Genomic DNA, 49,211 nt, shown 5'->3' with positions numbered 1-49,211 from the left:
AAGGGCTGGCGGAATCGGCAGCCATGCATATCTTGAGAATGATGAAGGGTTGAATATGACGGACACGACAAGCGCAGCAGCCGATGTCAGCAGCTATTCCTTTGAAAAGGCTGTCGCGGAACTGGAAAGCATTGTGGCCCGTCTTGAACGTGGTGATGTGGCGCTCGATGATTCCATCAAGATTTACGAGCGCGGCGAAGCTTTGAAGAAACATTGCGAAAACCTGCTGACTGCGGCAGAAAAACGCATCGAAAAGATTCGCCTCGATCGGAATGGCGCACCACAAGGCGTTGGGCCACTGGACGGCGAATAAGTCATTCAGACGGATTTCCGCTTTAAGTTGATCCGTTCAAAAACAGTACACGCTGTTCACAAGACGTGCTCTGCCAATTTTGTACAGCTGTGCTAGTTTGCCGGGAAAGACGAAGGAAAATACAAAATGTCCTTTTTTCCCGGTAATGACCCAGCTGCGGGCGATGCCTTCAGTTGCGACGCGATCGAAAACCTGATCATTCCGCGCTCCAGCGACATTGGCGGTTTTGCCGTGCGTCGTGCGCTGCCCACGCGCCAGAGACGTCTTGTCGGACCATTCATCTTTTTTGACCGTATGGGCCCTGCCATACTGAAAGCCGGTGAAGCGCTGGATGTGAAACCACATCCGCATATTGGCCTCTCAACCGTTACCTATCTGTTTGATGGCGAGATCAAACATCGTGACAGCCTTGGCACCGAACTCGTCATTCGTCCCGGCGATATCAATCTGATGACGGCCGGTCGCGGCATTGTGCATTCGGAGCGCACACCGGAAAACCTGCGCGGGCACCCGCTGTCGATGTCTGGTCTGCAGACATGGCTGGCCCTGCCCGACCATCTCGAAGAGATGGCGCCCGCCTTTGCCCATACGGGCCGAGAACATATGCCCGATATCGATATCAAGGGCGTATCTGGCCGTGTAGTGGTTGGCTCGATGGGCGGGCTGGTTTCGCCTGTTGCCACCTATTCCGATACGCTTTACGCCGATATCAGCCTTGAACCGGGCGTCAGCTTCCCGTTCGATGCTACGCATGAAGAGCGGGCGATCTACATTCTTTCCGGCTCACTGGATGTGGCTGGCGATGTGTTCGCCGCCGATCAACTGCTGGTATTTCGCCCCGGCGACAATATAACGCTGAAAGGCGGGCAGACCGGCTGTCATATCATGCTGTTTGGGGGTGCTGCCCTCAATTCAAAACGGTATATATGGTGGAACTTCGTTTCTTCATCAAAAGACCGTATTGAACAGGCCAAGGAAGAGTGGAGAACCGCACGGTTTGACATTGTTCCGGGCGATGAAGAAGAGTTTGTTCCCTTGCCTCAAGGTTGACATTTTGTAGAAGTGGACCAATTGCTCAAACAGAATTTCGCAATAGACAAATTTGCGATAATTTATCCGCTGCTGGAGCCACTTGAATAAAGGCCGGACGATTGACCGTATTGCCAGAAACACCATTGCTTGACCGGGTGCAGTTTCCATCCGATCTGAAAACGATTGAAGACCGCGACCTGCCCCAACTGGCTCGGGAGCTTCGCGACGAAATGATCGATGCCGTTTCCCGTACCGGCGGTCACCTCGGTGCTGGCCTTGGTGTGGTTGAGCTGACGATTGCAATCCACAAGGTTTTCAACACGCCTGAAGACCGGCTTATCTTCGACGTTGGACACCAGTGTTATCCGCACAAGATCCTGACTGGTCGGCGCGATCGCATTCGTACTCTGCGACAGGAAGATGGTCTTTCCGGTTTTACCCGGCGCGCCGAAAGCGAATATGACGATTTTGGTGCCGGGCATTCCTCGACATCGATTTCTGCCGGCCTTGGCATGGCCGTGGCGGCCGAACTCGACAAAAGCGACCGTAAGGTTATTGCCATCATCGGTGATGGCTCCATGTCCGCTGGCATGGCCTTTGAGGCGCTGAACAATGCTGGCGCACTTGATGCGCGTTTGATCGTCATCCTGAATGACAACGACATGTCGATTGCTCCGCCAACTGGCGCCATGAGCGCCTATTTGGCGCGTCTGGCATCCGGTCGCACCTATATGGGCATCCGCGATTTCGGCAAGAAGCTCACGGCTTATCTTGGCAAGACGATTGACCGCGCCATCACGCGTGCCGTCACCCATGCACGCGGTTACGTGACCGGTGGCACACTGTTTGAAGAGCTTGGTTTCTACCACATCGGCCCTATTGACGGCCATTCCTTTGACCACCTTTTGCCGGTGCTGCGCAATGTGCGCGACAACCAGCAGGGCCCGGTGCTCATCCATGTGGTGACACAAAAGGGCAAGGGATATGCTCCGGCTGAAGCAGCGGCCGACAAATATCACGGCGTCAACAAGTTCGATGTCATAACGGGCGCCCAGGCCAAGGCCAAGCCAAATGCTCCAAGCTATACCAGCGTGTTTGCCGATGCGCTGGTGCAGGAAGCGACCCTTGATGAGAAGATCGTTGGCGTAACTGCCGCCATGCCAAACGGCACCGGCCTCGACAAGCTGGCAAATCTCTTTCCGTCACGCACATTTGATGTCGGTATTGCTGAACAGCATGCAGTCACCTTTGCTGCCGGTCTTGCCGCTGATGGTTACAAGCCGTTCTGTGCGCTTTACTCGACCTTCCTGCAGCGCGGTTACGACCAGGTCGTACACGACGTTGCGATTCAGGGGCTACCCGTGCGCTTCCCGATTGACCGCGCCGGGTTTGTTGGTGCCGATGGCCCAACCCATGCCGGTTCATTCGACACCACCTTCCTTGCCACCCTGCCCGGCATGGTGGTTATGGCCGCTGCCGATGAAGCGGAGCTGAAACATATGGTGCGCACCGCCGCAGCCTATGACGAGGGTCCGATTTCCTTCCGTTACCCACGCGGTGAAGGCGTTGGCATCGACATGCCAGCGCGAGGTGAAATCCTTGAAATCGGCAAGGGGCGTGTCATCAAGCAGGGCTCCAAGGTCGCCATACTGTCATTTGGTACTCGACTTGCCGAATGCCTGATGGCTGCAGAAGATCTGGATGCTGCCGGGCTATCGACGACGGTTGCTGATGCACGTTTTGCCAAGCCGTTGGACCTCGATCTCATTCGCCAGCTTGCCAGCCATCACGAAGTTCTGCTGACCATTGAAGAAGGCTCTGCTGGCGGTTTTGGTGCCCACGTGCTGCATTTCATGGCAAGTGCCGGACTGCTCGACACTGGCTTGAAGGTTCGCACGCTGATCCTTCCAGACCAGTGGGTCGAACAGGCCAAACCGGAAACCATGTATGCCAATGCCGGGCTTGATAGAGCCGGTATTGTCAGCACCGTATTCAAGGCGCTGGGACAAGCGCAGCCGGATGCCGGATACGCAGGCTGATCGCGTTAGCGCATAGAACGCCAATCAAAACACGTTGCGCATTACATGCTGTCGCAACGTGTGCGACGCAAAGCCCAACCACCCGAAATTACTGATATGACGATGCGGCGAATGGGGCAGTGCGCCATTGCGCTGCAGACATGTTGCCATGCCATAGGAACTGCCTGCACAATGCCAAGCCAAGTTTCCACAGGCATATCCCAAAACAGCAACGCCGCGCCTCAATGAAGAGGCACGGCGTTGATTATTGTCCCGTTAATGCTGCGATTGAGACATCGTCAGCACAGCAGCAAAAGCAAGTGCTTATCAGAATTCAGTCCAGTCCTGCTCTGCCGGCTTGGCAGTGCTTTCTGCTGGCTTGGCATTAAAGGCACGTGCCAGTGTCTGGCCGAGCGAACGGGCTGGCGACGCGGCAGGCCGTGACTTTTCATTGGCAGCGACTGGACCGCGACCCATAATCGGCTTTTTGGCAATCGGCTGAACCGGCGAACGTGGTGTAGACGACTGGCGGAGAGCCGAGGTTCCCGTTGCCGCAACGCGGTTGACGGCACCAATGTTGAACTGACCCAGCAACGTATTGAGGCCTTCTGCCTCCCGAGCCAACGAATGGCTGGCTGCGGTCTGCTGTTCGACCATGGCCGCGTTCTGCTGCGTGCCCTGATCCATTGCGTTGACAGCGGTGTTGATTTCCTGAAGGCCGGTGGACTGTTCGCGTGCAGCAACAACGATGGCGCTGACATGGGTGCTGATTTCAGCGACATCCGACACGATTTTTTCGAGTGCCTTGCCGGTTTCATCAACGAGGTTCACACCGTTTTCAACCTGCTGGCTGGATGCGGTGATCAGCGACTTGATTTCCTTGGCTGCATTGGCAGAGCGCTGCGCCAGTTCACGCACTTCCTGCGCGACAACAGCAAAGCCCTTGCCAGCTTCACCGGCACGAGCCGCTTCAACACCGGCGTTGAGTGCCAGAAGGTTGGTCTGGAAGGCGATGTCATCGATCACACCGATGATGTTGCCGATTTCGCCTGACGACTTTTCAATTTCCTTCATGGCGTTGACGGCATTGCGCACCACGATACCGGACTTCTCGGCACCTTCGCGGGTGCGCTGCACGAGGCTACCTGCCTCTTCGGCGCCACGGGCAGAATCACGAACTGTGGTCGTAACTTCTTCCAGAGCTGCGGCCGTCTGCTCGATCGAGGCTGCCTGCTGTTCTGTGCGGCGGGACAGGTCATCTGCAGCCGACAGCATTTCAGCAGCGCCGGAATTGATGGCCGATGCATTTTCGCCAACCGAGCGCAGCGTCTGCTGCAGCTTTTCGAGCGAATTGTTGAAGTCACTTCTGAGCGAGTCGAGACGCGGCGCAAACTGTTTTTCAATGCGGTAGGCGACGTTGCCATTGGAAAGTTCCGTCAGACCATTGGCCAGCTCTTCAACAGCGACATTGTTTTCAGCGTCTTCCCGTGCCTTCTCGGCCTCATTGCGGCGACGCTCGTCATCGGATGACAGGCGCATTCTTTCGGTTTCATCAGCAAGACGCAGCTTTTCGATGCCGGCCTGTTTGAAGACCAGCACGGCCTGCGCCATCTTGCCGACTTCATCCTTGTGGTCGAGGGCGGGAACTTCAACGGTGTTGTCACCCTGGGCAAGGCGGCTCATCGATTCCGTCATCTGCACGATTGGCGTTGCGATGGCGCGCGCCAGAAGCAGGATGAGAGCAATGGCAATCACGCCAGCCATGGCACCACCGCCAAGCAGCGCCATCTGCAGGTTGAACTGGGCGGCATCCTGAGCCGCATAATGCGAGGCGGACAGTTCGGCGAGCTGGGCCTTGATGGCTGCGGCATTGGTCCGGAAGCCATCCAGCTGGCCCTTCGCCTGATTGCGGCCAATCTCGATGATCTCGGAAATAGGCGCTTCCGTTGTCTTGCGCGCGGCAATTTGCGGCTCGGCAAGCTGCTTGTGGAAGACGGTTGCCGATGCTTCCATCGCGTCGATGGATTTCAAAATCTCAGGCATGCCAGCTGCATAAGTGCGGGCTTCATTGAGCTTGTTCAGCATCAATTCGCGGTTGGCGAACACATCATTATAGGTACTATCACTGCGAAACAGCAGGAAGCCACGCTGGTTAACTGCCTGCTCAAGCATTGCTGCGAGCGCGGCATCAACCGATTCCACGACCTTGTCGGTTCTGAACTGCTCTTCGGAAATACGCTTCGTATCAAGTGTCTGCCAAAAAACGACGGCAGATGCCACCAGACAGACCCCCATCAAGGCAACGAAGGTTATGATCAGTTTCAAATTGATCGAAAAATTCTTCAAGGACATTGAATGCTCTTTCCGGAACAGTTGATGTATCAACAGCACCACGCCCGACGGTGAAAGAACGCCGTATCGGCACATGGATTTTATGAGAATGCCGTCATGGCAAATCGGCCTGACCCAGACGGTCAGCCACCTGCACCATGCAGATAAGCGCGTTTAAATTCACTTAATCGTCTGGCCAAAAGCACCGCAATTTCGCGCATGCAACAAAATTATGGGTCAGAACAATCCATTTTCGTTGCAAAGATGATGCCAAAGACTTCCATATGGTTGTCAGATCACTGGTCTTCTCGACAAAATGCTTGCGTTCAAGGCTGACCGCAGTCATTGACACTTCCCATGTCTCACTCAACAGAAACACAACGCCTGGACCAGTTGCTGGTGGCACTTGATTTATTCAGCAGCCGCTCGCGGGCCCGCGATGCCATTGAACGGGGCACCGTCACCGTCAACGGCCAGCTCGTCAGCAAACCGGCCGCGATGTTTAGCGCAAATGCGGTCATTGCCATTGCCGATCCCGCTCAGGACTATGTCTCGCGTGCAGCACTCAAGCTCGTGGCAGCACTTGACCATTTCAAGCTCGACCCACAAGGTCAGGAGTGCCTTGATGTCGGCGCATCGACAGGTGGTTTTACCGAAGTGCTTTTGGAGCGCGGTGCAGCCCATGTAACAGCAATCGACGTCGGCCACGGGCAGATGCATGCCCGCATTGAACAGAACCCGTTGGTCACCAACATCGAAGGATTGAATGCGCGTTACCTGACACCGGATGACATTTTCGAGCGACCAATTACGTTCATCGTCTCCGACGTGTCATTCATTTCCCTCAAGCTGGCGCTTGCACCTGCGCTAGAACTTGCTGAGGTCGGAGCAACCGCCGTGTTGCTGGTCAAACCGCAGTTCGAGGCAGGCCGTGACGCCATCAGCAAGGCTGGCCTGCTCAAGGCACCGGAAACGGCACCTGATGTGGCACGAGAACTGGAACGTTGGCTGGTTGAAGACATGGGCTGGACTAGTCTTGGCCTTATCCCCTCGCCGATCAGTGGCGGAGACGGAAACATCGAATTTTTGCTTGGAGGCAAAAAACAATGACAACGCAGACTGTGAAAATCCAGAGCATGGGCGCGCAGGGCGATGGCATTGCACACTGTCCCGACGGCACGGTTTACGTGCCATTCAGCCTTCCCGGCGAAACCGTTGCCATTGCACGGGTAAAAGACCACGGCACCATCATGTCGATCTCGGAAGCCTCTGCGCAGCGACGCACGCCGCTCTGTCGTCATTTCGGTCCAGATGGTCAAGGCGGTACCTGTGGCGGTTGCTCGTTGCAGCATATGGGCGATGACGCCTATCACGAGTTCAAACGCGATCTTGTGGTATCCGCCTTGAAAGCCAAGGGCCTGACACCGGAGGTGGACGCGCTGGTTACCTGTCAGCCGAAACAACGCCGACGGGCAGTTTTTGCCCTGCGCAAGACTGAAAAGAGCATGCTGCTCGGTTTCAGCCAGGCTGGCAGTCACCACATCGTCGATATTGCCGAATGTCCCGTTACGTCAGATGGTATTGTCAGCCGCCTGAACGATCTGCGGGCCATTGGTACTGCCATGGTGCAGAACGCCGAACCCTTCCGCATGACGGTGCTGGAAAGCCTGTCCGGTCTCGATATTTCCGTTGAAGGCATAAAATCTATCAATGACAAACAGCGCCAAGTGCTGACCCAGACCGTATTGACGATGCGAGGTATTGCTCGCGTGTCCTTGAATGGTGAAATCCTGATCGAGCCGCAAAAGCCGGTCCTGAAATTTGGCAAGGCAGAGGTCAATCCGCCACCGGGCAATTTCACGCAGGCAACGATGGCTGCCGAGGAAGCGATGGCCGACATCGTTATCGGTCATTTTGGCAAAGCCAAACGTGTCGCCGATCTGTTTGCTGGCTGTGGCACCTTCTCACTGCGGCTGGCTGAAAAGTCGCAGGTTTTTGCGGTTGAAGGTGATGACAAGGCGATCAAGGCTCTGGATGCTGGCGCGCGCAAGACACAAGGCCTGAAACCCGTCAAAGCGGAGAAACGTGACCTGTTCCGCCGCCCGCTGATGACCAGCGAACTCAAGACATTTGATGCCGTTGTGTTTGACCCGCCGCGGGCCGGTGCAGAAGCACAATCGAAGGAGCTGGCGCGCAGCACGGTCAAAAAAATTGCGGCTGTCAGCTGTAATCCGCTGACGCTGGCACGCGATTTGTCCATTCTGGTGGACGCTGGTTATCGTATTGTGCGCGTTGTGCCGGTTGACCAGTTCCTGTGGTCACCGCATGTGGAAGCTGTCGCCTTGCTTGAAAAGTAAGGCGACCCGATCCAACGACAAAAGCTGAATTACCAGACCGGCTGAAGATTGCCGCTTCCCACAACACCTGGGCAGCGGCAACGGCCACCCGCCCTGCCGGTTTCAACACGGCAGACATAGGGCTGCGAACGACGCGCGCTCTCCGGCGGAGTTATGACACAGGCAAACCGCGCCCGGTTGTTGCGGTTTGGCCGTGATTGCGAAGAATTAAAATCCATGCCCTGCGATTGCGCCAGCAGCAGGTTGTTTTTCGGTGCAACAGACATGGCAGGCATTTCACGGCCTTCGGCTGCTGTCGACAAAACAAGCGCCATACAGGCAAGGGCAATTTTACGCATCACATTGTTTCCCTGAGAACCGTGCACTCTGGCTTCAACACGTAAAGTGTCGATTGGTTGCCAACTGTCTCCTTGTACTGTGCTCAGCCTTAACGGCGCATGAAGGCCTCGAATGCAGCGCGTGCCTCAGCGCTTTTCAGCTGGGCGCTGAAATGCGCAAATTCCTCGTCCATTCTCTGCAGCTTTTCGACAGGACTTCCCCTCAGCAAGTCACGGGCGATCCGCAATGCGCGAGGCGGCTTGGATGCAAGTTTGCGTGCTATTTCCAGGGATTCAGCCTCGACGTTTTCAGGCTCGGTCATTTTCCAGATCAGGCCGGCTTCCAGCGCCTGTTTCGCTGAAAAACCTTCGCCCGCAGCCAGCAGCGCGAAGGCACGTTGATGCCCCATGACACGCGGCGCGAGCAGACTTGAGGCCGCTTCCGGCACCAGCGCCAGATCGACAAAAGGCGTCTTGAACTGGGTTCGCGACGAGGCAATGGTCATGTCGCAATGCAGGTTCAGCGTGGTGCCAATGCCAATTGCCAGACCATCGACACCGGAGACCATCGGCTTTTTTACATCGGCCAGCGCCTTGATGAATTCAAATCCGGCTGGAGGTTCACTCGTTTGTGCCATGCCGTAGTTCAAAAAGTCGGCCATATCATTACCGGCAGAAAAACAACCTTCCGTGCCGAGAAACACCACCACCCGCACACTGTCATCTTCATTGGCGAAATTCAGCGTTTTCACCATGCGGCGGTACATGGCCTGCGTTATGGCATTCTTTTTTTCCGGACGATTGAAACGAATGATCAAAATGCCCGATGTGTCTTCAGGGCCTTCCACTAAAATATGGTTATCCTGCACGGCATTCCTCCCGACCTTACAGACCACGCTTCCGCAAACATGTTCCAGAATTAATTTATTTTTACGTAAACGTCAATTTGATGATCAGATTGAATTCCCATGCGAAAAAACGGCGAATAGGTAGGCACAAAATAAAACTCCGCCCGGCTTGCCACCGGACGGAGTGAAACAGTCACTGCTTAGACATTGATCAGAAATACGGCGACAGGCACTGTCGGCGTGGGCCGTAGTTCGGCTGGAACGTATTGCTGTAGGCGTCATACGAGCGGTAACGGCCCGCACACCAGTCATAGTGACGTGGGTTGAGGTTACCAACAGGTGCTGGACGATACACTGGCGCTGGGCGATACACTGGTGCGGGACGATAGACAGGGGCCGGTCTGTAGTTCGGCGCAGCAATCGCGCCACCAATCACCGCGCCCGCTGCAAATGCTGCAAGCGGGAACCAGTAGCCATCGTGGTGGCGGTAACCTGGGCGCGGCTCGCGGTAACCGCGGTAACCGTTGTGGTAACCACGACGCGGGCCACGATCATAATCACGGTAATATTGGACGTTGACCACGTCCGGGTTAACGCTGGGCTGGCTTGGAACCACCGGCAGCGGCATGGCTTGCGCCGGTACAATTGCGGTGACTGCAACGAGGGCAGCAAAACCGTAACCGGCAAACTTCTTCACGTAGTTACTCATCTGACTTCTCCCTACTCTGGGCAAGTCTGCGCCAGCAGAGTTATGAACCTTATTATTTCACCGGATCAATCGCGTCCGAGACAAAATATCTCCGGTGTCTATAGCATGACAATATTTCAGGTCGCATGAACCCAGCATTAACGACGATCTACCTGTCAAACCGTCAGTTCCCGCAAAAAATTAACCCGCGATCAGATCGCGGGTTAACAGGACCATCTTATCGGCCGTATGGTGAGACACACTGTCTTCTTGGGCCGTTGTAAGGTTGGTAGCTGTTGTCATAGGCCCGGTATGATCTGTAACGGTTTGCACACCAACTTGTATGGCTTCCACCATAGGAAGGTTGCGCCTGTACGGCACCACCGATAATCGCCCCCATGGCAAAAGCAGCCATCGGGAACCAGTAGCCATTGTGATAACGGTATCCGGGACGTCGCTCAGAATAACCACGGTGTCCATTATACCATCCGTAACGTGGTGGCGGACCACGGCGGAAATCACGGTCACGGCGAGGTCTGTCGCCCCCACCGTAAAGACGGTTATTCTCACGATCACGATACTGCACCTGCAGTAACGGCTGCTGCTTGACCTGCGTCTGTTGCACAGTGGGCATCTGGAATGCCTGAACAGGAATAACGCTGCTCATGCACATAACGATTGCCGTAGCAACGCTTGCCATCCGAAATCGCATCATGGGTATTCCTCCTAGTAGATCGTCTATGACGACACGAAGTTTTTTTGTCTGTGCTTTCCATGAAAATATTTCAGGAAGCGCAATAACTTCATATTCAGCCAAATAATAACTACTTGGATAGGACTTTGTTCCACTTAGATGCAGCAATCAAAGTAAATTGTATTCAGGCTTCTACTTTGACATCTCCTATGGGGCGTGAGCAGCACGCGAGGATATACCCTTCCTCTATCTCTTCATCGAGTATGCCACCATTATGGGCCATGTCGACCTGCCCGGAAAGTTTGAGCACGCGGCAGGTTCCGCAGATTCCAGATTCGCACGCTGCACCAATTCGAACACCAGCAGCGCGAGCCGTCGTCAGAATTGTTTGTCCAGGCTGACAGAAGGCTTCCTTCCCGGCAAGCGTAAAGGTTACTGTGGCAAGCACCTCGCCATCTGCACCGGCGATCACTTCAGCTAACGGAGGAGGTGCGGCCGGAGCAAAACTTTCCTGATGGTATCGGCTCATGTCGAAACCGGATGCTTCCAGCAACGAGCGTACCGCTGTCATGAACGGTTCCGGTCCGCAGCAAAACACTGTCCGATCCATGAAGTCATGCGCAAGAAGAGCAATCTTGGCCTTGTCCACCATCCCCTTCAGACCTGACCACAGATCCGTACGCCCGCAATTTTCAACAATGAAGCCGAGTGACAGTTTGGGCATGAAGCGCGCCAGATATTCCAACTCGTGCCGGAACACAATGTCGGAGGGCGACCGCGAGCAATTCAGGAACGCGATGTCGCTTTGCGGAGCGCGGTCACTCATGTCGCGCACCATCGACATCATCGGTGTAATCCCCGAGCCCGCCGAGATGAACAGATATTTTTCGCCAGGGTGTTTCACATAGGAAAAATCACCAAATGGCCCCAGCGCCCGAATTTTCATGCCCGGTTTAAGGTTGTCGAACATCCAGCGCGTGCCGATACTATTGGGCTGCGCCTTCACCGTCACCGACAACGCATAGGGCCGTGAGGGGCTCGACGACAGCGTATAGGTGCGCAACAGCACCTCGTTGCCGACGGGCAGCTCAAGCGTGACGAACTGTCCCGGCATGTAGCGGAACCAGTTTGGCCCTTCCGAGCGGAACAGGAACGTCATGACATCGGAGGTTTCCGGCGTCACGGACAGGCATTCGAGAAGGTGGAGCTTGTCGCTCCACGGCTTCATTTCATCGAGGTGTTTGTAAGAGTGCACCATGTCCACGTCAGGCGACCGCCGAGAGTTTTGCCTTGTCGCCCTGAAGGCGATCAATCATGAAATCCGCATACCAATTGACGAATTGCATAACGCCACCTTCATGAACCATCGAATACGGCCCAGGTTGATAGGCAGGTGAGCGAATGCCAAAGGCATTTTCTTCCACGATCTGGCGATCCTGATCGTTGGTTTCATTCCAGACGTGTGTCAGTTCCTCAATGTTGTAATCCACCCCTTCAACCGCGTCCTTGTGCACCAGCCATTTGGTCGTGACCATGGTTTCTTCCGGTCCTAGCGGCAACACGCGGAAGGAAATCGTATGATCGCCCAGGAAGTGGTTCCATGTGGTTGGGTAATGGAACATCAGCAATGTACCGATGTGGCTGATGGTGACTTCATCCGAGAGCGGGCGCTGAACGGCACGCTTGCCGGACATGGTGTAACTCTCAGCGTCACCAATCAGCGGCATGCGGGCCACGCGGAACTGCCCGCTCGGATCGATCTTGAAGCGGCTAGGCAAACCCGCCTCTTCGCAACGAGACCAGTGTCCGCCAATTTCTGGGTCATCTGCACCACCATCCGTACCCGTCACACTCGGATTTTCCGGATAGGTACGGCACAGTTCCGGGTGGTTTGCCGCACAGTGGTAACATTCACGGTTATTTTCCCACACCAGCTTCCAGTTGCCTTTTTCAATGATGGTGCTTTCGTGGGCGACCTTCGCATCGGCAATGCGGTGCGGCGCCATGTAACCTTCCACCTGCGCCCGTACCAGCGAGAAATCGAGTGGATTTTCCGCCAGACAGATAAAGATGTAACCGGCAACACTTTCGCAGGCGACTGGCTTCAGTCCAAATTCGCTCTTGTCGAAATCATCGCCCATATGGCGGGCAAACAACAGTTTGCCATCAAGGTCGTAGGTCCATTGATGATAAGGGCAGACAAGACGCGCCGACTGGCCTTTGTGGCTCGTACAAACGCGCGAACCACGATGGCGACAGGAATTATGGAAGGCGCGAATAACGCCATCCTTGCCGCGAACGATGACCACGGCATAATTTCCAATCTGCACAGTGAAATAATTACCGGCTTTCGGAGCCTCACAATCATGGCCGATAAACAGCCAGTCGCGATACCAGATCGTTTCCATATCAAGCTGGAAATAATCCTTGTCGATGTAAAACGGCTGCTCAAGGCTGAAGCCATCCCGACGGTTCTTCAACTGGCGCAAAACGGTATCACGCAAATCCATGGCCACATCCCTCATTGGCAAAACAGAACACCGGAACAGGCCCGACATCTGTCAACGTCCTGGGATCATCTAATCACGCCTGAAGGAGCGCAGCAGCACAAACAGCGACATGGTTTTCCGCATTGGCGACAATTTGCGACATGATAAATCTGGAATGCCACGGCTATCATTGTGAATAATCAATGCCTTAATTGATTTTCCGACACACGAAGTCGCATCCAGACATGCGGTCATCCCGCCAATCTGCCGGAAACCGTGTATTAACCCCTTAATTTTACACTCATTGCCCAGTGACCATGGAGAGCATGTCGCGTGGAACAGGGAACACGTATCCGTTATTACGACGCAAGTGCGCGCAAGCAGGCCCCTGCCCGTGCGCGCAATATGCATTCGGAATTCCTGCGTACCGGGCGTATCCTGCGGTATGAAGAGCGTTGGCTGCCGAACGAAAAACGGTACATGACGCATGGCGAGGTTGCTGAACGCACCGGGCGCAAACTCGAATCAGCCGGTTATACCACGCACAGCCATCTCAACAATTTTCACCGGTCCATCCAGTTCCCGAGCATGATCTTTCACAAGACGCTCGAGGAAAGCCCGCATCTGGGTTACTGCCATGTGACCGCATCGAAAACCAGCTTTGATATGCGTCGGCAAATCCTCTGGTCCTTTTACTTTGCCAATTTCTTTGCGGAAATTGGTGGCGAAAAAGAAGGCTTCTTCGTCGAGATCGACCCGCGCTATTCGCGCATGTATTTTGCGATTGCCATGAATTCGGTGAACGGTCGTACGGTTGAAATCGACAGGTCTGTACACAAGGACGGCCTCTTGTTTCGCACGCATGATCCCAAGGTGGCACTCAAGAACGTATTGACGCTGGGTGCGCGCACGGAAGAAATGCGCAAGCTGATCATGGCAATGTGAGTTGACCGCAAACGTCGCCAGCGTCGTTTTTCCGGCATTTGCAATGCATGCTTCACATCAAGGCCTAAAATGCGCTATGCACCACCCCACAGGAACGGTGCATAATTCAACATGGCTCGGCATATCGACATCCACACACATCCGCAGCAAGCCCTTGAGGCTGCATCGGCTATTCTGTCGGGCGGCTTTCCCGTGGCCATTCCCACGGAAACCGTTTATGGCCTTGCCGCAGATGCCACCAATCCGGCTGCCATTACCCGCATTTATGAGACCAAGGGTCGCCCGCGTTTCAATCCTCTTATCTGCCATATGGCCGATGTGGAGATGGCGCAAAGTTACGCCGAGTTCGACGACCTGTCTCTGGCGCTGGCCAAGGCGTTCTGGCCCGGCCCTTTGACACTTGTTTTGCCCCTGAAAGACGGAAGCGCTATTCACCCGCTGGCCACCGCCGGTCTCGACACGGTTGGCATTCGCATACCCCAAGGTTTTGCAGGCGATCTCATCAAGGCATTCGGTAAACCGCTTGCGGCTCCCAGCGCCAACAGTTCCGGCAAGATCAGCCCCACCAGTGCATCCCATGTCGAAGACGATCTGGGTGAAAAGGTGAAACTCATTCTCGATGCCGGCTCGGCTGGCGTTGGCGTCGAATCCACCATTGTGAAGGTGGAGCCTGACGGCCGTCTGCGCCTGTTGCGTCCCGGTGGTCTTGCCTCCCAAGATATCGAACGTGTTACCGGCAAAAAGCTGTTACGTGCCGCGACAGCCTCTCCGGCCATTGAAGCGCCTGGCATGCTTGCTTCCCATTATGCGCCGGGAGCCACCGTGCGCCTTCACGCCACCAGCGTTGAGGCTGGTGAGGCTGTCATCACCTTTGGTACCATTCCGCCGCTGCCGGGGCAGGATAAGGCGAAAGCCGTGCTTAACCTCAGCCCGTCTGCGGATCTGGCCGAGGCTGCCGCCAATCTGTTTGGATATCTCAAGCTAGCGGATGCCAGCGGTGCAGACAGCATTGCAGTGACGGCCATTCCGCAGCATGGTCTGGGCGAAGCAATCAATGATCGACTGGCGCGGGCCGCAGCGCCGAGGTCATAATATCAGGCAAGCTTTTCAAGCATAAAGGTGAATGATGACTGTTGCCGCCCTTTCAGACGATCTCATTGCGCAGTTCACGGCCATTGTTGGCGCGCCATATGCCATTCGGGATCAGGCTGAAATCGCCCCGCGTCTCGTCGAAAACCGCGGCCTCTATCACGGCACATCACCCCTGCTTTTGAAACCTGCCTCGGTCGAGGAAGTCTCTCGCATCATGACGCTGGCCAGTGAAAGCGGTACAGCCATTGTGCCCCAAACTGGCAATACCGGCCTTGTTGGTGGTCAAACTCCCCGGGCCGGAGCCAGCGACATCATCCTGTCGCTTGAACGCATGAACAAGGTGCGGGAAATCGATCCGGTTGCCAATGTGCTCGTGGCAGATGCGGGATGCATTCTTGAAGACATTCATCACGCTGCAGACAGCGTGAACCGCATGTTCCCATTGTCGCTTGCGTCACAGGGCTCCTGCCGCATCGGCGGCAATCTGGCCACCAATGCCGGCGGAACTGCCGTGCTTGCCTATGGCAACATGCGCCAGCTTTGCCTTGGTCTTGAAGTCGTTTTGCCAACCGGTGAAATCTGGAATGGCCTGCGCAAGCTGAAAAAAGACAATACCGGTTATGATCTTCGGGACCTGTTCATCGGCTCGGAAGGCACGCTCGGGGTGATTACCGCTGCCGTTTTGAAGCTACTGCCAAAACCGCTCGGCCATCAGGTTGCTTTTGTTGGACTTAAGAACCCTCATGCCGCACTCACGCTGTTTGAAATGGCAACCAGCCTGTGCGGTTCGGCCCTTACCGGCTTTGAACTGATGCCACGGCTCGGGGTTGAGTTCACCACCAAACATATTCCCGGTGTCCGCGATCCGCTGGCGACAACTCACAGTTGGTATGTGCTGATTGATATTTCGACATCTGATTCCAGCGAAACCGCCGATGCAATGATGCAGGCGCTTCTGGAACAAGGTTTCGAAAACGGCATCGTGGAAGACGCCGTCATTGCTGCCTCTGATGCACAGCGGCAAGCAATCTGGCATATGCGCGAAAGCATGTCGGAAGCGCAGCGTCCGGAAGGTGGTTCAATCAAGCACGATGTATCCGTGCCGGTTTCCAGCATTCCGGAATTTATGGCTGCGGCGGAAAAAGCTGTTCTGCAACTCATTCCGGATGCCCGTATCTGCGCTTTCGGCCATATGGGCGATGGCAACATCCACTACAATATTTCCCAGCCGGTGGGCGCAGACAAGGCAGAGTTTATTGACCGCTGGCGTGAGGTCAATGCCGTGGTCCACCGTCTTGTTTTGGTTTGTGGTGGATCGATTTCAGCGGAGCACGGTATCGGCCAACTCAAGCGTGACGAACTCGCCCATGTCAGGGATGGGATCGAAATCGATCTGATGCGACGCATCAAGGCCGCTTTCGACCCTGCCGGCATCATGAACCCCGGCAAGGTTATTGCTGAAAAATAAACCGCGCCCGCGCTTTCCGGTTATCGCGAAGAGGACCCAAGTGTAGCCACGGCCAGCAGCGTGTCAGCACTGATGGTCGTTGAACCACTGAACATGGCCAGTGTCGGGTTGTAGCTGCCGTTGACCATGTCATACATGACCGTGAAGCGTGAGATCAGCTTCTTGACCTTCTCTTCGTCCTGGAAATCTTCGATATCGAAATATCGCTTCATCATCGTCACCTGCGTGTCGACGTCCGCATTGGCCATTTCATCAGGAATTTCAAAGGTGGTGCTGATGAATTTCTGCAACGCCGTGTCACCAAGAATGGTGTAATAGGAGGTCGTATCCTTGGCCATGCGCTGAAAATAAAGCGCAAGGCGCACACCGGCATTGTCTTCACCGGCCTGGGTTTCCAGCATCTGCAGAAGGTAATTGTCGAGCGTTTCGTAAAGACCGCTGCGGTTCTGGATCGTGCTGCGATCCTCGCGCATCAGGTTGCCTTCGGTATCGAAGTTGAAGGAGGTGACCAATCGGCGGAACGCAGAGTCGGCTTCAGCGTTGATGTAGCTTTTCGGGTCATCCAGATCGGACGTGAAAATCTTGTAGAGTTCCTCGGTCGTCACGCTGGCCGGATCGATATCGAACGCTTCCATGGCAAATGCCAAAAGACGGGCGTTGCCAAGCAAATCCTTGAGCGATTTGATGTTCTGGATTTCTTCGGTGTAGTATTCGGACTCTTCTTTGGCCAAGGTCTTCTCATCCTCGGTGCCAAATGCTGATCGTCCGTTGATGTAGGCTGCCGCAACCGACTGCACATCCAATTCAGATTGTGCCAGAACCGGTGAGCCAATGGTACCGTCAGACTTGAAGTTGAACAGTTCTGCCAGCTTGACGTAACGTTCGTCCTTCAAGGTGTAAACGAAACTTTTCGGGTCCTGGAGATCGCTCTTCAGCACCTCCTTGATGGTGCGTTCACTTTCCGTGGTTGGATCCAGCCCCACAGCCTTCAGCGCGTAATCATAGACGCTGGAATTGGTCATAAAGGTTGAGAGCGACGTGACAGTGCTGATCTGCGTCTTGAACGCAGCGAGCGCCTTTTCGTCCGCCTCTTCATCCTTGTCGTTGTGGTAGCTCATATATCCCATATTGGTAATACGGGTCTGCTCCGATGTTTGCGGCAGTGTGCCGTCTGCAAGGGTTCCATCGGTCTGGAAATTGAAGGCTTTTCTCAACGCGATGTAACGTGCATCGTTGTTGCCGACAGTGGCAATATAGTTGGTGGGATCGCTGAGATCAGATGTCAGAATGTTCTTGATCGTTGCCGGCATGATCGTTGCGTCGTTCAGGTCGAACGCCGTCTGGATATAGGCCAGAAGCCGTGCATCCCCGGTCACGCCACTACCCCCAGCAATCTGCTCAACAGAGGTTATGCTGTTGATCATACTTTCAAAATATTCACGTTCCAGTTCTGCCTTGGCAATGGTCGAGCGCGGATTGGTCAGAACATAGGCGTTGTTCATCACAATCCGGTTTTCTTCGGTCTGCGCACTGCCCGCAGCAACCGTACCATCGGCGTTGAAATCAAACGCATCGGCGAGCGCCCTGAACACATCCAGTTCGGCATTGGTCGTGGTCAGCGTAGTTTTTTCTGTGTTGAGCGCCGTGGTCAGATTGGTCGTTTCGGCACCAACCGCCGGCAGACGTGTGTTGTAATCGTCGATCAGTGCCTGATTGGTGGTTATTGCTGCTTGAGCAGCGTCTCGGTCAGCCACACCGACCTTGCTCCACACGCTTGCAAGCTGCGTCGTGAGATCATCGATCTTGGCGTTGAGTGTCTCTTCATCGCCGCCATTATCCAGCTCTTCCTGCGCCGCATCAATCTGCGCCTGCAGCGCATCGCCGCTGGTGATGGCGCTATTGAGGTCGCTTACCTTGGTAATGGCCGTTGCACGGCTGGTGATTTCAGAAAGTGTGGTATTGATTTCAGCCAGTCGCGCCGTATTGGCTTCGTATTTGGCACCATAGGTCACGTTGAAATAGCTGTCTGGATCATCGGTATCGCTGGTCAGCAATCCCTTGATGTTGGCATAGGAATAATACTTCTGGTCGATGCCAAAGACGCTTAACGTGTAGGATCGCAAACGCTCGTTTTGCAGCAGCTTGTCGACATGATCAATGCTCTTGATCATGACATTGTAATAGCGGGTTTCTTCAGTGATTGCCGCATCAGCATCGGCAACATTGGTATTGTAAAGGCCGATCATCGTTTCCAGCTGAGCGTCCGACTGCAGGGTTGTTGTCGGTGTGCTGAAATTGAACGCTTCGGCAAACTGGCGGTAGCGCGTATCCGTCAGCTTGTTGGCAAAGCTGTTGGAATCGTTCAGATCGCTTTCCAGTACCTGTTTCATAAAGGCCTTGGCGTAGCTCATTTCGGACAGACCGAAGGCATCCATGGCATAATTGTACAGCTGGTAATCATCCAGAAACTCATCGACGCTCGTTACCTTGCCGATGTTTTCCTTGTAATATTCAGTTTGTCTGGCAACCAGGTTTTGCTGGGACACGCGCGACAAACTGGTTTTCATGTCCCGGTTTATCAGATCGTAGCTGAGATAAGTCGATACCATTGCGCGTATTCCTTCGCGTAAATTCACCCGCAAAACAAAACATGGCAAGCCCGTGCGATAAAATCGCACAGAACGCCCATGTTGGCAAAATGCCGCTTTTGCCTTGCCCGGAGCTTGAACCAACCGGGTTCGACCGACGTCATTTGAGAAAAATTGTCGTGTCCCTGTTCACACTTCCGCAACCCTGATCATTGGGCATTTTGCTAACCATCTGGGAATGCAAAGTTTTTTAACCTCGTTTTTTAAGCGGTCCAGAATGTGCAGGCGTTATGGTCACAACATCAGAGGACGAAAAGTCCCGGGAGATGCCCAAAAGGCTCTCAGGTAAAACAAGGGTTGCATGAATATGACAAATACGGTTTTGAAGCCCGAATGGGCCGCAGCGACACTCAGACTCGATCCAGCGCGGTTCCCGCAACAGGTTACTTACGGAGTACGCGACGGATGCTCCGACGTTGTCATTACGCTTGATGAACGCGGCGCCGTACTCAAGAAAACACTCAATTCAAGCGGCTTGCCGCTGTCCTTCGCCCTTCCAGCCCGCGCTTTCAAGGGCGTGGCTGCCCGCGCGATCGACCACGGTGATGGTCAGGTCACGGTGACGCTGGAACTGCACCATGAAGATCCGGCACTTTGCATTCCGCTTCTGGTGGCACACGACCTCTGCGACATCGCTGCCGATTGGCGCAACTGGTCGGAAACCTACCGTATTCCCATGCTGATGGTTGAAGCAGACGGCGTTGCCCGCCCTCTCGAAGACCATATTGGCGGCCCGCGCCCGCAGGACCTCCGCCCGCGCCGTCGTCACTCGTACTTCGCAAATCGTCGCCCACGTTTCCTCGTTCGCCGATCCACCGGCAAGCTGGGCGTTGCGATGAAGATCGAAGGCAAGGAAATTATTGCACGCAACTGAACCTGAACTTGATCTCCAGATCAAAAAAGAACCCGGCAGGAGCAATCCTGCCGGGTTCCTTTATTGTACCAGATTGACGAAGAGCGGCAGCAACAGGCCGGCAAACACCAATGCCCCGACCCGCGTGTTGGATTTGAACAGCGCAAGGCACTGGTCACCGTCATTGATATCGAGAACAACGATCTGGCGAATGAACATGCCTGCAGCGGCGGCAATACCAGCATAGGCCAAGAGACCAACGCCTGCTGAGGCAAAGGACATGACCATCAACACAAGCGCCAGCCCGTAAAGGCCCATCAGCCATATGCGTGTGTTGTCGCCAAACAGGCGAGCGGTTGAGCGCACGCCAACCAGCTCGTCGTCTTCCTTGTCCTGATGGGCATAGATCGTGTCGTAGCCAATCGTCCAGGCAATCGACGCCGCATATAACAGGAATGCGGCAGGCGCCAACGTGCCGAACTGTCCCGACCATCCCATCAGAGCGCCCCAGCAGAAGGCAAGGCCGAGGAAAAATTGCGGCCAATCGGTGAAGCGTTTGGCGAAGGGGTAAATGAGCACGAAGATCAGCGAGAAGACGCCGAGCGCCCACGAAAAGGTATTGAACTGGATCAACACCAACAGGCCGGCCAGGCATTGCAACACGATGAAGATCTTCGCCTGCTTACGCGTCACCCTGCCCGACGGCAGCGGGCGGGAGCGTGTACGGGCAACTGCCATGTCAATCTGGTGATCGACCAGATCATTATAGGTGCAGCCGGCGCCGCGCATGGCAACCGAGCCGATAAAAAACAGCACAAGGTGGAAAACCAGCAGGCCCCAGGAAAATGTCCCAGACGCCAAGGCTGCATTTGCAGCAAGGGCCGCCGACCAGAAACACGGCCACATCAGAAGCTGCCAACCGATCGGGCGATCCCAGCGAGCCAGCTGGGCATAGGGCCAGATCCACCGTGGCAGCAAACGGTAAACCCAATTGTCGGATGGCGCGTCCGAAACGCGGCCAGTCATATCGCTATTATGAACCATACCCGGGTTTCCAAGCCTTTCCTGCTACCATGAGACAGGAAAGGCTCTAAACCCGCTCTTTTTGCAAAGCAAGGATGATTAAGGAACGCTGAACCCGAATTTGTAGCTGGCACCGATGCCGACAACAAACTGGTTCTTCGAACCACGTTCGCTGACCAGCGTGCTTTTGCCAGCGTCACCCATCAGGCGCTTGTATTCGGCAAAGGAGGTCAGTTCGATATTATCGGTTGCCTTCCAGGTGATGGCAGCACCAACACCGGCAGAATGCAGACCGCCATCGGGATTATAGGCCGAGGGCCCACCGGAGGCGGCAGCTGCAGAACTTACGCCATAATATTTGTCGTTGTATTTGTTGCTGACCCAGGTCGCACGTGGACCGGCCGAGATCTGCAGACCGGGGGTGATGTCAGTAAAGACATCTGCCGACAGATCGGCAACGACACCACTATGGCTGCGAATGCCTTGTCGCACTTCACCGCGAACACGCACCCAGTCTGTCGGGTAGACCTCAGCGAAACCACCGAGTTCACCGCCGAGCTTGATCTTCTGCATGCCACGCAGGTCAGCAGAATCACCTTCATCACGTGGCATGATCAGCTTTGCAGCAACACCGGCGCGGAATGTTCCCTGATCGAGAAGACCAAACGACGCACTGTCATTGCGCGACGAAAACTTTGCGGACGGGCCAACTTTGCCCAGCGAAATGATGGGCGCAACGCCGAACTCGTTCTTGTTGTCACCCTGATATTTCGGCGCAGAAAAACCGACCGCACCAACTTTCAGATACCAGTCACCGGAGAACCAGCTTTCGGCCTGTGCAGCGCCTGCAAAACAAAAGGGAATAAGGCAGGCTGACAAAGCCAGCTTTGAAAAGGACATGGGTGAACTCCGGATACGCAAAACAGAAAGGAGAAACAGATACTGTCATTTCAAGTTAAGCGTGTTCCCTTGCCAATCTGTTAACCACACGGTGCAACCCCCGACGTATCAAGTCCTGTCCGAAACTGTGAATCAGAACTCGATCTTCTCCATTGGCTGTCGGGTCTTCTCAAATTCAATCAGACGCTCTTCCGCCAAGCGGATATAATCGCGGTTGTCGGGTACTACATCGCCTCGCTTTGCCAACTGCAATTGAAAGATATGGAAGTTCTCATGGGTGAAGGCCATTTCTGAGCCGGCCAGATAAAACTCCCACATGCGGAAAAAGCGCTCATCGTAAAGGGCGATCGCATCATCCTTTCTGGCGACGAACCTTTGCCGCCAGTGCCTGAGCGTACGGGCATAATGCATCGGCAGGATTTCGATATCCCGCACCAGCAATCCAGCCTTTTCCACCGCAGGCACCACCTCCGCCAAGGACGGGATGTAACCGCCAGGAAATATGTATTTTTCAATGAAGGGGTTGGTCGCAAGGCCGGGATAGGGTTGGCCGATGGAATGCAACACCATCACGCCGTAGTCATCCAGCACTTCAGCCGCCTTGTTGAAATACTCCCGGTAATGGGTTGGCCCGACATGTTCGAACATGCCAACCGATACGATACGGTCGTATTTTCTGGCCGGCAGATATTTGTAATCCTGAAGTTCGAACCGCACCTTTTCCGTGAGATTGCGTTTTGATGCGCGACCGCGAGAGACTCTCAGTTGTTCTTCGCTCAGGGTAATGCCGGTAACATCAACGCTTGAACTTTCGCTCAGATACATGGCCATGCCGCCCCAGCCGGAGCCGATTTCCAAAACACTCTGGCCCTCTTCCAGCAGCAGCTTTGCAGCAATATGCCGTTTCTTGGCATCCTGAGCTTCATCCAGCGTTATGCCAGGAGGGTTGAAATAGGCACAGGAATATTGCCAGTCCTGATCCAGAAACAGATCAAACAGTTTGGCGCTCAGATCATAGTGATGTGAGACATTGCTTTTGTTGTGATTGACGGGCAGATGCATTTTGACGCGTGAGGCGATGATGCGTGCGAAACCGCGCCAGATCATGCCAAAGGTCAAAGCCTCGCTCAGCGTGTTGGCCTTGATCAACGCCAGGAAATCATAAATGTCGCCTTCATCGACATTCATGCGGCGTTCCATGTAAATTTCTGCCAGTTTCAGCGCCGGGTCTCTGGCAATGTCTTCCGATGCTTCATCATCCGTGAAGCTGATGGCCACCCGCTTTCCGGTGCCATCACCGTAAATGTGAAGTCCGTTTGGACCGGTAACGACGAGGTCGCCGGTTTTGACTATTTTCTCAAGCAATGTATGCAGAGACGAGGCCATTTCACCTCCCGAATAAGCTAAGTCTCACTTATCAAGTTTTGTAACCGTATTCCTTTCGGCCAAAGTTGCAAGAGAGGCAATTTTCAAAAAAATTGATGCATTTCAAATGCAAAAACGCCGCCCCGTAAGCCACGGCGCGGCGTTTTTTGTTGGTCAGTCTATCGAAGATAAGATCAGCGGCGTTTCATCGCCTCTGCCAGTGCGGCGGCCAGCGCGCCACCGGATTGGCCACTGTCATTGCCGCGACCCTGCGGCTTGGCGCTGGCGTGTTTCATGGCGTTCGCATTGCCCTTTTCACGCATCGGCTGAGGTGCTGCTTCACCACCATCCTTGCGCATGGTCAGACCGATGCGCTTGCGCTTCACGTCCACCTCAACGACCTTCACCTTGACGACGTCACCGGCTTTGACAACCTCATGCGGGTCCTTGATGAAACGGTCTGCCAGTTGCGAGACGTGAACCAGACCATCCTGGTGCACGCCGATATCCACGAAGGCGCCAAAGGCAGCAACGTTGGTCACCGTGCCTTCCAGCAGCATGCCCGGCTTCAGGTCGGTGATTTCATCAACACCTTCCGCAAAGGTTGCCGTCTTGAAGCTTGGCCGCGGGTCACGGCCCGGTTTTTCCAGTTCGGCAATAATATCCTTGACCGTTGGCAGACCAAATTGCTCGTCGATGAACTTTTTCGGATCCAGCGATTTCAACGTGGCGCTATCGCCCATCAAGGTGCGCAGATCACGACCGCAGGCAGCCACGATCTTCTTGGCAACACCATAGGCTTCCGGGTGCACGGATGATGCATCCAGCGGCTCCTTGCCGTTTGGAATACGCAGAAATCCTGCGCATTGCTCAAAAGTGCGCTGGCCAAGGCGCGGCACTTTCAGCAGGTCCTTGCGGCTGGCAAATGGGCCGGTCTGGTCACGATGTAGCACAATGGCATCCGCAATCGATGCACCAAGACCCGAGACGCGGGCCAGCAGCGGAGCCGAGGCAGTATTCAGATCAACGCCAACCGCGTTCACGGCATCTTCAACCACGGCATCCAGAGAGCGCGACAGCTTGCCCTGATCGACATCGTGCTGATACTGGCCAACACCAATCGACTTCGGTTCGATTTTCACCAGTTCTGCCAGCGGGTCCTGCAGGCGGCGCGCGATGGACACCGCGCCACGGATTGAAACATCGAGATTGGGGAATTCGGCAGCGGCACGTTCAGAAGCGGAATAGACTGAAGCGCCGGCTTCCGACACGATAACCTTGGTCGGCTTTGGACCGGTCAGCTGGGTCAGCATATCAGCCACCAGCTTTTCGGTTTCGCGGCTGCCGGTACCATTGCCGATGGCAATCAGTTCCACGCCATGTTTGCGAATGAGGCTGGCCAGTTCGGCCTGCGTGCCACGAATGTCGTTTCTCGGCGGGAATGGATAAACGGTCGCGGTATCGAGCAGTTTGCCGGTGCCATCAACAATCGCTACCTTGACACCGGTACGGATGCCCGGATCAAGGCCCATGGTGGCGCGCGAACCGGCAGGAGCGGCCAAAAGCAGGTCTTTCAGATTGCGGGCAAAAACGTGGATCGCTTCTTCTTCGGCCCTTTCGCGAATTTCGCGCATCAGGTCGAGTGACAGCGACATGGAGAGCTTGATGCGCCAGGTCCAGCCGGCAACTTCCATCAGCCAGGCATCGCCTGCCCCACAGGAGCGAATATCAAAGGCGTTTGCAATGGTTCTCTGGCATGGCTTGACCGGCGACGGATCATCGGCATCCACATCGATGGTCAGCGTCAGCACTTCTTCATTCCAGCCACGCAACATGGCCAGCGCACGGTGGCCCGGCACGGTGGCCCAGCGTTCGGAATGGGCGAAATAGTCAGAGAATTTTTCGCCTGCTGCTTCCTTGCCCTCAACCACCTTGGCGCGGAAGGTCGCATTGTGGCGCATGTAGTCGCGCAGGCGGCCAAGCAGTTCGGCATTTTCGGTCATGGTTTCGGCAACGATGTCACGTGCACCTTCTAGTGCGGCTTTGACATCGGTCACTTCACCTTGCACATAAGTCTCTGCCAGTTTGACCGGATCGGCACTGCGATTGTCCCAGATCGCTTCCGCCAACGGTCCAAGGCCACGTTCGCGAGCAATCTCCGCGCGGGTGCGGCGCTTTGGTTTGTACGGCAGGTAAAGATCTTCCAGCTCAGCCTTGGTGGCCGCCGAAACGATCTTGACCATCAGGTCATCGGTCATCTTGCCCTGGCCGGTGATGGAATCGACAATCGAAGCCCGGCGGGCATTGAGTTCGCGCAGATAGGACAGCCGTTCGGCCAGTGTACGAAGCTGCGTATCATCCAGACCACCGGTCACTTCCTTACGGTAGCGGGCGATGAATGGAACCGTCGCGCCTTCATCCAGCAGCTCTATGGCAGCCTTGACCTGATCAGGGCGGGCATTGATCTCGGAAGCGATGACTGGTGCAAGGCGGGCATTATCTGCAGACATTGGGTTCTCTGACCTGTTTTTTTAAAAAATCTGGCCGAACATAGAGACTGATTATGGCATGACAACACGAAGTGTGAACAAACCCACAGAAAAGCCGATTGCAGGGACAAAGAGACCAGAAAAGGCAGCTTTTACCTTGACCTTTGCCCCCCCTGCCCTTAACGCCGCAGAAACGAGATTACAGGGGTGATGAGCATGAAGGTTCTGTTGATCGGTTCAGGCGGACGCGAACATGCGCTGGCATGGAAAATCGCGCAGTCACCTCTCTTGGAAACGCTTTACGCCGCTCCGGGCAATCCTGGCATTGCAGACCATGCCACGCTGGTTACGCTTGATGTTGAAGACCACGCAGCGGTCATTGCCTTTAGCAAGGAAAAGGCAATCGACTTTGTGGTGGTTGGTCCCGAGGCTCCGCTGGTTGCGGGTCTGGCCGATGACCTGCGTGCCGCTGGCATTGCCACCTTTGGCCCATCCAAGGCTGCCGCCCAGCTTGAGGGATCCAAGGGTTTCACCAAGGATCTTTGCGCTCGCTACGATATTCCAACTGGCGCTTACCAGCGTTTCAAGGCAGCAGAACCTGCCAAGGCCTATGTGCGCGAACAGGGCGCACCCATCGTCATCAAGGCTGATGGACTTGCCGCTGGCAAGGGCGTGACGGTTGCCATGAGCGAAGCCGAAGCGCTTTCTGCCATTGATGACTGCTTTGACGGTGCCTTTGGTGCGGCCGGTGCGGAAGTTGTTGTCGAGGCATTTCTGGATGGTGAAGAAGCCAGCTTCTTCTGCCTGTCCGATGGCAAGACGGCACTGGCACTGGCAACCGCACAGGACCACAAACGTGTGGGCGATGGCGATACCGGCCCCAACACCGGCGGCATGGGCGCTTACTCCCCTGCCCCTGTGATGACAACTGATATGGTCGAACGCACCATGAAGGAAATCATCGAGCCGACCATTCATGGGATGGCGAAGGACGGCCATCCGTTCAGCGGCGTGTTTTTTGCTGGCCTGATGATCACCAAAAAAGGTCCGGAGCTGATTGAATACAACGTGCGTTTCGGTGATCCGGAATGCCAGGTTCTGATGATGCGCCTCAAAAGCGATCTGCTGCCCATTCTCTATGCCACTGCCACCGGCACACTGGACAAGGTGACGGCCGAGTGGATTGACGACACGGCTTTGACTGTGGTTCTGGCATCAAAGGGTTACCCTGCCGCATACGAAAAGAACACGCCGATCCGCGCCATTCCGCAAGCCGATGAAGGCGCCAAGGTGTTTCATGCCGGCACAGCCCTCAAGGGCGGACAGCTTGTTGCCACGGGTGGACGCGTATTGAACGTGACCGCGACCGGCAAGACGGTAAGTGAAGCACAGAAACGCGCTTATCTGCTGCTTTCTGGCGTTGAGTGGGACAATGGCTTCTGCCGCAAGGACATTGGCTGGCAGGCAATTGCCCGCGAACAGGGCTGACAGGCTACCCGCCTAGCCGCTTATTCGTTCAATCTTTACCAACTTTGCTGACCGGACGGAAAGGAAGTCCGGTTATTATACGCCTTCGAATGAAGGAGTATTGGCCCATGCGCTACATCGTTTCGGCAGCAGTTCTGGCACTGACCAGCCACGTCGCAATGGCCTCTTCCATTGAGGTCATTGACCATGACCGCACGGAAAACAACAGCATCGTGACGATTGGCTGCGCGTCCTGCCCTCCCTTGAAAGAAAAGGTCGAGCCTAACCATTACGTTGCGCCGGTGCTTGGATCCGAGGTCCAGAAAACCGAGATCCGCGATGTGGACGGCAGCAAGGAAATGGTCCGCACCGAAGCCTTGCTTGGTGGTTCGCCGGTTGTCTACATCAGCACAGCCAAGACCTGGTTGCCGCAAGATACCGGCACCGCACTGGCAGCTGCACCAGATACGACACCTCAAACCCATGATGGCGTTGACTACTCTGCAACGACCGCAGCCGTTACACCGACCCTGCAACAGACAGAGCCGGTGAGAGCATCAGTTGCGACAGCACCACCGGATTTCAGTAATTTTTCGCTGCGTCTCAACAACTAGCAGACGCCACGCATGTGACCGGTTTCCATGAGATCCAGTATCACCCGCATGTTAACACATGCGGGTGTTTTTGCGTGTGCAGTTCACTATTGGTGCTGGGGCATGGGCCTCGACACCCTTTGTGTGTAAACGTTACCTCATGTGCAAAACATTGACAAAACGCATATTTCCGCAGTCTAAAAATTCCATGCGGATCCAGTTTTGCATTCAGCAGAAATCGCTGATGTAATTAATATGTAGTACTTATAAGAACTCGACAAATATTCTCGCATTAGTTACATTTTTAAAACAAGCTCAACTTATTGATACTGGAAATAAAGAGCGAAATACTCGGCCGCTCAAATGGTTTTCCAAACCATAATTATGCAATTAAATATTTATTCAACAATATGTATTTTTTTAATGCATGATTGTGCGATGCAGCACGATGACCAGTGCAGGATGCGCTCTCCCTATTGATAGATATTGCCCCACCGTCGGTAAAAGTCGGTGCCGCAAAAGCGCGATGAGTAGATATGAAAAATCTTCCGATTTCCCGACAGTTGTTATTGCTGGTCATCACTTTGATGATCGCATTTGCCGGTGCCACATATTATCAGATCAGCTCTTCCGCGAACGCGATCTATGAAGAGCGCTATAACATGCTGCGCACGCAGGTTCAGTCTGCGGTGTCCATCCTCAAGGAGTACCATGCCAAGGAACAGGCTGGCACTTTGACGGCTGAAGAGGCCAAGAAGCAGGCTTACGCCGTCGTCTCGGCCATCCGCTACACGCCAGACGGCTACATGTTCGGTTACGACTACGACGTCAAAATGATGTTCCATCCCGAGGCGAAGCGCGTTGGCCAGAACTACAAGGGCCAGCCTGACAGCCAGGGTTACCAGTATCGTGACGAGCTGGTGAAGCTTGGTCGTGCCGGTGGCGGCCAGACTGATTTTTATGGTCCGAAGCCTGGCATGGAAGGTTCTTTCCTGAAAAGCTCTTATGCTCTGGCTTTCGAGCCGTGGCAGATTGTTGTTGTCACCGGTGTTTATGTTGACGATTTGCAGGCGCAGGTTCGTGCTTCCGTTCTCAAGGCACTGTCCCTTGGTATCGCCGTTCTTGTTCTCGGCGTCGGCGCTGCCTTGTTTGTCATCCGTGGCATTTCCAATCCGCTGGCCGATATTCACAAGGCATTGGGTGAAGTGGCCAATGAAAATGTTGCCATCAACATTCCCCACACGACCATGACCAATGAAGTGGGCATGATGGCCAAGGCGACCGCCTCTCTGCAGCAGAAGGTGCGCGAACGCCACGCAATGGTCGAGCGCCAGGAACAGCAGCAGCGCGAACTGAACACCGAGCGTCAGAACAACCTCGATCTGCAGCGCAGCGAGGCCGAACTTCAGGCCCATGTGGTGACGATCATCGGTCAGTCGCTTGAAAAGCTGGCACAGGGTGATCTGACCGTTCGTTGTGGCGATCTTGGTCCACGTTACGCAGACCTGCGCAGCAACTTCAACGAAGCCCTGACCCATCTTGATGCGGCCATGGCCAAGGTAAATTCCAAGAGCATCGACATTGGTGGCTCCAAGGAAGAAATCCGCAAGGCATCGAACGAGCTTTCCCAGCGCACCGAGCTGCAGGCGGCCAATCTCGAAGAAACCTCTGCAGCGCTTGACGAGCTGACCGTTGCGGTCCGCCAGACGGCCGAAGGCGCCCATGAAGCGGCAAAACGTGTCACAGCGATCAGTGGTGAAGCAAGCCGCAGCGACCTCGTCGTCGAGCAGGCCATCAGCGCGATGGGCGGCATCGAACAGTCCTCGGATGAGATTTCCAAGATCATCGGCGTGATTGACGACATCGCCTTCCAGACCAACCTGCTGGCACTGAATGCCGGTGTTGAGGCCGCGCGTGCTGGCGAGGCTGGCAAGGGCTTTGCCGTCGTGGCGCAGGAAGTGCGTGAACTGGCCCAGAAATCTGCAGCAGCAGCCAAGGAAATCAAGGATCAGATTGCCCGCTCATCCGGTCAAGTCGAAAACGGTGTGCGTCTGGTTGGCGAGGCTGGTGATGCGCTGAAACGCATTTCCGACCAGATCAAGTCGGCCAATGAAATTGTCACCAAGATCGCCCATTCGGCGTCCGAGCAGGATACGACACTGCGGTCGATCTCCTCGTCGCTCAACCAGCTTGACGCTGCCACCCAGCACAATGCGGCAATGGCAGAAGAAACCACAGCCTCGGCAGAAGCGCTTGCCGTGGATACCGAAGAACTGCTGACACTGATCCGCACCTTCCGTGTGTCCTCTGCATCCAATGCTGCTGGCAGCCTTTACGGCATGGGCCAGCAGATGCGCCGGGCAAGCTAAGACCGCGAGATAATATCAGACAAGACAAAAACGCCGGAGAGTGATCTCCGGCGTTTTTGTCTGGGCCATATCCCTGTGCCATATCTTAGCCGCGGCGGGCGGCTTCGATCTTTGCCACGTCGATCTTCTTCATGGTCATCATGGCATCAAAGGCACGTTTTGCTTCAGCTCCACCAGCGGCCATCGCCTGCATCAGTACACGCGGGGTAATCTGCCATGAAATGCCCCACTTGTCCTTGCACCAGCCGCACTCACTTTCTTCACCGCCATTACCGACGATAGCATTCCAGTAGCGATCGGTTTCTTCCTGGCTGTCGGTGGCGATCTGGAAGGAAAAGGCCTCATTGTGCTTGAACACCGGCCCACCATTCAGACCCACGCATTCGACACCGGCAACGGTGAACTCAACCATCAGCACATTGCCCTTCTTGCCTGAGGGGTAATCGCTTGGGGCATGATACACCTTTCCGACCTTGCTGTCAGGAAACAGATCGGCATAAAAATTGGCCGCCTCTTCCGCGTCGGTGTCATACCAGATGCAAATCGTGTTTTTGGCCATGGCTTATTCCTCCCAATCACAAGCTCATCAGGCATTAAAATGCGCAGCCGAGCCTATCGTTCCTTGAGGTGGGATATATCTGCGCGCAGGCAAAAGCCGGCTCAAGCATCACGCCGTCAACTGAACAAGCTGATCAATTTCGGCGTGGGAAAAAATGCTGATGCCCGCCTGCGCAAGAAGCGCTGCGGTGATGCCGTTGCCGGCATGTTTTATACCGGAGAAGGAGCCATCGTAAATGGCAATCGAACCACAGGAAGGGCTGCCATCGATCAGCAGGGCATAATCGCAGCCGTTGTCTCGCGCAAACGTCAGTGCCTTTTGCGCCCCGCGTATGAATTCGGCCGTCACATCACCACCGGTGATTTCCAGCACGCGGGCACGGCCCTCCAGCACATCAAGACCGGAGGCACTATTTTCAATTTCTGCGGGCGGGCGCGGCACCGACATGCCACCTGCCATTTCCGGGCAGATGGAAACCAGCCGACCCTCGTTTTTCCAGCGTTCTATGGCCGGATGGGAAAGCAGCTTCCCCTTGCCGTCATAGCGCACGGCATGGCCCAGAAGACAGGCGCTGATGAGGATTTTTCCGCCCACCAGACGCCCCGTTATCAGCCGGTAATCTTCGAGAAGTCGGCAACAGTGCCGGTTGCTTCGCGAATAGCCTTCAAGAGTGCCAGACGGTTGGCGCGGATGGCGGCATCTTCATCGTTGACCAGTACGTCTTCGAAGAATTTGTCGACCGGAGCACGCAACGTCGACAGCGCCTGCATGGCAGAACGGAAGTCTTCGCCGGCAACAGCCTTGGCGGCATCGGCAGACGAAACCTTGATTGCGCCGTAGAGTGCCTTTTCAGCGTCAAGCTTCAGCAGTTCTTCCGAAACACTGTCGGCAACCACTGTGCCCTTCTTTTCTTCTGCAGCCAGAAGCTGGGTGGCGCGCTTGGTGCCGGCCAGAAGGTTGATGCCATCCTGATCGGTGATGAAAGCCGTCAGCGCTTCAACGCGGCGTGCGACCATCAAGAGATCGTCTGATTCCGGTGTCAGAACCGCGTCAATCAGATCATAACGGGCACCGAGATCACGCAGGTACACTTTCAGGCGGTCATGGAAGAACGACAGGAGGTCCTGATCCTTGATAACCGACAGCAGCGGCAGGCGAACATTAACCTCCATGATGATGCGCACAACACCAAGGGCTGCACGACGCAGCGCAAACGGATCCTTGGAGCCGGTTGGCTTTTCATCGATGGCCCAGAAGCCCGTCAACGTGTCCAGCTTGTCGGCCAGCGCGACAGTCAGCGAGACCTTGTCACGTGGTACGAGGTCGGTCGGGCCCTGCGGCTTCCAATGTTCTTCAATGGCTGCGGCAACGCTTTCGTTTTCGCCCTGCAACAGCGCATATTTGCGGCCCATCAGACCCTGAAGTTCAGGAAACTCACCAACAGCTTCGGTACGCAGGTCAGCCTTGGCCAGCACAACGGCACGGTCAACCAGTGCCACATCGGCACCAACGACTGGCGCAAGCTGTTTTGCCAATGCGCTAATACGGGCAACACGTTCACCCTGCGTGCCAAGTTTGGCATGGAAGGTTACGTTGAGCGCGTCGAGTTTAGCCATGCGCTGATCAAGCGGCTTGCCGAGATCGAGGTTGAACTTCTCGGCAGATGCCTTCAGCGTCTCAAGGTCTGGCAGGTTGCCCTGGTCACGGGTCCAGAAGTGCTTGGCGTCAGACAGGCGTGCACGCACGACCTTGCCGTTACCGTGGATGATTTCCTTGCCGCCGTCGATTGCCTGGATGTTGGACACCAGAATGAAGCGGTTCGACAAACCTTCTTCTGCACCCTGTGGGCGCGTCACGAAACATTTCTGGTTGGTCTTGATGGTCAAACGGATGATTTCTGCCGGAATCTGCAGATAATCTTCCTCAAACGTTCCCATCAGCACCTGTGGCCATTCGACAAGGCCGGACACTTCTTCGAGCAGACCTTCGTCCTCGACCAGTTCCAGACCATTGGCAAATGCAATGTCCTTGGCATCATGCAGGATGATATCCTTGCGGCGCTCGGCATCGAGAATGACCTTGGCCTTTTCGAGGCTGGAGACATAGTCTTCAAAACGGCGAACCGTGATCGCTTCAGGCGCATGGAAACGGTGACCATAGGTCACGTTGCCAGCCACAATGCCATCGATTTCAAACGGAATGACCTGCGTCTCGTCATGTTCCGGACCAAACAGGCAAACGATGGACTGCAGTGGGCGTACCCAGCGCAAGCTTTCCGAACCCTTGCCTTCGATGCCAGCATAGCTCGAACCCTTTGGCATGGAGGCCGGGCCGGAGCGCATGGATTTCGGCCAAGGGAAACCACGGATGATGCCGGGCATGACGTCAGCAATGATATCTTCTGCCGGACGACCGGGCTTATTGACAACGGCGATATAGAAATCACCCTTCTTCGGATCGGAAACGACCTGCGCCTGCGAAATATCGCTCAAGCCGGCGCCACGCAAAAAGCCTTCGATCGCCTTTTCATTGGCGTCGGTGCGTGGACCCTTCTTTTCTTCCCTCACATCGGCAGATCGGGCGTTCAGACCACGAATGTCCAGCGTCAGGCGACGCGGCGTCCAGTATTCGCGTGCGCCATCATAGGTCAGGCCAGCCTCAACCAGCGCGTCAGTGACGAGCTTTTTCAGATCACCGGCCGCCTTGCGCTGCATGCGGGCGGGGATTTCCTCGGAGCGGAGTTCAAGCAGAAGATCAGGCATGGGATGAAAACTTTATCTGTTTCAAAAGAGTGTCGCGGACTTAGCAAGCCCTGTGAAAAAAGTCACCACGGCAAACGGTTAAATTACCGACAAGGTGCGGTTTATGCAGCGGATCGGGGCCAGCATCGATACGACAAGGCAAAATCACGCCAAAAAACCGAGCTGTTACGCTTCTCAGGTGCGGGGAATAACGGCTTCGCCCCACCCCGAACTCCCTTGCGAACTTACCAGCCGCCGCCGCCGCCACCGCCGCCACCACCGCCGGAAGAGCCACCACCACTGGAAAAACCGGAGGAAGAGCTTTTGGGAGGTGCTGGAATGGTTGAGGCAATTGTCGAGGCCATGGAGGACGAGAAACCGCCGATCCGATCGCCAAAACCGCCGCTGTAATTGCCGCCATACCAGGAAGGTGCGTAAGTGGCAGCAGCCGCTCCTGCTGCTGCCGTGGCGAGCCAGGTTTCAAATGCCCTGCTCCACGGTTTTTCCACACCCAGTGCCACGGCATAAGGCAGCAGCTTTTCAAAATGCGACGGTGACATCTCAGGGGCACCGGCCATGTTCATGCGGTCTTTTTCAGCCAATGTGAGATAGATGCGCAGTCCCTCAATGCCATCCATCATCTTGCGGCCAAGCGGGGTTGGCGCACCCATCAGGAAAATGAACAGGCCGTTGAGCAGTGCTATGCCGCCCAGAGCAAGAATGATCGGGAACTGGGCACTGTGGCTTAGATCGAACCACATCTCCGACATGATGCTTGCAAACATGCTGATCGCAGAAAACGCAAAGAAGGCCCCAACAACGATGCCAGCAATCTTCTTTGAAAGGCTGCTATTATCGCGCAAATTCTTGCCGATGACCGTTGCGGCAATACTGAAGAACACGGCAAAAAACATGCCGATGATTGCCGCTGCGATCACGTCTTCGTCCAGATCGCCAAACACCAGAACGGCGACTATAAAGGCGATACTGAGAAAAACACCAAACAGCGTATAACCGGCATTGGAATGGTAATATTTGCCGCTATGCTCTTTTTCGATCGACTGCCGGAACTGACTCCCAACCGTCTCGACCCTCTTGCCATTGGCCTTGTCAATGCGCAGTTCTGCCCCCGGCTCACCAATGCTCTGCAACAGTGCCTTTTGGCCGGTTGGCAGCGCTGGATCAGCCTTCTTGTCGGTGCGGCGAATGGTGATCGAACTTTTCAAGTCTTCGAGAACCACGAACCCTTTGACAGCAAGGTCAAGGGCGCTTGCCGAAAGTGCAATCCATCCAGCACCTGAAAAACCGTTATTATCTATGTAGTTCACCAGTGCTGGTGAAATCCCTTCCGGCGCATCCCAGCGCGGCACGACCACGCCCTTGGAAGGATCTCGACCCACCGCAAACCATGCCCTGAGGTAATAGAGAGCAATGACAATCAGTCCGACAAAGGACAGCAGATATCCGGCATTGTCGCGAAGGTACCACTGGCTTTCCTGCCCAGATGACGGTGGGGAAATGGCACCTTTCGGCAATTTGACGGCGATGGTCATGCCTTCGCCTTCCGCATAGGGCCGAGTGCTGGAGAAGAACACTTCGTTCCCCTCGGTCATCACCTGCGCATCTCCACTGGCCTGTCCTGCCGCTCCGGTAAAGACCGCTGTCTCGCTCGGGCTGACCCCATCCGGCAACACGACGGTTGCGGAAATTTCGGCCATGCGGAACTGCCAGCCATTGCCGGTCACATTCCAGTAGAGCTCGTCATAACCATCGAAATAACGGATCTGCCGTCCGGTGGTGTAGGTGATCTGGTAGGTATGTTCGCCGGGTTGCAACAGCCGATCGGCACTACCGGTGTAGATACGCACCCCGCCGGAAATACTCTCGGTGTGCCAGTCCTCTGGCATGCCGTCGCGCTCCACCGACACGATAGAAAAATCAACCTTGGTGCGGCGACCCTCGGCATTTTCGGCATAAAGCGGGAAGTCACGGAAAATTCCGCGCCTGATGGTGACGCCTTCGGAGTTGACCTTGATGGTTTCGGTCACCGTCAATTCGCTATTTGGCGCGACATCGATCACCGAATGATAGGACTGGATATATTCTTCCGCCAGAGCGGGCGAAACAGCCAAAAACAGCAGCAGGCCCAGTAGTCTTGCAACAAGGATTTTCATCCGGACCTCCTGCTGTTTCAGCAATTTCAAGCTTCTGTGTATTCAACCCCAAGCGAGGCCAGCGCCTTCCAGTATCCGGGGTAGGTCTTGCCCACACACAGCGGATTCTGGATGGCGATCCCACCGGTTTTCAGGCCAGCCAACGCGAAGCTCATGGCAATGCGGTGGTCGTGGAACGTGTCGATGGATGCCGTCACATTCTGTCCCGCCAGGGCAGGATCAGAATGAACGATCAGATCGTCACCTTCCTCATGTGCCAGACCTTCACGAATATTGTTCAGCCCCAGCGACAGGGCACGCACACGGTCGCATTCCTTGACACGCAGATTGGCGATGCCGACGAAACGCACTGGCGTTTTGTTATAGGCAGCAAGAACCGCAATGGTCGGAATGGCATCCTGCATCTGGCTGCCGTCAATGACCGCTGGCAGATTGGGAAATTGCGCAATCACGTCATAGGCGCGGGCATCCGGCTGCGAGAACTTGTCGGCCGGTGTACCGATATCGATCTTGCCACCGGTCAGCACTTCTGCGCCCCAGAGATAGGTGGCAGCAGATGCGTCTGGCTCAATGTGGAAATCGGTTGCGGTGTAGCCGGTGGGCTCAACACGCCAGACAGCCGGGCTGACGCGTGTGACCTTGGCACCGAATGCTTCCATGGCTGTGACGGTGAGATCGATATAACCCTTGGCACCGATTTCCTCGCCCGCCAAAATGATATCGATCGGTTTACCCGCGCAGGCGGCTGCCATCAGCAGCGCCGACACATACTGGCTGGACAGATTGGCGTCGATGGTCACCTTGTCATTGAGAAAGCCTTTTTTGCCACACACGGTGACTGGCGGGCATCCGGTCGGTGCATCGGCCTCAACGCCCAGCGAGCGCAGGGCCTCCACCAGTGGTGTGATGGGACGTTTGCGCATATGTTCGTCGCCATCAACGATGACGGCCCCGTCAACCAGTGCGGCAGCGGCCGTCAAAAAGCGGGTCGCCGTACCTGCATTGCCCAGAAACAACGGGTTTTCCGGCTGGCTGAGATAACCTTTGCTCTCCACCACAAAAGTTGTTTCATCCGGCTCATCAACTGTCACGCCCATGGCACGCAGCGCGTCAGCCATATAAAGCGTGTCATCGCTTTTCAGCGCGCCGGTCAGCCGGCTAACGCCCTTGGCCATGCCGGCCAACAGCAGCACACGGTTGGTGATTGATTTCGAGCCGGGAGGCTGCACCTTACCGGTAAGAGGTCTGCCGGGAGGAGTAATCGTCAATTCGGTCATTTGCATCTCATGGTTTCCCGCGCAAGCGGGATGACGCCCTGTTGTCGGCGTTTCAGAATTTCACGGAAGGAACGGCGCGATCTGCTTCGTTGGTGATTTCGAAATAGCTGGCTTTGCTAAAGCCGAAATTCCGCGCCACCAGATTGGACGGGAAGCTTTCCACCTTGACGTTCAGATCACGAGCCGCGCCGTTGTAATACCGACGTGACATCTGGATCTCACCTTCAAGAGTTTCAAGGGAGGCCTGCAAATCGAGAAAGCCCTGATTGGCCTTGAGGTCGGGATAGGCTTCAGCCAGGGCAAACAGCTTGCCCAGTGCCTGTCCCAGCATGCCTTCGGCCTGCGCACGTCCCGCAACATCACCAGCGGGAACAGCCTGCGCCTTGTTGCGAAGGTTTATGACCTCTTCCAGCGTGCTTTTTTCGTGGGCTGCATAGCCCTTCACCGTTTCGATGAGGTTGGGGATCAGGTCTGCACGGCGCTTGAGCTGCACGTCGATGCCCGACCATGCCTCCTCCACCATCTGCCGGGATTTGACCAGCCCGTTATAAACGATGACGGCATAAACAAGAACGGCAGCGATAATCGCAAGCGCAGTAAACATTCAGGACACCCCTCTCCTACGTGACCACTGAGAGCATGAAGTCCGCTCTCACTGAAGTGGTAGCGGCAACTTCATGTTCCAGGTCATTTGCTGCGGGACAATATTCCCTCCCCGGAATATTGTCACTGCTTGTCTGTGCGCAAACGGTTCGCCCTGTTCAGGCTGCCTTGTTCCAATTTGCGCCACCGGCATCGGTGAGCAGGAATGCTTCGCCGCAAGCCTTGGCCAGCGTGCGAACCCGCAAGATGTAGCTCTGGCGCTCGGTAACCGAGATAACGCCGCGGGCATCCAGCAGGTTGAAGACATGGCTTGCCTTGATGCACTGGTCATAGGCCGGAAAAACGCACTTGTGCAGCGCCTGGTTGCTGTCATCGCCTGGCGCACCGGCTGCCAGCAGTGCCTGGCATTCCTTTTCCGCATCTATGAAGTGGCGATGCAGCATTTCAGTGTTGGCAAATTCGAAGTTGTGACGGGAATATTCCTGTTCTGCCTGCAGGAAGACATCGCCGTAGGAGATTTTCTCGTCGCCTTCGCGGCCGTTGAAGTTCAGGTCGTAAACATTGTCCACGCCCTGCACATACATGGCAAGACGCTCAAGACCGTATGTCAATTCACCAGCAACAGGCGAGCATTCAATACCGCAAACCTGCTGGAAATAGGTGAACTGCGACACTTCCATGCCATCGCACCAGCATTCCCAGCCAAGGCCCCATGCGCCAAGCGTCGGGCTTTCCCAGTCGTCTTCAACAAAACGTACGTCGTGCAGCAACGGGTCAAGACCAATGGCGCGCAGCGAACCGAGGTACAGCTCTTGCAGATTGGACGGGTTCGGCTTCAGAATGACCTGATACTGGTAATAATGCTGCAAGCGGTTGGGGTTTTCACCATAACGGCCATCCGACGGACGGCGCGATGGCTGCACGTAAGCGGCCTTCCACGGTTTTGGGCCGAGAGCGCGCAATGTCGTTGCAGGGTGGAACGTACCAGCGCCCACTTCCATATCATAAGGCTGCAAAACGGCGCAGCCCTTGTCAGCCCAGTAGTTATGGAGCGTCAGAATGAGCGCCTGAAAAGAACGCTTTGGGTTCATATGATCTGGAACGTCGGTCATGGGATAGGCCAGCACTTGCTTATTTCGGATGCGGACAGGTGCCACGACCGGCGCGACGGGTCAAGGTTTTATGCGTTCCAGACAGAGACTGAGCAGTTGCTGGAGCCGGTTGCGCACAGGCACAGCCAGCTGTGACTTTTCAACCGGCAGCAATCACCGTTCGAATGTTTAAAGATCAGACCTCATCATCCTTTTTGAGACGATATTCACCTGTTTCCGGATCCTTGACCAAAGTACCTGTTGCGCCGGTTTCCTTTTCCTTGCGCTCTTGCCGTGCGCGTGCAGACAGCTTTTCCGCATCGGAGATAAACCGCCGATACAAAAGCAGAGCCCCGCCGATCAGGACCACCAGAAAGATAATTTGCGCCATACTGCGTTCCCCTTGGCACGATTGGCCAAAAACAGCGGATGAACTTGGCCATTCCCGCTGCCTTGTCTTTTTTGTTTGATGTCGGGCTTTTTAAACAGCCTCACATATCGACGCGAGGCGGATTACAGGCCGAAACGTCCCCACAATGCCTTTTCTTCAGCCACCTCCGCAAGTCCTGCAACAGAGGCTGCGGCAATGTGTTCCGCGTTCAGCGACACGCCAGGAACCCGTTTCCCGAACAGGCTTCGCGCACCTGTAACCAGTTCCAGCCGCACCTTCTTGCCATAACGACGGCGCAACACGTCGCGCATGTCACCCAAACCATCGATCAAACCGAGGTCAAGACCGCGCATGCCGGTCCAGAACAGACCGGAAAAAATAAACGGATCATCCGCCAGTTTGTCGCCACGGCGCATCCGCACCATATCCATGAAAACCTTGTGAATTTCGATCTGCAGGGTTTTCAGATATTCAACGTCGCTTTCCTTTTCCGGCTGGAAAGGATCGAGGATCGCCTTGTTTTCACCGGCGGTATAAACGCGCCGTTCGACACCGATCTTCTTCAGCAGTTCCGGAAAACCGAACCCGCCGGACACGACACCGATGGAACCAACAATCGAGGTCGGATCGGCAATGATTTCGTCACCGGCAAGCGCGATCATGTAACCGCCTGACGCGGCCACATCTTCCACAAAGATCAGGACCTTCTTGTCATTTTCTTCGGCCAGCATCCGAATGCGCTGATAGATCATCCGCGACTGCACCGGCGATCCCCCCGGTGAGTTCAGCGAGATGGCGACGACCGGCGCGTCCTTGTTGGAAAAGGCCTTTTCAAGCAGTGGCGCATAGGTGGCGAGATTGAGGGCCGGACGGAACTGGCTGCCACCTGCCATGATAGCGCCATGCATTCTCACCACCGGGATCACAATCTCCCGTTTGCGAAAACGCTTGGGCAAAAGCCGCCTCAAAAAACCTGCCATATACCTGCCTCTGCTACTTATTTGCGGACGCCACGCTGCGAAAACCGCACCAGTTTTCAGCAAGTATGAAGCATCCTGCTCTCGTTTGGTGATGTATGCATCGAAGCGTCAAACGCAATGGCCAGCAATAAAAAATCTTTGATTTCAACCGGCTTTCAGGGGCTTGCGCGCATAGGCCGCACGGCCATTGCTGAGATCATCAACGAAACTGGAAAAGGCGTGGCCTTCCTGTGCATGCATGACCAAGGCTGCACGGAAAGAGAGGCGCGCACGCGATCCCTTTATCGCGGTGACCAGCACACGGACGGCATTTTGGCCGGGACGCGGATGAACAAGGGTTATTTCAAGACCGCCAAAACGCTTGCCGCAAGCACTGATCAGCTCGCCAACCGATTCCGGTCTGGCGATAAGGGAAAGCTGACCTCCTGGAATCAGGACGGCCGCAGCCGTTCGCAGCCAGTCCTCAAACAATGTTTCCGTCATGGCATGCGCCTGCGCCTTCAGACCATCCGGCGTGCGGCGGTCCGAGGCATCATTGAAAGGCGGGTTCATGATCACATGATCAAAATAATTATCCTGCAATCCGGCTTCTGCACGGGCCTTGGCCCGCAGCGTCACATCGGCTGCATGCACCGAAATACGGTCTGCAAAATAGGCGTTTTGCGGAAGTTTCAGGCTTCGCTCGGCAAAGGCAACCATTTCGTCCGAACGTTCGAACAGGGAAACCTCAGCCTTTGGCAGGCGCGACGCCACGGCCATGCCGGCAGCGCCAGCCCCGGCCCCAAGATCGGCAACGCGGCACATCCGGTCATCTGCCACAAGCGAGGCAAGCAACATGGCATCCATGCCGGAACGATGCCCGCGCCCCTTTGGCTGCGCCACCAGAAAACGCCCACGATGAAAGGCATCGATTGTTTCGTCATCACTCCCAGACATTGGCAGCCTCAGGCCTTGTCGTCACGCAATTCGGCAGCAAGACCTGCTTCGCGCAGAATGGCGCGGGCCTCTTCTGCACGCCCTTCCTCGACAAGAAAACGCCGAGGCAAAAGGCCTAGTGACCCTTCCAATATGCTCATGGACTGGTCTGCTATCATGCAATGAATCCCCGCTTCACTCAAAAGTGTTTCCGCGAAGGACAGAAGAACCGCATCGTTTGTGCGGATTATTTCCAGCATATCAACGATAATCCCATAATTTTGAATGCCCAGTGGCAATTCGCCACTTGCCGCGCAAAGCGCCCCTTTCTATTGTCCAATCGAAATTATGAACAGGAGTCCGGGCCGTTGGGCATCGTCATACCGCTTGAAGAGAGCAAAAACAAACACGCATCCGTAAAACCGCTCGTCGAGCTGACAAAAGCAGACATGGAGCGGGTGAATCAGCTTATTCTTTCCAAGGCTGGTTCGGATGTGCAGATGATCCCGGAGGTCGCCAACCATCTGATCTCCTCCGGTGGCAAGCGCCTGCGCCCCATGCTCACCCTCGCCTCTGCCGCCATGTTTGGTTATACGGGCGATCACCATATCAAACTGGCAACCAGCGTCGAGTTCATGCACACGGCAACCCTGCTGCATGATGACGTGGTGGACGAAAGCAATCTGCGCCGCGGCAAATCCACGGCACGCACCATCTGGGGCAACCAGGCCAGCGTTTTGGTGGGCGACTTCCTGCTCGGCCAGGCCTTCCGCATGATGGTGGAAGTTGGTTCTCTCGATGCACTTGATGTTCTGTCCACTGCCGCTTCGGTCATTGCCGAAGGTGAAGTTCTGCAGCTTTCCGTTGCCAAGAACATGGAAACGACGGAAGACGATTATCTCTCGGTTATCCGCGCCAAGACTGCCGCCTTGTTTGCTGCGGCCGCTGAAGTTGGCCCGATCGTTGCCAAGACAACCAAGGCCGAGCGCAATGCGCTGAAATCCTACGGCATGAACCTTGGCCTTGCCTTCCAGTTGGTGGATGACGTTCTCGATTACGGCGGCAAGGCTGCCGACCTCGGCAAAAATGTCGGTGACGATTTCCGTGAAGGCAAGATCACCCTTCCGGTGATCCTCTCTTATCGTCGCGGCAGCGCCGACGAGCGGTTGTTCTGGAAAAACGCCATTGAAAACGGCGAAAGCTCCGACGAGAACCTCGAAAAAGCGCTTGGCCTAATCACCAAATACAACGGCCTTTCCGACACCATCACGCGCGCCGTGCATTATGGCACGATTGCCCGTGATGCGCTTGCACCACTGCCGGAAACGCCATGGAAATCCGCGCTGATGGAAGTGATCGATTTCTGCATCGAACGTGTGAACTGAGGCGGCGCAGCGCGCTGCCAAAGTTTTGAACCAACGGCTGGCTCGCTGGCGAAAAGCCATTTCCACGACGTCACGCAATCAAAAACGGATTTGGTTGCGAGCCTGCTCCAAAAAAGCCATTCTGTTGTGACGAAGAATGGCAAGTTGTATTTTCAGTGCTTCGGCACCAATCAAGGGTTTCCACATGCGGCGCAAACCAGCATCTCGTTTTCTCTGTGGCGTGGCTTTTCTGGCCTCTCTCACCATGGGTGTGGTGCCGCAGATAGCCCATGCTGAAACGAAACCCGCTGAAAAGGCCGACACGTTCGATCCATCCAAGGTCAATTCATTCTCAGGCGCGTTTCTCGCAGCCCGGACAGCGGATGTTGATCAGGATTATACAACGGCGATTACCCTTTATACCAAGGCTCTGGATTTCGACCCTGCCAATACGGAAATTCGCCAGCGTCTGATGATTGCGCAGTTGCTGAATGGCAATTTCGATCAGGGTGCAAAAATTGCCGAAAGCCTCAAGGACGATTCGTCCGTCGAGCGCGTCACCACCATCGTGCGTGCGCTTGATGCTATGCGCAAAAAAGAGTTCACGGCAGCCGAAAAACTGTTGAAGTACACCGGCCCGAATGACCTCGACAAAATGGTCAACACGCTTTTGACCGCGTGGGCCACAGCCGGATCCGGCAAGAGCAAGGAAGCCCTTGCGATGATCGACGGCATGAAGGGCCCCGGCTGGTACGCCATTTTCAAGAATTATCATGCCGGTGCCATGGCGCTGGTCGCTGGCAACATTGAGGTAGCGCGTAGCCGCCTCAACGCCGCCATCACCGACCGTGAAGGTGGTGCCACCGCCAGCGACACCTATATGCGTGCGGTCATGGCACTTGCCCGTCTGGAGGCAAAGGCTGGCAACAAACAGAAGGCACTGGACGCCATTTCTGTCGGTGACGACTTTGCCAACAACTATGCCCCGTTGAAGGCTCTGCGCGAAAGCATTGAAAAGGGTGAGAAGCCAGACCAGCAGGTCACCACCGCAACGGAGGGTGCCGCAGCCGTTCTGTTTTCCATCGCCGGCGCGCTGAACCGCGAAGGTGCGGAAGAAATCGTCACGCTTTACCTGCAGGTTGCCAACGAGCTGGATTCCAACAGCGCCGATACGCTGATCCTGCTCGGCGGTCTTGCCGAAAACCTCAAGCAGCCTGAACGTGCCATCGAATTTTATTCGAAAGTGCCAGCCAATTCGCCAATGCACCGCATTTCCGAATTGCAGCTCGGTCTTACCCTTGCCCAGACCGGCAAGGTGGATGAGGCACGGGCGCACCTGAAATCGCTGTTGGCATCTGACCCTAACGATATTCGCAGCTACCTCGCCTATGGCAGCGTTCTTTCCGATGCCAAAGACTACAAGGCAATGGCTGAGAACTACGACAAAGCCGTTGAAATCCTCGGGCCAGTGGCAAAGCGTGGCGACTGGGCCGTGTATTTCCAGCGCGGCATTGCCTATGAGCGCCTGAAGGAATGGGACCAGGCCGAGCCCAACTTCAAGAAGGCTCTGGAACTGAATCCGGAACAGCCGCAGGTTCTCAACTATCTCGGTTATTCCTGGGTCGACAAGAACTTGCACCTCGACGAAGCGATGGACATGATCCGCCGCGCCGTGGAGCTTCGCCCCAATGACGGTTACATCGTCGATTCGCTCGGCTGGGCACATTATCGCCTCGGCCAGTTTGACGAGGCGGTTGTCGAACTGGAGCGCGCAATTGAACTGCGTGCTGGTGACCCAACCATCAACGACCACCTTGGTGATGTTTACTGGCGCGTCGGCCGCAAGGTTGAAGCTGTTTACCAGTGGAACCGCGCATTGATCGGCGACAGCGATGATGTTGATAAAGCCAAGGTGAAGGAAAAGATCGCCAATGGCCTGCCGCCATTGGAAAAGGATGCGGAAAATACCGCGAAGAAGGACGCAAAGCCGGAAGAGCCGGCAGCACCGACGCCAGACAAAAAATCCTGATTTGACGCATGACCATCAAGGCCTTTTCCGGAGCGGCAGAGTTTTCTGAAACCGCTCCGGCCAAAATCAACCTTGCCCTGCATGTGGTGGGGCAAAGGGCGGATGGCTATCATCTGCTCGAAACACTGGTCACATTCACCGATGCCGGTGACAGGCTGTTTTTTGCGACGGCTGATGAGGACCATTTCTCGATTTCCGGCGCCTTTGCAGCAAAGCTCACCGACAATGATGGTTTAAGCGACAATCTGGTGCTGCGCGCCCGCGATCTGTTGCGACAGGCCGTTGTAGCCAGCGGACAGACTGCACCGCCCGTGGCGCTTGAGCTGGAAAAGAACCTGCCGATCGCTTCAGGCATTGGGGGCGGCTCTGCTGATGCAGCCGCGACCCTGCGTGGGCTCTTACGTTTCTGGAGCTGCACGCTGCCACAGGCCACACTAGACAACATTGCACTGTCGCTTGGTGCCGATGTGCCGATGTGTTTTGCCGGCACGCCCCTGATGGCGCGGGGTATCGGCGAGGAACTGACATCGCTGCCTGAATTGCCCACCTTTGCCATGGTGCTGGCAAACCCTTTGATCGGCGTTTCGACACCTGAGATTTTCCGCAGGCTCACCATAAAAAACAACCCGGCCATTCCGACGTCCTTGCCGCAGGCGAGTGGTGACTGGCCAGCCTTCGTTGCCGGGCTGCGCAATGATCTGCAGGCCCCCGCCATCGCCGCTCTGCCTGTCATCAGCGAAGTGTCGCAGCTGCTAGAAGAACAGGGCGCCAGCCTTGTGCGCATGTCCGGTTCGGGTGCGACCTGCTTTGGTCTTTTCTCGTCCTTTGAGGCAGCACAGAAAGCCGAGACCGTATTGAAAGACCTACGGCCAGACTGGTATTTTCAGGCAACTATGACGAAACAGGAAGCCCAGCCATGAGCGACAGCCCCCGCCAGTTCATTCCGGTCAATATTGCCGTTTTGACTGTGTCCGACACGCGTACGCTGGACAATGACAAATCCGGTGACACGCTGGTTGCCAGAATAACCGATGCAGGTCACAAGCTGGCAGACCGCGCCATCGTGCCGGATGACAAGCAAGCGATTTTCAACACCGTTCGTGACTGGACATTGTCGGATGCTGTGGACGTGGTGATTACCACGGGTGGCACGGGGTTTACCGGGCGCGATGTCACGCCTGAGGCACTGGAGCCGCTGTTTGAGAAACGCATGGACGGTTTCTCAGATGTCTTTCACCGCATTTCCTATGACAAGATCGGCACGTCTACCATCCAGTCACGCGCCACCGGTGGCGTGGCCAATGCCACCTATATATTCGTGCTGCCCGGCTCTCCAGGTGCCTGCAAGGATGCGTGGGATGGCATTTTGAAAGCGCAGCTCGATTACCGCCACATGCCGTGCAATTTCGTTGAGATCATGCCGCGTCTGGATGAGCATCTCAAACGCGGATAACCGCTTTGGCGGCCTCAGCTATCGCTGCTCACGGGCCGCCGTGACCACCCAGGACGGAATGATTTCGGCACTGAGACGCCGCATTTTTTGACCACGGGCAAAATGCGACAAAGCCATGCCCGATTTTGCCAGACTGGCGGCCTGATGTTTGGGCAAAAGCAGGCCATATTCCAGAGGCGGTTGTTTCTTCACGATACGACGCAGCAATGGGCGTTTGTAATTGCGGGACGGAGAAAATCGTGCCGGAACCCGGTTCAGGGCCACATATTCCTGAATGTCCTCAATCCAGCCGCTTTGTGGGCGGGCACCCGGCTCCATCAACAGCAGCCATTCACCCCGCGCCGATTCGACGACATCCTTTATATCCCATTCGCCGTGAAACCGGCAGCCAGCCGCATCCGCGACGCGCGATGAACCATCGCGCGAACCGTGGTCCAATATAACGACATCACTCACCAGCCCTTCGACAGCACCGGAAACAAGCGTGGACAGCGTGTGCGCCAACTCCGGTTCCTGATCGCGGCATTCCATGATTACGGTCAACATAGGTAAAAGCATTATCGTATCGCGAAAAAAAATTCCACAGTCTGTTTACACAGTTTGTTCTTGCAATGTTCTCATTTGTGGCATAGGAATTTAGTCATCGAGGCGACAGAGTCGTTTTCGCACGGAGCAACCAGATGACAAACCATATGCTTTCGGGGCAAGCCGCATTCGCGCCTGCCCATACGGCAGATATTGCCAACGCGCTTGCAAATGCATCCGGCCTGCGTATCGAGATTGATCGCCGCCGAGGGCGCGGTGCTGGGCTTAATCCGCCGGGACGTTTCGAGGCCGAGACACGAGAAGCCTTTGACGACGGTTGGCAGACGCTGGAAGACCTGCCTGCCTTCAAGACCGAGGTGCAGGTCGAAAAGCCGCGCTCAATCATCACCCGCAACGAATCGCCCGATATCCCGTTTGATCGTTCCATCAATCCTTACCGTGGTTGCGAGCATGGCTGCGTCTATTGTTTTGCGCGTCCGAGCCACAGCTATATGGGCCTGTCCGCCGGTATTGATTTTGAAGCGCGGCTGTTTGCCAAGCCTGATGCTGCGAAACTTCTGGAACGGGAACTGGCAAAGCCCGGCTACAAACCGCGCACCATTGCCATTGGCACCAACACCGATCCCTACCAGCCGATCGAACGGGAATGGCGCATCATGCGGCAGATCCTTGAAGTTCTGGCCAAGGCTGAACATCCGGTCGCCATCGTGACAAAATCGGCTCTGGTGACCCGCGATATCGATCTGCTCGTCCCCTTGGCAAAGAAGGGGCTGGTCAAGGTGGCACTTTCGGTAACCACGCTGGACAAGAAGCTGGCCCGCAGTATGGAGCCGCGCGCCTCAACGCCGGAAAAACGGCTCGACGCGATCAGGCAGTTGACTGACGCCGGTATTTCCACCTCGGTCATGGTCGCACCAGTCATTCCTTCTCTGAACGATCATGAGATCGAGCGCATCCTTGATTCGGCAAAGGCAGCAGGCGCCACCGAAGCCAGTTATGTATTGCTGCGACTGCCACTCGAAGTCAGCCCGCTATTTCGTGACTGGTTGTTGCGCAACTACCCTGATCGCTACAGGCATGTCATGTCGCTCATCCGTTCCATGCGCGATGGCAAGGATTACGATGCCGAGTTTGGCAAACGCATGAAGGGCGCCGGTCCCTACGCGTGGCAGATTGGCAGACGTTTTGAAATGGCAACCAAACGCCTCGGCATGGTGCGTCGTGGCATCCAGTTGCGCGACGACCTGTTTGTACCACCAGGAGGCGCTGGCGTGCAGCTTTCGCTTCTCTGAACCTCTCACACTGCCGCAGGCAGGCAGTTTCGTCCGTGGTCATTCGTTGACCCAGGGGCTACTTCCATTGCCTGGAGCGTGGTTACATTTGAACGACATCGTTCGCGTCGTCCCTGCCGCGAACCGATCCCCGGACCGCTTTGTGATGACCCCACCGCTTTTGTCATGATGACAGGGGCTGGTCAGCAGAACCACCTTTGCCGCCGCTCTGGTACTTGCTGCAATTTCATCACACCGGGGCTTGCAGGAGATCGGGTTGGCATGCGAGTTTCCGCCGCATGAAAAAGCGTATGCCACCCGACTCTCCTGTCCTTTTTGATTTCGCGCCAACAGGTCCGGATTTCAGCATTGAAACCGATTGCCGCAAACAGGGTTTCTGGCCGGTTGCGGGCACCGATGAGGCCGGGCGCGGGCCGCTGGCAGGACCGGTGGTTGCTGCGGCTGTTATTCTCGATCCTGATAATATTCCCGATGGGCTGAACGATTCCAAACAGCTTTCCAAAGCTAGACGTGAAAGCCTGTTCGAGATCATTCTCAAGACCTCGATTGTCTCCATCGCCTCATCGTCGCCTGCAACGATTGATGACAGGAATATTCTGCGCGCCAGCCTCGATGCCATGCGCCGCTCGATCCTGGGACTGACGACACGCCCGGCAATCATTCTGGCCGATGGCAAGGATGTGCCACCCGGCATCGCATGCCCCGGTCGCGCCGTCATCAAGGGTGACAGCCGCTCCGTTTCCATCGCCGCCGCCTCGATCATTGCCAAGGTGATGCGTGACAGGATGATGGAGCAAGCCGGAGAGCTGTATCCAGAATATGGCTTTGCTGGCCATGCCGGTTACGGCACAGCAGCCCACAGACAGGCCATTGAGGAGCACGGCGCCTGTCCCTTGCACCGCATGAGCTTTCGCCCCCTTCGCAAGGATTGAGGCAACAGATGTCTAACGAAATACTGGACTTGCTTCGGAAAAGTGGAGAGGCGATTTCAGTTCAAGCGGCCAGTCTCTCGAACTGTGCGGGGCTTAGGTAGTCAAGCGCAGAGTGTCGCCTGATGGGATTGTAGAAGCCATCGATGTATCGGGCAATGGCGATTTTGGCCTGTTTGCGTGTGTGGTAGACGGTTCTCCAGATCAGCTCTGATTTCAGCGTCTTGAAGAAGGTTTCGACCATCGCGTTATCGTAACAATTTCCCTTTCCCGACATCGAGATCAGGATGCCATTTCTGCGCAGTATGGCCTGATAATCCATGGCACAATATTGACTGCCGCGGTCGGAGTGATGGATCAGGCCGGGCTTTGGACGACGCATGGTAATGGCTTTTCGAAGAGCATTGATGGCCAACTCGCGGTGTAGCCTATCGCTGACATCCCAGCCGATGACGCGGCGTGAGAACATGTCGATAACGACCGCCAGGTAAAGCCAGCCCTCACGGGTCCAGACATAGGAAATATCGACACCCCATTTCTGGTTGGGGTCGGTTGCGGCAAAATCCTG

At 55.5% G+C, this 49,211-nt stretch carries 43 protein-coding genes; 18 read left to right on the top strand and 25 right to left on the bottom strand.

The window, feature by feature from the left end; genetic code table 11:
- Positions 1–55: 55 nt before the first annotated feature.
- The 3 genes from RT613_RS18060 to dxs all read left to right on the top strand — a co-directional run bounded on the left by RT613_RS18060 (position 56) and on the right by dxs (position 3,384).
- A complete protein-coding gene (locus RT613_RS18060) occupies positions 56–313 on the top strand; it encodes an exodeoxyribonuclease VII small subunit (RefSeq protein WP_313617591.1) in 258 nt (85 codons plus the stop codon).
- 126 nt (positions 314–439) lie between these two features.
- On the top strand, positions 440–1,363 hold the full coding sequence (locus tag RT613_RS18055; RefSeq protein WP_313617582.1) for a pirin family protein: 924 nt from the start codon (positions 440–442) through the stop codon (positions 1,361–1,363).
- Between the two features lie 101 nt (positions 1,364–1,464).
- Complete coding sequence (dxs, locus tag RT613_RS18050; protein ID WP_313617580.1) at positions 1,465–3,384, top strand: 1-deoxy-D-xylulose-5-phosphate synthase; 1,920 nt, start codon at positions 1,465–1,467, stop codon at positions 3,382–3,384.
- Between the two features lie 306 nt (positions 3,385–3,690).
- Here the strand turns inward: dxs and RT613_RS18045 are convergent, their stop codons facing one another.
- Positions 3,691–5,715 carry a methyl-accepting chemotaxis protein gene (locus RT613_RS18045; RefSeq protein ID WP_313617579.1) on the bottom strand — a complete coding sequence of 675 codons (2,025 nt, stop codon included), beginning with the start codon at positions 5,713–5,715 and terminating at the stop codon, positions 3,691–3,693.
- A gap of 336 nt (positions 5,716–6,051) precedes the next feature.
- Between RT613_RS18045 and RT613_RS18040 the strand changes: the two genes are divergently transcribed.
- Positions 6,052–6,804, top strand: coding sequence for a TlyA family RNA methyltransferase (locus RT613_RS18040; RefSeq protein WP_313617578.1), 753 nt, complete (start codon positions 6,052–6,054; stop codon positions 6,802–6,804).
- Complete coding sequence (locus tag RT613_RS18035; RefSeq protein ID WP_313617576.1) at positions 6,801–8,051, top strand: class I SAM-dependent RNA methyltransferase; 1,251 nt, start codon at positions 6,801–6,803, stop codon at positions 8,049–8,051. The genes RT613_RS18040 and RT613_RS18035 overlap by 4 nt, the downstream gene beginning before the upstream one ends.
- Positions 8,052–8,080: 29 nt before the next feature.
- Here the strand turns inward: RT613_RS18035 and RT613_RS18030 are convergent, their stop codons facing one another.
- The 6 genes from RT613_RS18030 to RT613_RS18005 form a co-directional block, all read right to left on the bottom strand.
- A complete protein-coding gene (locus RT613_RS18030; protein WP_313617574.1) occupies positions 8,081–8,389 on the bottom strand; it encodes a hypothetical protein in 309 nt (102 codons plus the stop codon).
- A gap of 89 nt (positions 8,390–8,478) precedes the next feature.
- On the bottom strand, positions 8,479–9,237 hold the full coding sequence (locus RT613_RS18025; protein ID WP_313617572.1) for a crotonase/enoyl-CoA hydratase family protein: 759 nt from the start codon (positions 9,235–9,237) through the stop codon (positions 8,479–8,481).
- 190 nt (positions 9,238–9,427) lie between these two features.
- On the bottom strand, positions 9,428–9,925 hold the full coding sequence (locus RT613_RS18020) for a BA14K family protein (RefSeq protein ID WP_313617570.1): 498 nt from the start codon (positions 9,923–9,925) through the stop codon (positions 9,428–9,430).
- 217 nt (positions 9,926–10,142) lie between these two features.
- Positions 10,143–10,619: a BA14K family protein gene (locus tag RT613_RS18015; protein ID WP_313617568.1), complete on the bottom strand. Its 477-nt coding sequence runs from the start codon at positions 10,617–10,619 to the stop codon at positions 10,143–10,145.
- Positions 10,620–10,782: 163 nt separating this feature from the next.
- Positions 10,783–11,856, bottom strand: a complete 1,074-nt coding sequence (locus tag RT613_RS18010) for a hybrid-cluster NAD(P)-dependent oxidoreductase (protein WP_313617589.1) — start codon at positions 11,854–11,856, stop codon at positions 10,783–10,785.
- 7 nt (positions 11,857–11,863) lie between these two features.
- Entirely contained in the window at positions 11,864–13,108 is a 1,245-nt protein-coding gene (locus tag RT613_RS18005; RefSeq protein ID WP_313617567.1) for an aromatic ring-hydroxylating dioxygenase subunit alpha, read from the bottom strand.
- A 312-nt stretch (positions 13,109–13,420) separates the two neighbouring features.
- Here RT613_RS18005 and RT613_RS18000 point away from each other — a divergent pair, with 312 nt between their 5' ends.
- From RT613_RS18000 to RT613_RS17990, 3 genes are all read left to right on the top strand, one after another.
- On the top strand, positions 13,421–14,032 hold the full coding sequence (locus RT613_RS18000) for a DUF6656 family protein (protein ID WP_313617566.1): 612 nt from the start codon (positions 13,421–13,423) through the stop codon (positions 14,030–14,032).
- A 111-nt stretch (positions 14,033–14,143) separates the two neighbouring features.
- Positions 14,144–15,124, top strand: coding sequence for an L-threonylcarbamoyladenylate synthase (locus RT613_RS17995; protein ID WP_313617562.1), 981 nt, complete (start codon positions 14,144–14,146; stop codon positions 15,122–15,124).
- Positions 15,125–15,155: 31 nt separating this feature from the next.
- Positions 15,156–16,592 (top strand): FAD-binding oxidoreductase, encoded by a 1,437-nt coding sequence (locus tag RT613_RS17990; protein ID WP_409558849.1) that lies wholly within the window; start codon positions 15,156–15,158, stop codon positions 16,590–16,592.
- 20 nt (positions 16,593–16,612) lie between these two features.
- Here the strand turns inward: RT613_RS17990 and RT613_RS17985 are convergent, their stop codons facing one another.
- Positions 16,613–19,201, bottom strand: coding sequence for a DUF1217 domain-containing protein (locus RT613_RS17985; RefSeq protein ID WP_313617560.1), 2,589 nt, complete (start codon positions 19,199–19,201; stop codon positions 16,613–16,615).
- A 346-nt stretch (positions 19,202–19,547) separates the two neighbouring features.
- Between RT613_RS17985 and RT613_RS17980 the strand changes: the two genes are divergently transcribed.
- Entirely contained in the window at positions 19,548–20,114 is a 567-nt protein-coding gene (locus tag RT613_RS17980) for a DUF6101 family protein (protein WP_192487849.1), read from the top strand.
- 60 nt (positions 20,115–20,174) lie between these two features.
- Here the strand turns inward: RT613_RS17980 and ubiA are convergent, their stop codons facing one another.
- The 4 genes from ubiA to RT613_RS17960 all read right to left on the bottom strand — a co-directional run bounded on the left by ubiA (position 20,175) and on the right by RT613_RS17960 (position 25,891).
- Complete coding sequence (gene ubiA, locus RT613_RS17975) at positions 20,175–21,137, bottom strand: 4-hydroxybenzoate octaprenyltransferase (protein WP_313617558.1); 963 nt, start codon at positions 21,135–21,137, stop codon at positions 20,175–20,177.
- Between the two features lie 78 nt (positions 21,138–21,215).
- On the bottom strand, positions 21,216–22,016 hold the full coding sequence (locus RT613_RS17970; protein WP_313617556.1) for a MipA/OmpV family protein: 801 nt from the start codon (positions 22,014–22,016) through the stop codon (positions 21,216–21,218).
- A 132-nt stretch (positions 22,017–22,148) separates the two neighbouring features.
- Entirely contained in the window at positions 22,149–23,402 is a 1,254-nt protein-coding gene (locus RT613_RS17965) for a cyclopropane-fatty-acyl-phospholipid synthase family protein (protein ID WP_313617554.1), read from the bottom strand.
- 173 nt (positions 23,403–23,575) lie between these two features.
- The gene (locus RT613_RS17960; RefSeq protein WP_313617552.1) at positions 23,576–25,891 is read right to left on the bottom strand and encodes a Tex family protein; all 2,316 of its coding nucleotides are present in this window, start codon (positions 25,889–25,891) and stop codon (positions 23,576–23,578) included.
- A gap of 195 nt (positions 25,892–26,086) precedes the next feature.
- On the opposite strand from RT613_RS17960, the gene purD reads away from it, so the two are divergent.
- The 3 genes from purD to RT613_RS17945 all read left to right on the top strand — a co-directional run bounded on the left by purD (position 26,087) and on the right by RT613_RS17945 (position 30,299).
- Positions 26,087–27,358 carry a phosphoribosylamine--glycine ligase gene (gene purD / locus RT613_RS17955; RefSeq protein WP_313617550.1) on the top strand — a complete coding sequence of 424 codons (1,272 nt, stop codon included), beginning with the start codon at positions 26,087–26,089 and terminating at the stop codon, positions 27,356–27,358.
- 107 nt (positions 27,359–27,465) lie between these two features.
- The gene (locus RT613_RS17950) at positions 27,466–27,951 is read left to right on the top strand and encodes a plant virulence effector HPE1-like domain-containing protein (RefSeq protein WP_313617548.1); all 486 of its coding nucleotides are present in this window, start codon (positions 27,466–27,468) and stop codon (positions 27,949–27,951) included.
- Positions 27,952–28,466: 515 nt separating this feature from the next.
- Positions 28,467–30,299: a methyl-accepting chemotaxis protein gene (locus RT613_RS17945; RefSeq protein ID WP_313617546.1), complete on the top strand. Its 1,833-nt coding sequence runs from the start codon at positions 28,467–28,469 to the stop codon at positions 30,297–30,299.
- A gap of 85 nt (positions 30,300–30,384) precedes the next feature.
- Here RT613_RS17945 and RT613_RS17940 read toward each other — a convergent pair whose 3' ends face one another.
- The 11 genes from RT613_RS17940 to RT613_RS17890 form a co-directional block, all read right to left on the bottom strand.
- On the bottom strand, positions 30,385–30,858 hold the full coding sequence (locus tag RT613_RS17940) for a VOC family protein (protein ID WP_313617544.1): 474 nt from the start codon (positions 30,856–30,858) through the stop codon (positions 30,385–30,387).
- 108 nt (positions 30,859–30,966) lie between these two features.
- Complete coding sequence (locus RT613_RS17935; protein ID WP_313617543.1) at positions 30,967–31,452, bottom strand: DUF523 domain-containing protein; 486 nt, start codon at positions 31,450–31,452, stop codon at positions 30,967–30,969.
- Positions 31,453–31,466: 14 nt separating this feature from the next.
- Entirely contained in the window at positions 31,467–33,620 is a 2,154-nt protein-coding gene (gene glyS / locus RT613_RS17930; protein ID WP_313617541.1) for a glycine--tRNA ligase subunit beta, read from the bottom strand.
- 224 nt (positions 33,621–33,844) lie between these two features.
- Positions 33,845–35,773, bottom strand: coding sequence for a DUF2207 domain-containing protein (locus RT613_RS17925; protein WP_313617539.1), 1,929 nt, complete (start codon positions 35,771–35,773; stop codon positions 33,845–33,847).
- A 26-nt stretch (positions 35,774–35,799) separates the two neighbouring features.
- Positions 35,800–37,050, bottom strand: a complete 1,251-nt coding sequence (locus RT613_RS17920) for a 3-phosphoshikimate 1-carboxyvinyltransferase (RefSeq protein ID WP_313617537.1) — start codon at positions 37,048–37,050, stop codon at positions 35,800–35,802.
- Positions 37,051–37,102: 52 nt separating this feature from the next.
- Entirely contained in the window at positions 37,103–37,654 is a 552-nt protein-coding gene (locus RT613_RS17915) for a LemA family protein (protein WP_313617535.1), read from the bottom strand.
- A 157-nt stretch (positions 37,655–37,811) separates the two neighbouring features.
- The gene (locus RT613_RS17910) at positions 37,812–38,744 is read right to left on the bottom strand and encodes a glycine--tRNA ligase subunit alpha (RefSeq protein ID WP_313617585.1); all 933 of its coding nucleotides are present in this window, start codon (positions 38,742–38,744) and stop codon (positions 37,812–37,814) included.
- A 196-nt stretch (positions 38,745–38,940) separates the two neighbouring features.
- Positions 38,941–39,135: a hypothetical protein gene (locus tag RT613_RS17905; RefSeq protein ID WP_313617533.1), complete on the bottom strand. Its 195-nt coding sequence runs from the start codon at positions 39,133–39,135 to the stop codon at positions 38,941–38,943.
- Positions 39,136–39,257: 122 nt separating this feature from the next.
- Positions 39,258–40,115, bottom strand: a complete 858-nt coding sequence (locus RT613_RS17900) for a S49 family peptidase (protein WP_313617531.1) — start codon at positions 40,113–40,115, stop codon at positions 39,258–39,260.
- A 144-nt stretch (positions 40,116–40,259) separates the two neighbouring features.
- Complete coding sequence (locus tag RT613_RS17895; RefSeq protein ID WP_313617529.1) at positions 40,260–41,051, bottom strand: tRNA1(Val) (adenine(37)-N6)-methyltransferase; 792 nt, start codon at positions 41,049–41,051, stop codon at positions 40,260–40,262.
- 8 nt (positions 41,052–41,059) lie between these two features.
- Positions 41,060–41,290 (bottom strand): DUF2007 domain-containing protein, encoded by a 231-nt coding sequence (locus RT613_RS17890; RefSeq protein WP_313617527.1) that lies wholly within the window; start codon positions 41,288–41,290, stop codon positions 41,060–41,062.
- A 108-nt stretch (positions 41,291–41,398) separates the two neighbouring features.
- Here RT613_RS17890 and RT613_RS17885 point away from each other — a divergent pair, with 108 nt between their 5' ends.
- The 4 genes from RT613_RS17885 (at position 41,399) to moaB (ending at position 45,876) form a co-directional block, all read left to right on the top strand.
- Complete coding sequence (locus RT613_RS17885) at positions 41,399–42,415, top strand: polyprenyl synthetase family protein (RefSeq protein ID WP_313617526.1); 1,017 nt, start codon at positions 41,399–41,401, stop codon at positions 42,413–42,415.
- A gap of 184 nt (positions 42,416–42,599) precedes the next feature.
- Entirely contained in the window at positions 42,600–44,423 is a 1,824-nt protein-coding gene (locus RT613_RS17880) for a tetratricopeptide repeat protein (RefSeq protein WP_313617524.1), read from the top strand.
- A gap of 8 nt (positions 44,424–44,431) precedes the next feature.
- On the top strand, positions 44,432–45,343 hold the full coding sequence (locus RT613_RS17875; RefSeq protein WP_313617522.1) for a 4-(cytidine 5'-diphospho)-2-C-methyl-D-erythritol kinase: 912 nt from the start codon (positions 44,432–44,434) through the stop codon (positions 45,341–45,343).
- On the top strand, positions 45,340–45,876 hold the full coding sequence (gene moaB, locus RT613_RS17870; protein WP_313617521.1) for a molybdenum cofactor biosynthesis protein B: 537 nt from the start codon (positions 45,340–45,342) through the stop codon (positions 45,874–45,876). The genes RT613_RS17875 and moaB overlap by 4 nt, the downstream gene beginning before the upstream one ends.
- An 18-nt stretch (positions 45,877–45,894) precedes the next feature.
- On the opposite strand, the gene RT613_RS17865 is transcribed toward moaB, so the two are convergent.
- The gene (locus RT613_RS17865; RefSeq protein WP_313617584.1) at positions 45,895–46,422 is read right to left on the bottom strand and encodes a glycosyl transferase; all 528 of its coding nucleotides are present in this window, start codon (positions 46,420–46,422) and stop codon (positions 45,895–45,897) included.
- Between the two features lie 134 nt (positions 46,423–46,556).
- On the opposite strand from RT613_RS17865, the gene RT613_RS17860 reads away from it, so the two are divergent.
- Both RT613_RS17860 and RT613_RS17855 read left to right on the top strand, forming a co-directional pair.
- On the top strand, positions 46,557–47,714 hold the full coding sequence (locus RT613_RS17860) for a PA0069 family radical SAM protein (RefSeq protein WP_313617519.1): 1,158 nt from the start codon (positions 46,557–46,559) through the stop codon (positions 47,712–47,714).
- A 278-nt stretch (positions 47,715–47,992) separates the two neighbouring features.
- Positions 47,993–48,646, top strand: a complete 654-nt coding sequence (locus RT613_RS17855; RefSeq protein WP_313617517.1) for a ribonuclease HII — start codon at positions 47,993–47,995, stop codon at positions 48,644–48,646.
- A 61-nt stretch (positions 48,647–48,707) separates the two neighbouring features.
- On the opposite strand, the gene RT613_RS17850 is transcribed toward RT613_RS17855, so the two are convergent.
- The coding region (locus tag RT613_RS17850) for an IS3 family transposase (RefSeq protein WP_313617515.1) at positions 48,708–49,211 on the bottom strand (504 nt) is incomplete at its 5' end.

Origin of the sequence: Agrobacterium sp. (genome assembly GCF_032092815.1) — a bacterium.
Lineage (GTDB): Bacteria > Pseudomonadota > Alphaproteobacteria > Rhizobiales > Rhizobiaceae > Agrobacterium.
This window is presented reverse-complemented; position numbering and strand designations above follow the sequence as displayed.

Bases quoted from the DNA above. Each gene is read 5' to 3' on its own strand.
- RT613_RS18010 (WP_313617589.1), bottom strand. From the start codon at position 11,856: ATGGTGCACTCTTACAAACACCTCGATGAAATGAAGCCGTGGAGCGAC.
- RT613_RS17905 (WP_313617533.1), bottom strand. From the start codon at position 39,135: ATGGCGCAAATTATCTTTCTGGTGGTCCTGATCGGCGGGGCTCTGCTT.
- RT613_RS17915 (WP_313617535.1), bottom strand. From the start codon at position 37,654: ATGTTTACTGCGCTTGCGATTATCGCTGCCGTTCTTGTTTATGCCGTC.
- RT613_RS17890 (WP_313617527.1), bottom strand. From the start codon at position 41,290: ATGCTGGAAATAATCCGCACAAACGATGCGGTTCTTCTGTCCTTCGCG.
- RT613_RS18060 (WP_313617591.1), top strand. From the start codon at position 56: ATGACGGACACGACAAGCGCAGCAGCCGATGTCAGCAGCTATTCCTTT.
- RT613_RS18040 (WP_313617578.1), top strand. From the start codon at position 6,052: ATGTCTCACTCAACAGAAACACAACGCCTGGACCAGTTGCTGGTGGCA.
- RT613_RS17920 (WP_313617537.1), bottom strand. From the start codon at position 37,050: ATGACCGAATTGACGATTACTCCTCCCGGCAGACCTCTTACCGGTAAG.
- RT613_RS18045 (WP_313617579.1), bottom strand. From the start codon at position 5,715: ATGTCCTTGAAGAATTTTTCGATCAATTTGAAACTGATCATAACCTTC.
- ubiA (WP_313617558.1), bottom strand. From the start codon at position 21,137: ATGGTTCATAATAGCGATATGACTGGCCGCGTTTCGGACGCGCCATCC.
- RT613_RS17855 (WP_313617517.1), top strand. From the start codon at position 47,993: ATGAAAAAGCGTATGCCACCCGACTCTCCTGTCCTTTTTGATTTCGCG.
- RT613_RS18020 (WP_313617570.1), bottom strand. From the start codon at position 9,925: ATGAGTAACTACGTGAAGAAGTTTGCCGGTTACGGTTTTGCTGCCCTC.
- RT613_RS18055 (WP_313617582.1), top strand. From the start codon at position 440: ATGTCCTTTTTTCCCGGTAATGACCCAGCTGCGGGCGATGCCTTCAGT.
- RT613_RS17950 (WP_313617548.1), top strand. From the start codon at position 27,466: ATGCGCTACATCGTTTCGGCAGCAGTTCTGGCACTGACCAGCCACGTC.
- RT613_RS17875 (WP_313617522.1), top strand. From the start codon at position 44,432: ATGACCATCAAGGCCTTTTCCGGAGCGGCAGAGTTTTCTGAAACCGCT.
- RT613_RS17985 (WP_313617560.1), bottom strand. From the start codon at position 19,201: ATGGTATCGACTTATCTCAGCTACGATCTGATAAACCGGGACATGAAA.
- RT613_RS17860 (WP_313617519.1), top strand. From the start codon at position 46,557: ATGACAAACCATATGCTTTCGGGGCAAGCCGCATTCGCGCCTGCCCAT.
- RT613_RS17980 (WP_192487849.1), top strand. From the start codon at position 19,548: ATGACAAATACGGTTTTGAAGCCCGAATGGGCCGCAGCGACACTCAGA.
- RT613_RS17970 (WP_313617556.1), bottom strand. From the start codon at position 22,016: ATGTCCTTTTCAAAGCTGGCTTTGTCAGCCTGCCTTATTCCCTTTTGT.
- RT613_RS17865 (WP_313617584.1), bottom strand. From the start codon at position 46,422: ATGTTGACCGTAATCATGGAATGCCGCGATCAGGAACCGGAGTTGGCG.
- RT613_RS17900 (WP_313617531.1), bottom strand. From the start codon at position 40,115: ATGGCAGGTTTTTTGAGGCGGCTTTTGCCCAAGCGTTTTCGCAAACGG.
- RT613_RS17990 (WP_409558849.1), top strand. From the start codon at position 15,156: ATGATGACTGTTGCCGCCCTTTCAGACGATCTCATTGCGCAGTTCACG.
- RT613_RS17925 (WP_313617539.1), bottom strand. From the start codon at position 35,773: ATGAAAATCCTTGTTGCAAGACTACTGGGCCTGCTGCTGTTTTTGGCT.
- RT613_RS18015 (WP_313617568.1), bottom strand. From the start codon at position 10,619: ATGATGCGATTTCGGATGGCAAGCGTTGCTACGGCAATCGTTATGTGC.
- RT613_RS17940 (WP_313617544.1), bottom strand. From the start codon at position 30,858: ATGGCCAAAAACACGATTTGCATCTGGTATGACACCGACGCGGAAGAG.
- RT613_RS18030 (WP_313617574.1), bottom strand. From the start codon at position 8,389: ATGCGTAAAATTGCCCTTGCCTGTATGGCGCTTGTTTTGTCGACAGCA.
- RT613_RS17965 (WP_313617554.1), bottom strand. From the start codon at position 23,402: ATGGCCTCGTCTCTGCATACATTGCTTGAGAAAATAGTCAAAACCGGC.
- RT613_RS18005 (WP_313617567.1), bottom strand. From the start codon at position 13,108: ATGGATTTGCGTGATACCGTTTTGCGCCAGTTGAAGAACCGTCGGGAT.
- RT613_RS17995 (WP_313617562.1), top strand. From the start codon at position 14,144: ATGGCTCGGCATATCGACATCCACACACATCCGCAGCAAGCCCTTGAG.
- RT613_RS17895 (WP_313617529.1), bottom strand. From the start codon at position 41,051: ATGTCTGGGAGTGATGACGAAACAATCGATGCCTTTCATCGTGGGCGT.
- RT613_RS18035 (WP_313617576.1), top strand. From the start codon at position 6,801: ATGACAACGCAGACTGTGAAAATCCAGAGCATGGGCGCGCAGGGCGAT.
- RT613_RS17945 (WP_313617546.1), top strand. From the start codon at position 28,467: ATGAAAAATCTTCCGATTTCCCGACAGTTGTTATTGCTGGTCATCACT.
- moaB (WP_313617521.1), top strand. From the start codon at position 45,340: ATGAGCGACAGCCCCCGCCAGTTCATTCCGGTCAATATTGCCGTTTTG.
- RT613_RS17960 (WP_313617552.1), bottom strand. From the start codon at position 25,891: ATGTCTGCAGATAATGCCCGCCTTGCACCAGTCATCGCTTCCGAGATC.
- purD (WP_313617550.1), top strand. From the start codon at position 26,087: ATGAAGGTTCTGTTGATCGGTTCAGGCGGACGCGAACATGCGCTGGCA.
- RT613_RS17910 (WP_313617585.1), bottom strand. From the start codon at position 38,744: ATGAACCCAAAGCGTTCTTTTCAGGCGCTCATTCTGACGCTCCATAAC.
- glyS (WP_313617541.1), bottom strand. From the start codon at position 33,620: ATGCCTGATCTTCTGCTTGAACTCCGCTCCGAGGAAATCCCCGCCCGC.
- RT613_RS17880 (WP_313617524.1), top strand. From the start codon at position 42,600: ATGCGGCGCAAACCAGCATCTCGTTTTCTCTGTGGCGTGGCTTTTCTG.